52 protein-coding genes and 4 pseudogenes (2 of these 56 running past the window's edge) are annotated in these 56,984 nt (G+C 61.9%); 26 read left to right on the top strand and 30 right to left on the bottom strand.

Annotated features, from left to right (window positions below):
• From ACMGFH_RS22320 to ACMGFH_RS22300, 5 genes and pseudogenes are all read right to left on the bottom strand, one after another.
• Positions 1-16: pseudogene (locus ACMGFH_RS22320) on the bottom strand (Fic family protein); its annotated part reaches 818 nt to the left of the window's first position; the annotation flags it as partial.
• Positions 17-50: 34 nt separating this feature from the next.
• Entirely contained in the window at positions 51-821 is a 771-nt protein-coding gene (locus ACMGFH_RS22315) for a hypothetical protein (protein WP_415383333.1), read from the bottom strand.
• Positions 822-2,643: 1,822 nt separating this feature from the next.
• Complete coding sequence (locus ACMGFH_RS22310; RefSeq protein ID WP_415383332.1) at positions 2,644-4,695, bottom strand: DUF2264 domain-containing protein; 2,052 nt, start codon at positions 4,693-4,695, stop codon at positions 2,644-2,646.
• 169 nt (positions 4,696-4,864) lie between these two features.
• Positions 4,865-6,076 (bottom strand): glycoside hydrolase family 88 protein, encoded by a 1,212-nt coding sequence (locus ACMGFH_RS22305; protein WP_415383331.1) that lies wholly within the window; start codon positions 6,074-6,076, stop codon positions 4,865-4,867.
• A 161-nt stretch (positions 6,077-6,237) separates the two neighbouring features.
• Positions 6,238-7,596 (bottom strand): BNR-4 repeat-containing protein, encoded by a 1,359-nt coding sequence (locus tag ACMGFH_RS22300; protein ID WP_415383329.1) that lies wholly within the window; start codon positions 7,594-7,596, stop codon positions 6,238-6,240.
• Between the two features lie 330 nt (positions 7,597-7,926).
• On the opposite strand from ACMGFH_RS22300, the gene ACMGFH_RS22295 reads away from it, so the two are divergent.
• Positions 7,927-9,813 (top strand): ABC transporter substrate-binding protein, encoded by a 1,887-nt coding sequence (locus tag ACMGFH_RS22295; protein WP_415383328.1) that lies wholly within the window; start codon positions 7,927-7,929, stop codon positions 9,811-9,813.
• Positions 9,814-9,996: 183 nt separating this feature from the next.
• Here ACMGFH_RS22295 and ACMGFH_RS22290 read toward each other — a convergent pair whose 3' ends face one another.
• From ACMGFH_RS22290 to ACMGFH_RS22265, 6 genes are all read right to left on the bottom strand, one after another.
• Positions 9,997-10,224 carry a hypothetical protein gene (locus ACMGFH_RS22290; protein ID WP_415383327.1) on the bottom strand — a complete coding sequence of 76 codons (228 nt, stop codon included), beginning with the start codon at positions 10,222-10,224 and terminating at the stop codon, positions 9,997-9,999.
• 90 nt (positions 10,225-10,314) lie between these two features.
• Positions 10,315-11,364, bottom strand: a complete 1,050-nt coding sequence (locus tag ACMGFH_RS22285) for an ABC transporter permease (protein ID WP_415383326.1) — start codon at positions 11,362-11,364, stop codon at positions 10,315-10,317.
• Positions 11,351-12,325: an ABC transporter permease gene (locus ACMGFH_RS22280; protein WP_415383325.1), complete on the bottom strand. Its 975-nt coding sequence runs from the start codon at positions 12,323-12,325 to the stop codon at positions 11,351-11,353. The genes ACMGFH_RS22285 and ACMGFH_RS22280 overlap by 14 nt, the downstream gene beginning before the upstream one ends.
• 68 nt (positions 12,326-12,393) lie before the next feature.
• Positions 12,394-13,398: a HEAT repeat domain-containing protein gene (locus ACMGFH_RS22275; RefSeq protein ID WP_415383324.1), complete on the bottom strand. Its 1,005-nt coding sequence runs from the start codon at positions 13,396-13,398 to the stop codon at positions 12,394-12,396.
• Entirely contained in the window at positions 13,395-15,530 is a 2,136-nt protein-coding gene (locus ACMGFH_RS22270; RefSeq protein WP_415383323.1) for an ABC transporter ATP-binding protein, read from the bottom strand. The genes ACMGFH_RS22275 and ACMGFH_RS22270 overlap by 4 nt, the downstream gene beginning before the upstream one ends.
• A gap of 783 nt (positions 15,531-16,313) precedes the next feature.
• Positions 16,314-17,081: an IclR family transcriptional regulator gene (locus tag ACMGFH_RS22265; RefSeq protein WP_415383322.1), complete on the bottom strand. Its 768-nt coding sequence runs from the start codon at positions 17,079-17,081 to the stop codon at positions 16,314-16,316.
• Positions 17,082-17,294: 213 nt separating this feature from the next.
• Here ACMGFH_RS22265 and ACMGFH_RS22260 point away from each other — a divergent pair, with 213 nt between their 5' ends.
• Positions 17,295-18,113: an aldo/keto reductase gene (locus ACMGFH_RS22260; protein ID WP_415383321.1), complete on the top strand. Its 819-nt coding sequence runs from the start codon at positions 17,295-17,297 to the stop codon at positions 18,111-18,113.
• 153 nt (positions 18,114-18,266) lie between these two features.
• On the opposite strand, the gene ACMGFH_RS22255 is transcribed toward ACMGFH_RS22260, so the two are convergent.
• From ACMGFH_RS22255 to ACMGFH_RS22245, 3 genes are all read right to left on the bottom strand, one after another.
• Entirely contained in the window at positions 18,267-19,364 is a 1,098-nt protein-coding gene (locus tag ACMGFH_RS22255; RefSeq protein ID WP_415383320.1) for a Gfo/Idh/MocA family protein, read from the bottom strand.
• Between the two features lie 256 nt (positions 19,365-19,620).
• On the bottom strand, positions 19,621-20,958 hold the full coding sequence (locus ACMGFH_RS22250; RefSeq protein ID WP_415383319.1) for a DUF362 domain-containing protein: 1,338 nt from the start codon (positions 20,956-20,958) through the stop codon (positions 19,621-19,623).
• A 94-nt stretch (positions 20,959-21,052) separates the two neighbouring features.
• Positions 21,053-22,201 (bottom strand): oligogalacturonate lyase family protein, encoded by a 1,149-nt coding sequence (locus tag ACMGFH_RS22245; protein ID WP_415383318.1) that lies wholly within the window; start codon positions 22,199-22,201, stop codon positions 21,053-21,055.
• A 316-nt stretch (positions 22,202-22,517) separates the two neighbouring features.
• Here ACMGFH_RS22245 and ACMGFH_RS22240 point away from each other — a divergent pair.
• Positions 22,518-22,646 (top strand): annotated as a pseudogene (locus ACMGFH_RS22240) (helix-turn-helix domain-containing protein); the annotation flags it as partial.
• Between the two features lie 184 nt (positions 22,647-22,830).
• Complete coding sequence (locus tag ACMGFH_RS22235; protein WP_415383317.1) at positions 22,831-23,283, top strand: IclR family transcriptional regulator; 453 nt, start codon at positions 22,831-22,833, stop codon at positions 23,281-23,283.
• A gap of 881 nt (positions 23,284-24,164) precedes the next feature.
• Here the strand turns inward: ACMGFH_RS22235 and ACMGFH_RS22230 are convergent.
• Positions 24,165-24,473 carry a transposase gene (locus ACMGFH_RS22230; protein WP_415383316.1) on the bottom strand — a complete coding sequence of 103 codons (309 nt, stop codon included), beginning with the start codon at positions 24,471-24,473 and terminating at the stop codon, positions 24,165-24,167.
• Between the two features lie 75 nt (positions 24,474-24,548).
• On the bottom strand, positions 24,549-25,052 hold the full coding sequence (locus tag ACMGFH_RS22225) for an IS630 family transposase (RefSeq protein WP_415383315.1): 504 nt from the start codon (positions 25,050-25,052) through the stop codon (positions 24,549-24,551).
• 432 nt (positions 25,053-25,484) lie between these two features.
• Between ACMGFH_RS22225 and ACMGFH_RS22220 the strand changes: the two genes are divergently transcribed.
• The gene (locus tag ACMGFH_RS22220; protein ID WP_415383314.1) at positions 25,485-26,519 is read left to right on the top strand and encodes a potassium channel family protein; all 1,035 of its coding nucleotides are present in this window, start codon (positions 25,485-25,487) and stop codon (positions 26,517-26,519) included.
• 127 nt (positions 26,520-26,646) lie between these two features.
• Here the strand turns inward: ACMGFH_RS22220 and ACMGFH_RS22215 are convergent, their stop codons facing one another.
• Positions 26,647-27,558, bottom strand: a complete 912-nt coding sequence (locus ACMGFH_RS22215) for a helix-turn-helix transcriptional regulator (RefSeq protein ID WP_415383312.1) — start codon at positions 27,556-27,558, stop codon at positions 26,647-26,649.
• A gap of 150 nt (positions 27,559-27,708) precedes the next feature.
• On the opposite strand from ACMGFH_RS22215, the gene ACMGFH_RS22210 reads away from it, so the two are divergent.
• The 3 genes from ACMGFH_RS22210 to ACMGFH_RS22200 all read left to right on the top strand — a co-directional run bounded on the left by ACMGFH_RS22210 (position 27,709) and on the right by ACMGFH_RS22200 (position 31,383).
• Positions 27,709-27,888, top strand: a complete 180-nt coding sequence (locus tag ACMGFH_RS22210) for a hypothetical protein (protein WP_415383311.1) — start codon at positions 27,709-27,711, stop codon at positions 27,886-27,888.
• A 234-nt stretch (positions 27,889-28,122) separates the two neighbouring features.
• Positions 28,123-29,112 (top strand): sulfite exporter TauE/SafE family protein, encoded by a 990-nt coding sequence (locus tag ACMGFH_RS22205; protein ID WP_415383310.1) that lies wholly within the window; start codon positions 28,123-28,125, stop codon positions 29,110-29,112.
• A 774-nt stretch (positions 29,113-29,886) separates the two neighbouring features.
• Positions 29,887-31,383, top strand: coding sequence for an MATE family efflux transporter (locus ACMGFH_RS22200; protein WP_415383467.1), 1,497 nt, complete (start codon positions 29,887-29,889; stop codon positions 31,381-31,383).
• Between the two features lie 44 nt (positions 31,384-31,427).
• Here the strand turns inward: ACMGFH_RS22200 and ACMGFH_RS22195 are convergent, their stop codons facing one another.
• Positions 31,428-31,754, bottom strand: coding sequence for a HalOD1 output domain-containing protein (locus tag ACMGFH_RS22195; protein WP_415383466.1), 327 nt, complete (start codon positions 31,752-31,754; stop codon positions 31,428-31,430).
• Positions 31,747-32,226, bottom strand: a complete 480-nt coding sequence (locus ACMGFH_RS22190) for an Lrp/AsnC family transcriptional regulator (RefSeq protein WP_415383465.1) — start codon at positions 32,224-32,226, stop codon at positions 31,747-31,749. The genes ACMGFH_RS22195 and ACMGFH_RS22190 overlap by 8 nt, the downstream gene beginning before the upstream one ends.
• 710 nt (positions 32,227-32,936) lie before the next feature.
• Here ACMGFH_RS22190 and ACMGFH_RS22185 point away from each other — a divergent pair.
• Positions 32,937-33,491, top strand: a complete 555-nt coding sequence (locus ACMGFH_RS22185) for a DoxX family protein (RefSeq protein ID WP_415383463.1) — start codon at positions 32,937-32,939, stop codon at positions 33,489-33,491.
• A gap of 29 nt (positions 33,492-33,520) precedes the next feature.
• Here the strand turns inward: ACMGFH_RS22185 and ACMGFH_RS22180 are convergent, their stop codons facing one another.
• On the bottom strand, positions 33,521-34,396 hold the full coding sequence (locus ACMGFH_RS22180; RefSeq protein ID WP_415383462.1) for a polymer-forming cytoskeletal protein: 876 nt from the start codon (positions 34,394-34,396) through the stop codon (positions 33,521-33,523).
• Positions 34,393-35,694, bottom strand: a complete 1,302-nt coding sequence (locus tag ACMGFH_RS22175; RefSeq protein WP_415383461.1) for an MFS transporter — start codon at positions 35,692-35,694, stop codon at positions 34,393-34,395. Before ACMGFH_RS22175 ends, ACMGFH_RS22180 begins: the two co-directional genes overlap by 4 nt.
• A gap of 334 nt (positions 35,695-36,028) precedes the next feature.
• Here ACMGFH_RS22175 and ACMGFH_RS22170 point away from each other — a divergent pair, with 334 nt between their 5' ends.
• On the top strand, positions 36,029-36,763 hold the full coding sequence (locus ACMGFH_RS22170) for a DUF6920 family protein (RefSeq protein ID WP_415383460.1): 735 nt from the start codon (positions 36,029-36,031) through the stop codon (positions 36,761-36,763).
• An 84-nt stretch (positions 36,764-36,847) separates the two neighbouring features.
• Here the strand turns inward: ACMGFH_RS22170 and ACMGFH_RS22165 are convergent, their stop codons facing one another.
• Together ACMGFH_RS22165 and ACMGFH_RS22160 are read right to left on the bottom strand one after the other, a co-directional pair.
• Positions 36,848-37,738, bottom strand: a complete 891-nt coding sequence (locus ACMGFH_RS22165) for a CPBP family intramembrane glutamic endopeptidase (protein WP_415383458.1) — start codon at positions 37,736-37,738, stop codon at positions 36,848-36,850.
• A gap of 175 nt (positions 37,739-37,913) precedes the next feature.
• Positions 37,914-38,795, bottom strand: a complete 882-nt coding sequence (locus tag ACMGFH_RS22160; RefSeq protein WP_415383457.1) for a winged helix-turn-helix domain-containing protein — start codon at positions 38,793-38,795, stop codon at positions 37,914-37,916.
• A 223-nt stretch (positions 38,796-39,018) separates the two neighbouring features.
• Between ACMGFH_RS22160 and ACMGFH_RS22155 the strand changes: the two genes are divergently transcribed.
• Positions 39,019-41,196, top strand: coding sequence for a heavy metal translocating P-type ATPase (locus tag ACMGFH_RS22155; RefSeq protein WP_415383456.1), 2,178 nt, complete (start codon positions 39,019-39,021; stop codon positions 41,194-41,196).
• Positions 41,197-41,213: 17 nt separating this feature from the next.
• Here ACMGFH_RS22155 and ACMGFH_RS22150 read toward each other — a convergent pair whose 3' ends face one another.
• The 3 genes from ACMGFH_RS22150 to ACMGFH_RS22140 are packed head-to-tail and all read right to left on the bottom strand — an operon-like array spanning position 41,214 to position 44,064.
• Positions 41,214-41,867: a hypothetical protein gene (locus tag ACMGFH_RS22150; protein WP_415383454.1), complete on the bottom strand. Its 654-nt coding sequence runs from the start codon at positions 41,865-41,867 to the stop codon at positions 41,214-41,216.
• A 12-nt stretch (positions 41,868-41,879) separates the two neighbouring features.
• Positions 41,880-43,844 carry a heavy metal translocating P-type ATPase gene (locus tag ACMGFH_RS22145; RefSeq protein ID WP_415383453.1) on the bottom strand — a complete coding sequence of 655 codons (1,965 nt, stop codon included), beginning with the start codon at positions 43,842-43,844 and terminating at the stop codon, positions 41,880-41,882.
• A gap of 4 nt (positions 43,845-43,848) precedes the next feature.
• Positions 43,849-44,064, bottom strand: a complete 216-nt coding sequence (locus ACMGFH_RS22140; protein WP_415383452.1) for a heavy-metal-associated domain-containing protein — start codon at positions 44,062-44,064, stop codon at positions 43,849-43,851.
• 198 nt (positions 44,065-44,262) lie between these two features.
• On the opposite strand from ACMGFH_RS22140, the gene ACMGFH_RS22135 reads away from it, so the two are divergent.
• Both ACMGFH_RS22135 and ACMGFH_RS22130 read left to right on the top strand, forming a co-directional pair.
• Complete coding sequence (locus tag ACMGFH_RS22135) at positions 44,263-44,787, top strand: ArsR/SmtB family transcription factor (protein ID WP_415383451.1); 525 nt, start codon at positions 44,263-44,265, stop codon at positions 44,785-44,787.
• A gap of 266 nt (positions 44,788-45,053) precedes the next feature.
• Positions 45,054-46,502: a dihydrolipoyl dehydrogenase gene (locus ACMGFH_RS22130; RefSeq protein ID WP_415383450.1), complete on the top strand. Its 1,449-nt coding sequence runs from the start codon at positions 45,054-45,056 to the stop codon at positions 46,500-46,502.
• Positions 46,503-46,576: 74 nt separating this feature from the next.
• Here the strand turns inward: ACMGFH_RS22130 and ACMGFH_RS22125 are convergent, their stop codons facing one another.
• Positions 46,577-46,921, bottom strand: a complete 345-nt coding sequence (locus tag ACMGFH_RS22125; protein WP_415383449.1) for a thiol-disulfide oxidoreductase DCC family protein — start codon at positions 46,919-46,921, stop codon at positions 46,577-46,579.
• A 236-nt stretch (positions 46,922-47,157) separates the two neighbouring features.
• On the opposite strand from ACMGFH_RS22125, the gene ACMGFH_RS22120 reads away from it, so the two are divergent.
• Positions 47,158-47,799: a class I SAM-dependent methyltransferase gene (locus ACMGFH_RS22120; protein WP_415383448.1), complete on the top strand. Its 642-nt coding sequence runs from the start codon at positions 47,158-47,160 to the stop codon at positions 47,797-47,799.
• Between the two features lie 57 nt (positions 47,800-47,856).
• Here ACMGFH_RS22120 and ACMGFH_RS22115 read toward each other — a convergent pair whose 3' ends face one another.
• Entirely contained in the window at positions 47,857-48,417 is a 561-nt protein-coding gene (locus ACMGFH_RS22115) for a class I SAM-dependent methyltransferase (RefSeq protein WP_415383447.1), read from the bottom strand.
• Between the two features lie 108 nt (positions 48,418-48,525).
• Here ACMGFH_RS22115 and ACMGFH_RS22110 point away from each other — a divergent pair, with 108 nt between their 5' ends.
• The 3 genes from ACMGFH_RS22110 (at position 48,526) to ACMGFH_RS22100 (ending at position 50,310) form a co-directional block, all read left to right on the top strand.
• Positions 48,526-49,263, top strand: a complete 738-nt coding sequence (locus ACMGFH_RS22110; RefSeq protein WP_415383446.1) for a DsbA family protein — start codon at positions 48,526-48,528, stop codon at positions 49,261-49,263.
• A gap of 110 nt (positions 49,264-49,373) precedes the next feature.
• The gene (locus ACMGFH_RS22105; RefSeq protein WP_415383445.1) at positions 49,374-49,805 is read left to right on the top strand and encodes a hypothetical protein; all 432 of its coding nucleotides are present in this window, start codon (positions 49,374-49,376) and stop codon (positions 49,803-49,805) included.
• Between the two features lie 91 nt (positions 49,806-49,896).
• Positions 49,897-50,310, top strand: a complete 414-nt coding sequence (locus tag ACMGFH_RS22100) for a hypothetical protein (protein WP_415383444.1) — start codon at positions 49,897-49,899, stop codon at positions 50,308-50,310.
• 8 nt (positions 50,311-50,318) lie between these two features.
• Here the strand turns inward: ACMGFH_RS22100 and ACMGFH_RS22095 are convergent, their stop codons facing one another.
• Positions 50,319-50,570 carry a hypothetical protein gene (locus ACMGFH_RS22095; protein WP_415383443.1) on the bottom strand — a complete coding sequence of 84 codons (252 nt, stop codon included), beginning with the start codon at positions 50,568-50,570 and terminating at the stop codon, positions 50,319-50,321.
• A 176-nt stretch (positions 50,571-50,746) separates the two neighbouring features.
• On the opposite strand from ACMGFH_RS22095, the pseudogene ACMGFH_RS22090 reads away from it, so the two are divergent.
• A pseudogene (locus tag ACMGFH_RS22090) lies at positions 50,747-50,800 on the top strand (hypothetical protein); the annotation flags it as partial.
• 125 nt (positions 50,801-50,925) lie between these two features.
• Here ACMGFH_RS22090 and ACMGFH_RS22085 read toward each other — a convergent pair.
• Positions 50,926-51,405 carry a TSUP family transporter gene (locus tag ACMGFH_RS22085; protein ID WP_415383442.1) on the bottom strand — a complete coding sequence of 160 codons (480 nt, stop codon included), beginning with the start codon at positions 51,403-51,405 and terminating at the stop codon, positions 50,926-50,928.
• Between ACMGFH_RS22085 and ACMGFH_RS22080 the strand changes: the two are divergent.
• From ACMGFH_RS22080 to ACMGFH_RS22045, 8 genes and pseudogenes are all read left to right on the top strand, one after another.
• Positions 51,343-51,603, top strand: a pseudogene (locus ACMGFH_RS22080) (bifunctional metallophosphatase/5'-nucleotidase); the annotation flags it as partial. The gene ACMGFH_RS22085 and the pseudogene ACMGFH_RS22080 sit on opposite strands and share 63 nt — an antisense overlap.
• A 64-nt stretch (positions 51,604-51,667) precedes the next feature.
• Complete coding sequence (locus ACMGFH_RS22075; protein WP_415383441.1) at positions 51,668-52,816, top strand: MBL fold metallo-hydrolase; 1,149 nt, start codon at positions 51,668-51,670, stop codon at positions 52,814-52,816.
• A 118-nt stretch (positions 52,817-52,934) separates the two neighbouring features.
• Entirely contained in the window at positions 52,935-54,257 is a 1,323-nt protein-coding gene (locus ACMGFH_RS22070; RefSeq protein WP_415383440.1) for a multicopper oxidase family protein, read from the top strand.
• Positions 54,258-54,586: 329 nt separating this feature from the next.
• On the top strand, positions 54,587-55,003 hold the full coding sequence (locus ACMGFH_RS22065) for a DUF302 domain-containing protein (RefSeq protein WP_415383438.1): 417 nt from the start codon (positions 54,587-54,589) through the stop codon (positions 55,001-55,003).
• Positions 55,004-55,008: 5 nt separating this feature from the next.
• Entirely contained in the window at positions 55,009-55,344 is a 336-nt protein-coding gene (locus ACMGFH_RS22060) for an SHOCT domain-containing protein (RefSeq protein ID WP_415383437.1), read from the top strand.
• An 85-nt stretch (positions 55,345-55,429) separates the two neighbouring features.
• A complete protein-coding gene (locus tag ACMGFH_RS22055) occupies positions 55,430-55,828 on the top strand; it encodes a thioredoxin family protein (protein WP_415383436.1) in 399 nt (132 codons plus the stop codon).
• Positions 55,829-55,847: 19 nt separating this feature from the next.
• Positions 55,848-56,624, top strand: a complete 777-nt coding sequence (locus ACMGFH_RS22050; RefSeq protein WP_415383435.1) for an SHOCT domain-containing protein — start codon at positions 55,848-55,850, stop codon at positions 56,622-56,624.
• A 238-nt stretch (positions 56,625-56,862) separates the two neighbouring features.
• Positions 56,863-56,984, top strand: the 5' end (the start) of a protein-coding gene (locus tag ACMGFH_RS22045; protein ID WP_415383434.1) for an FAD-dependent oxidoreductase. 1,228 nt of this gene lie beyond the right edge of the window; the window shows 122 of its 1,350 coding nt (coding positions 1-122); it begins with the start codon at positions 56,863-56,865; its stop codon lies off the right edge, out of view.

Here is a 56,984-nt window from a genome sequence, read left to right as displayed (position 1 = left end):
GCGTGTCCTTCGTTTGGTCCGTCATATCACCCCCGCGTGGTCACGTTTCGTCACTCCGGCGTCGACGTTCCGTTCCACTGTGCCACGACCCAGTCCGGTCGTTCGACGGTCGTCTCACTGACGTCGGTATAAGCGAACGACCGCGTGACAGTCGCTGGACCGGTCTCCCCGGTTCTGAGGTAGGACGCGTTCATCGACCGGACTAGTCCGGTGGGTTCGACTACTGCACGAATATTCACGTTCCGGATTCGCTCCATCTCGGGATGGGTGGAGTAGTTCCCCCGAATGACGAAGGCGGGTCGGCCGTCGACTGTCGTCTTCGAAACGACAGCGTCGCCGACTTGGAGGAACTGACGACTCAGGCGGACAGTCCGTGACTCCGGCGGTCGGGTGTTGTCCAGCCGATCATACCGCGTGATACCGGCGTACGCTGTCCGCACGTAGATCGAAGGGCCGCTCGCGTACTGGGTGACGTTCCCATCGTTTCCGCCGAGCACGTCGTGGCTGTAGTACCGCGTCGGCGTTTCGACGCGGATGAGTCGCGTGTGGAGGGTCTCGTCTACACGGAGTCGCACCCGGAGCGTGTACGATTGCGTCCCGAGAAGCGACTGGTGGGCGTCCAGCAATGCGTCGGCGTCCCTGATGCCGCTGTCGGTCACGCCGGGCGGCAGCGGGACCGGTGTCTCGGTCACTTCGGGCACCGGCACGGGCGTCAGCGTCTCGGTCGGCGCGTCTTCATTTAAACCCGTATCGCCGTCAAGAACCGACCCACACCCCGCGAGAACGACGATGGAGACGATACTCGCAAGACGCCAGTTCATATTCTCTCTTAGGATTACCCGATAATAGCGTTGTGGCCTGTGTGCACACTTGACACGATCTGGGACTCAGTGGACCGCGCAGCGGAGGCAACCGCCCGTCGACGAACTTGGTGGATGGGGGAGCTCCAATAGCATAGGGCCGTACTTAGCGGGTCCAGCGCCGTCGTCGACGATCTCGCGGGCGATGGGTCAAGCCTCTTTTTAATGTATTCTCATCATAATACTGTCATAGAACGCTTCGCACGCTCCGTCTATCCAAGTCTCGTCAGGACTCGTGTGCAAGACATAGAGGCTAAGTTCAGCATGACTCCCGTTCATTTCGCGTTTCTATGACGGGATCAGCGATATACTGAGCCTGCATGCATCTCATCTTTTGGTGCGGCCGAACCTGTTGATACGCTCATTGAAGTGTAGAGTTTCGGCTCTGTTGAAATCCTAGTCTTCAGACACTGAACCCTCTGCATCAGCCGGTGGATGGAGACTGCAGATTGGTCAACAACTCCGTCCGTTTCTTGCTATCATCGCTTATACCGGAACATACGGATTCCGGGCTCCGACAATTTTTGAGCGCTATCGTCATACTGCTCAGCCTAATAATTGGTTTCCCGAGGATTTCAACAGAGTCCGTATAAATGATGTGCCCCTCATTCTCCGCATCATCTTGTTTCCTGGCTTCCTTCTGCGTTTGAGCGCTCGTAATCATTTGACAACATCGTGTACCAGTTGGAACGGGATTGCTCGAAAGATATGAAAATTGTCTAGTTCCCCATTCCAAACAGAATCTAATATATTCGAATATTTATATTTACCGATATTTCAATCTGCGCTCGGAGTTCGTATCGACGGAATTCTTATTGAAGCGAAGGCATTGAATCGTTGATGAGCATAGATCCGACAACAGTCTATTTTCCCGGAACTCGCCGGAAGTATCTCGACCAGAGCGAATGAGATCGGTAAAAAGCCAATTATTGAGGGAATTCGTGTGCGCCGGGAGCAGTGTGCTAATTGGAATGCCGATCGTTCAATAGCACTATCGCCTCTCCGATCGTAACAGGATATAGCCCCATCTCATCTGTTGTAGGCTGAATCCTATACTCGCACCTGAGATGTCGCTTGATAGCAATGGAGGCTCAAATAGTAAAGAAGAAATATAATATAGAGCATTGATAAGATGAGCAAATAGAGAGAGAAGTTATTTCCTTTCCGTTCGGTCCAGTCTGTGGCCATGTTTGGTTCCTTTCAACCACGTACAAAATTTGGCCGTGTGGTGAACAATTCCATATATACTGATTTTTCTCTGCCGAGAGTGGAATTGCTTCCGGAGGAAAGGCACGGTCTCAGTTATTCTGAAAATACGGGTGCCGCCTCTCATGTCGCTGTGTTTCGATTTTGGCAGGTGATATCTTAACACGCCTTGTCACGGGATAGATTACAGTTTTATGCTTGTAATTACATACGATCAAATATTCCTGGATGGGTGTCCAGCATAAGTGGAGGTGTCTGTAGAACTCCATCAGATGACTCGTCCATTCATTCTGCGATATTCTGCCGTTGAGCCGATACGAACGGGATTTGCCACGAAAGTGACGACAGAATCTTCCGGATAACTGGACTGGCCGGCACTCCCTCTCCAAAGCCATATTCTGTGAGGAACAACTTGGACCGATTGAAGAATCAAATATTGACCCGCTTATTCTGAAGAGCATCGACGATCTGGCCGCTGCAAACTCGTTCCGGGGTGGCAACTGCATCCGCTCTGGGACCCGTACAGTTCTACGCTAGTCCGGCGAATACCCTTCCGAAACGTTCCATTAACTCCAGCTCAACGCTGCCGGCTCTCGATTCCATCAACGGGGATAGTCGCGTCAATTCGCAACAGTGTCCGCCCGTCTCTCGTAGTGATGGCGTGATCAGTCTCGATCTGTTCGTACTCGGGGCCGGCGATACCGGTATCGATCGCAACGTCAGGATCATCGGGAACGGATGCGGGAGGGGCGGCCCACTCGCGCGTGATCGCAGCTGTATCGTCGCTAGCAACCCTGTGGCGATCCGCTTCGGTGTCCGAGGGAACAGTTGAGTCGACCACAGATCCGGAGCGCTCGGCGACGAGTCCTGTGGGGCCGCCGAGAACGCCCGTGGCGAGCCACGTCGTACCCGGCTCGTGCTCACCGCACAGGGTCGGTACGACGGTCCGAGGGAAGAGGAGATTCGTGTTCGGCGGCAGAGACTCGATCGTGCCTTCGCGGGTCTCATCGAGCGCGCGGAGAAGACTATCACCAGAAGGGGTCGCGGCGGCCCCAGTCACGTCGGTAGCTGCGCTCAGGTAACCGTCCGCTGGGACTGGAAATCCGCCCTCGACGCTGGTCAGCGCACGATCCGCCTCGATGCGGTGGAGGCGGACGTGCCACGGTGACGCCGGTGCGAGCCAGCTGTCGACCGTGACGTCATCCCACGGTTTCCACCGCGAGTAGACGACGCCGTCGCGGGCATCCCGATCGACGATCCGGCGACGCCGTCGGAACCGTTCACCATCGTGACTCAGGAGGAGTGTACTGTCAGGCGCGGCGCCGGTCCGGCTATTCCCATCGGAGACGTTGGTCCCGAACCGGGTGGAATAGGCGAACTTGTTGTACTTCTCCGGGTCGCCCGAGGCTGTGCCGGCACACAGCGCGCACACCTGTTCGCCGTCGGGCTGGAGTACCATCCCCGGTGGTCGTTGGGTGACGGTATCTGTCGGCCGGTCAGGTGTCTGCTCTTCGGCTTGCCAGAACGGATGGTCGTCGGGGAGCGCCAACGGGAGGAAGAACTTCATCGCCCAGTACGGCGAAGACGGCGAGTTGTACGACTCGGTCATTTTCAGCGTCGGATACGCGTAGCCAAGGGAGAGTACCCCATCAGCAGTGAAGATAGGCCGCTGGGCCCACCAGCGCAGGTGCTCGAGCCACCGCCCTTTCAATTCGCCCCACGGGAACGCCTCGACGCCCGCAAAGGCGAGCGCCCCCCAGAACGCGCCCTGTGCGAACCGATAGGTGAGGCTCCGACCGTAGGGAAGCGCGCCGCCGTCGGCGGCGAACCACCGATCGAACTCGTCGGCGAAGGCACGGGCGCGATCACGGATCCGATCAGCCCGTTCCGGGTCGCGGTCCTCGGCCAGCGTCGCATACAACAGCCCGTCGGTGTGCAGCTCCCACGCGGTGTAGTAGTCACAGCGCCCCTCGGGACCGTCGCCGTACCAGCCGTCCGCGAGGGCGAACGATTCTAACCGGTCGAGGTCTTCGCGTACCTGCGCGTCGTCCTGATCTGCACCGACCGCCCGGAGTCCCTCGTTCGCGAGCACGCGGAAGAACAGCCAGTTGCTGTCCGGCACGTCCACGTCGTTGATCCCACGGAGCCAATCGGCGACAGCCGCCTGTGTGTCGTCATCGAGCGGTCGCCAGAGGTCGTCAGTCGCCAGGGCGAGTGCGACGCCGATCGGTGCCATCTCCACAGCTGTCTGCGAGTAGTCGGTCACTGCACCCCAGTACTCCTCGTGTTCGGGGTCGGTCCCGTTTGCCAGACCTGCACGGTAGCGTTCCCAGGGGTCGAAGTCGCCCCCACCTGCCGCGAGCGGTGCCGCGCCCCACAGCGGCCGCGCGAACCCCTCCAGTTCCGCCTCCACGGTCGGGAAATGCGCCCCCGAGACGCCCGGCCGGACTCTGGCACCGCCCGGACTCACGTGGGCTTCCAACGGTGCGAGCAACGATCTGACCGCGTCCTGCAGGTCGCGACGGGTCGCCAGCGAATTGTCGTCAAGTGGATCCATCGCCTCGCGATTTGTCCGAGGGAGTGATAAAGCCGTGGGAGAGTTCCCGGACCGGCGCGTACGTTTCCGCAAGCGACGAATTCGGCGCGATACAACGAACGAACTGGTTCGATAGTATAGAACGACTGGACTGGGCCGGGTTTTCACGGGTCAGGCGCATCGGAAGAACAACTAGCCCGGAACGAACTCGTCCAGGCAAAGAGTCGAAGCGAGGGGGCGGCGTGGTCGTCGGACCGCACGGCTACCAGTATCTTCGCCACTGCTCGGTCGCGCGCACCAGTCCCTCGACGTAGAAGTAATCACCCCAGATACAGCATTCATCGTAGTCACCGTCGCCGCGTTGGTACGCGGCGTCAGTGAGCAGGCCGTTCGACTGCTCGTGGTCGGCCGCGTAGTGCGCGCCCAGCGAGTCCAGCGTCGCCAGGGCCGCGTTGCGATACCAGTCCGCTCGGTTATCAGCGACTGGGAGCACAGTTGCGAGCTGGACGAGGCCACAGGCCGCGATAGCGGCAGCCGACGTATCACGCACTTCGTCGTCGTCAGGGACATCGAAGTCCCACCGAGGGACGTGGTCCGATTCCACCCGGTGGAGGTAGTAGTTGGCGAGCTTCGCGGCGATGTCGGCGTACGCCGGTTCGTTCGCGTACTCGGCCGCGAGCGCGTATCCGTAGATCGCCCAGGCCTGACCGCGCGCCCAACAGGAGTCGTCGGCGTACCCCTGGTGCGTCTCCTCGCCCAACGGTTCGCCCGACTCCACGTCACACTTGAACGTGTGGAACGTCGAACCGTCGGGCCGGACGACGTGTTCGGCATTCGTCCGGGCGTGGGTCTCGGCGATGGCAGCGTACGCGTCGTCTCCCGTCGTCTCGCTGGCCCAGAACAGCAGCGGGAGGTTCATCATCGTGTCGACGATCATTCTGCCGCGAAACCAGTCGTTCTCCCCCGGACCGTCGGGGTCGCCCCACGCCTGGATCAGTCCTGGGGCGTCCCAGAACCGGTCGGTCAGGTAGTCCGCGGAGGTGACTGCCATCTTCCGGTACCGCTCGTTCCCCGTAATCTCGTATCCGGCGACGGCTGAGAGGGTATAGAGGAATCCGAGGTCGTGGGTCTTCACGTTGCCCTCCTCGAGGCGTCGGCCGAACGTTCGCAGCTGCGTCTCGGCCGCGTCGCGGAACCGCTCTCGCCCGGTCACCTCGTGGGCGAGCCAGCACTGGCCGGTCCAAAATGAGGCTGTCCACCCATCGGTGTTGTCCGTCGGTTGGTAGACGAGGTCATCACTAGAGGGCCCTGGGAATCGGTCGTAAAACTGGTCGACATTCTCGTCGATCCGGTCGGTGGCGTCGGATAGCCTCGTCTGCAGGTCGGACCGATCGACCGCCGCGCGCTCCATGTACCGTTCGGGGACACCCTCGTCGGTCACAACCCCCGCAAGCGCCGATGGTGCTCGTGGCATTACTTGCCCGATGTACTCCACCCGTCATAAACCCGTCGGGGGGCTGAACCGGCAATTGCCGTGCTTCCCGGTGGGCACCAACATCGATCGAAACACCGATCGTGAACTCCGCGCTTACCCATCCGGACCCCGGCGTCCCAGGAGAAATGGGGACCAGAGGTTCACCCGATCGGCCCGATAAGGGGCGCGGCGTCACCGTCGATTGACTCGGGTAGCTGCCAGTATCGCCCTGCGAAGTCGCTGACGTAGAGGCGTGATGGGCTAGACGAGTCAGGGTCGCCGTCCGCCCAGAAAGCGCGGAACGGTTCCGAGCCATCCTGCGGACAGCGCACGTACGTATGATTTTGCTCGCTGTCCGACGTGATCTGACGGTCGAGCGTCCAGTCGATACCGCACTCGCTCTGCCAGAGCGCTATGTCGCCGCCGGTCCGATAGACACTGGGCCCGGGCTCGGTCGGTCCAACGACAGACCAGGTGTCGTCCTCGACTGAGAGGCTGCCGGAATCGTAGTTATGGTTCGATGTCGTGACAGTGGTCGTCCGCCACTCGCTCCCCGTCCAGCGAGTGAGTCGCCATCTCCGGGGGTCGTTTCGCGGCCCCGGCTCCGGGCCACCGCTGGTAACGTACAGCACTGCCGGCCGTCCGGCTTCGTCAACGGCGAGGTCATTGAGATACACTAGTCGGTCAGAGTCGTGATATTTGACGGCGAGCGCATCGTTATCCGGCTCCTCGAGGGGTGTGTCGATCAGGGTGCCATCGACTGTCTGCCATGTTTCCCCGTCGCGCGTCATGACGACGTAGAGGTTCGTCCGGCGGTCCACGTCGCCGTCGGGATGCCAGTTGAACGCGGTACATACGGCGCCGTCCCACTCGTCGCTCACTTGATAGTGACCGCCGATTCCAGCGAGTTTTGACGGGTCAGTTTCTCGTCCGTTCCGCGTCGTCTCCCAGAACAGCTCCCGATTTCCGTCCTCGTCGTATCTGGTGAACAGGAGGACGTACCGATCGTCGACCCAGCGCGGTTGTGGATATGCGAAGTGCTCTCGCTGTGTGATCAGCTCGAACGAGTCGGCGCGATACGGCTCGACACTCCGGTAGACCCGACCCGGTCGGATCCGTGAACGCCCGGCGACAAAGACCGTGATATGTCCGTCATCGTCCAGCGAGATCGACGCGTTATCGTGGGGATCGACGACGCTGTCGCTGTCGTACTGTGGATCGGGTTCTGGTTTCGTATCGACCACGGTGGGACGAGAGACCTCATGACTTTCGTGATCGTAGGCGCCGACCATAACGAGGAGGTCGCGTTCATCGGGTCTCGTCCCCCCGTACGTGAAGAATGTCCGACTGACTGCAGGCGCATAGATCGCCATCGGATCGTGTTTCATAGTGTACGTTCCGAGACCGCCGCTGTATTTGTCCCCGTATGGGCCGTCATACTGGCCCAGCTTGAACCAGATACCCCAGTATCCGTCCAGTCGCTGGTTTCGAATTCGACTGTCTCTCTCCGACGTATCCATCAGCTGTAGAGATGGAGGAAAACCCAATAAATCTCGGGGTCGTGCGTATTTGAGCGTTACAGTGAAGCGGACGGAGTTTTCGGCACCGATGCCAGAGATCAGCCGACTCAGCGCGCAGAGTGACTGGATCGAAGTCGGAATGCGATCGAACGGGGCTTCCGAGAACCGAAGCGACGGACCTCCCCGTTCTCGAGTTGCTTCAGCCACGCCGAACCAGGAACAGCCGAACCACAGCTGCAAACTTTCGCTCGATGGCACATCGCCACGAACGAACCATGATCTACCATACCACCCCAATGTTTATGTATAATTGTCTTCGATGGATGTACTATGTCGAGGCAGACTGACAGCCAGACTCGCGTAACCAGGCGTAGCCTCCTCGCAGCGACGGCTGCGGGCGCGGCACTCACTGCCGGATGTTCCAACAACGACGGCGACGGTGGGGACGGTGGTGGCGGCGACGGCGGCGGTGGTGGCGGCGGTGACGGTGGCGGCGGTGACGGCGGTGGTGGAGGCGTCAACGTCGTCGACAAGACCTGGAAGGACGTGACAAATATCGAACCAGAGCAGTGGAACATGAACTACTGGAATCCCACCAACAACGCGGCGACTGACTGGGGTGGGAATCCGATGTACGACCGGTTCATGCGGAAGGTGATCCACGAGACCGACGAGCCGTACTTCGAGTGGCGGATCGTCTCCGACATGGAGTGGCAGGACGACAACGGGACGCTCGTGCTGAAGATCGACAACGGGCACGTGTGGCACGACGGCGACCCGGTGACCGCACGGGACGTCGCGACGCAGTTGCGCATCGGGAAGTACGACAACAGCGTGCTCTGGGACTTCATCAACGAGCTCACGGTCGAAGACGACGCCACGCTCGAAATCGACGTCGGCGAGGTCTCGCCGCCGATCCTGGAGGACATCATCGCCGAGCAGCGCCTGTACGCCAAACACTCCGTGTTCAAGTCGTGGCTCGAAGACCTCCGGAACGCCGGAAGCTCCGAGGAGGAAGACGAGATCGTCGCGGAGCTACTCGACTACAGCATCTCACCCACCAGCGACGAGGCCGTCGGGAACGGCCCGTTCATGATCGGTGACGTAACCGCAGAGCGGGTTCGGTACGACCGCTGGGACCAGTACCCGTGGGCCGAGAACGTCAACTTCGCCCACCAGACGTACCGGACGATCCTCGAAAAGAGTGGGGTCGTCCAGTCGCTCAACTCGGGCGACCTGTCCGGTCATCACTTCACGTACTTCACGGACGAGACCCGGGGGACGCTCCCCGATGAGATCAAGTACGTGAAGGTGCCGGACAACGGCGGCTACGCGATGGACTACAACTCCGACTCGGAGCACCTCGGTGATCCGCGGGTGCACCGAGCGATCGCCCACCTGATCGACCGGCAAGCCATCGTCGAGAACATCACGGCCAACTTCGTGACGCCGTATCCCTCCGGCCTCGCCAGCGACCTGGGAATGGTCGAGCAGGTCGCCGGCGACTACATGGACTCGTTCGACCAGTACAGTCCGGAGTCCACAGACGAGGAGGCCGCCGCGGAGGAGCTCCGGGCCGCGGGCTACGAGAAGGACGGCGACCAGTGGGTCGACGAGGACGGCAACCAGCTCACCGCCGACGTCCTCTCCGCATCCTGGGGGACCATATCGACGATAGCGGAGACGATCAACACACAGCTCACGCGGGCGGGTATCGCCTCCGAGCTGCAGATCATCGAGCCGGGGACGTTCTTCCAGCGGTTCGAGGACGGCGACTACGACCTGCGTGTCGCCTGGTGGGGTGGCGGCGCCGAGCAGACCTCCCCCTGGTTCTCCCTGCGCGTGCCGTTCACCCAGACGCACCAGCGCGAAGAACTCGCGTTCCCGGAGACGACCGAGATCGCGTGGCCGCCGGACTCCCAGGACGAGACCCAGGAGATCAACGTCCAGGATGCGGTCGCTGAACTCGGGTCGACTACCGACGCCGATCTGTCGGACGAACTGGCGCTGCAACTGGCGTGGACCTGGAACCAGCAGCTTCCGAAGCTTCCGCTGACCGAGCGCTGGACGACGCCGTACGTGAACACGGGCGAGTGGGAGACGCCCGAAGACCAGGACCAAAGCACCCGCGCCCTCGAAACCGACGAGCCCCTGGCCTACCTCTTGACCGTCGGCGAGTGGTGGCCCCGCGCCGGCCTGCTCCAGGCCCCCGAGTAACGAATCAGTCCGGCCCCTACTCGGATCGTCCGCAGACTGTTATTCCGCCGTTTTCTCAGGCTATCACAGCGTCCGGTAGCGGTTCGACGACCGCGAACTCGCTCGTGAGACGAGGGGTGCGAGCCCGTAGACGACGGTGAGGGAGAGACCGGTCTTCCGGAGCAATTCGACGACGGACCACGCTCAGTTCCGGCACCGGTAGAGCACGTATCCCGTCGAGAGCAGCAAGCCCGTCGCCAGTACGAGGTTGACCTGTGTGATGATGCTGGCCGCGGGCGAGAGCCGGTCGAGGTTCGCCAGCGTGAACAGCGTCAGCAGGAGAATCAGGAGCGCGATACCGAACAGCGCGACCACCGCGTTCTCGAACGCACACAGGAGGTCCCAGAAGCGCTGGCGGCCAGTGCGTGACATACGCTCTCCAACGGCCCCGGGTCAAGAAAAGGATTGGGTCGGGTACCGGTGCGGGGTGACCGCTCTACCGGCGAGCGGGAACCCTCAGCCCTACTGGCCGACCGTTACGTTGCTGCTGGTAGACTCCTCGCCTTCGTCGACGGCGGCGGCCTCGCTACCGCTCTCGGCGTGTTTCGCCCTGATCTTGGGGTTGAAGATCCGGTCGAAGCCCTGCGAGAGGAGGATCAGGCCGAACGAGATGAGTACGATCGCGACGAGCGGGACGATGATGTAGTACATCAGGTCCAGCCGATACAGGGCCGAGGAGTTGTACGCGTTGTTGAGGATGACGCCCCAGTTGAGGTTCGTGTACGGGAGCACGCCCAGGAAGTACAGCCCCACGGAGCTGAATATCACGTTCCGCGCGGAGTTGACGAAGTTGATCAGGATGTACGGCATCAGGTTCGGGATGACCTCCTTCACGAGGATGGCGGGCGTCGAGATGCCCATGATCCGCGACGCCTCCACGTAGGAGTCGTCTCGGAGCGTCAGAACCTGTGAGCGCAGCGACCGCGCCAGGCCGGCCCAGACGTGGCTCGAGAGGATGATCCCGACGAGAGCCGGATTACGCGGCTCGATGACCGCCGCGATCACGATGATCAGTGCGAGCCCCGGAATTGCGATCATGGTGTCGGCCGCCATCATCAGGATCCTGTCGAAGGTCCCTCCCTTGTAGCCGGCGACGGTCCCGACGACCGTGGCGATGACCGTCGAGAAGACGGACCCGGCGGCGATCATGATGATCATCGCGGGCGTGGAGTGGACGATGAGCCCCAACAGGTCTTGCCCGGTGTCGGTCGTCCCCAGCGGATACTGCATGTTCTGGAACGGCAGGATCCACCGCTCCGCCTGATTCGTGTACGGGACCTCGGTCAGCAGTACCCCGACGGTGCCCATCAGGAGATACAGAAGCAGGATGAGCATCCCGACCCGGGAACGCCAGTCGTTCCACAGGACCAGAAACGGCGCTCGGGCGTACTCGTCGTAGTACCGGCGATACCGGTCCCAGCGCGTCTCCTTGGTCCCCGCGACCTCGGCCAGGTCGAGGTCCTCGAGACGTGCGTTCCCTCCGTCGGTTCGAAGTTCCTCAGTAGGTCTCACGTGAATCACCCGTTTCGGCACGCGGATCGATGTAGCTGTACGTCACGTCGGCGATGAATATGGTCGTTACGACCGCGATGGTGATGAGAATGAACCCGCCCATCATCAGCGGGTAGTCTCGCGCGTTGATCGACTCGTAGATGTAATAGCCCAGACCGGGGTAGTTGAAAATCTGTTCGAGGATGATCGACCCGCCGAAGATGCCCCCGATGGCGATCATCAGGTTCGTGTACAGCGGGAGGATGGCGTTCGGCGTCACGTACTTGACGACGATGTCGCGCTCCGGGATCCCCGCCAACCGCGCGACCCGCAAGTAGTCTTCGCCGAGGACGCTGATGCTGTTGCCGCGCATCCCGAGCGCCCAACCGCCGAACGCGGTCAGCGTGATCGATGCGATCGGTAACAGGCCGTGGCGGAGCGCGCTCAGGAGGAACTCGAGGCTCCACTCCACGTTGAGGTTGGAGTCGAACCGCCCGCCGGTGGGGAACCACCCGAGCCGGTACGCGAAGATCATCAACAGCACGATGGCCACGAGGTAGTACGGGACCGAGGTCAGGAACGTCGAGACCAGGGTCGATCCGCTGTCGAGCCGAGTCCCCTCGCGGTACGCCATGACCGCGCCCGTCAGAATCCCGATGGTAAACGACAGGACCAGCGAGACGCTCATGACGAACAGCGTCCAGGGAAGCGCGTTGATGAGTATGTCGGCGACCGGATCGTCGTACCACGTCGAGGTCCCCAAGTTACCGGTGAGGATCTTGCCCATGTATTCGACGTACGCGATGTGGACCGGTTGATCGGGGTTGACCTGCGTGTACGTCGCCGCGAGCTCCCTGGCACGGGCCGTCGAGAGCCCCTGTTGCTGCAGGTTGGCTATCATGTAATCCATCGGCCCACCCGGCATGTACCGGATGAGGAAAAACGAGAACGTGATCACGGCGAACACCGTGAACACTGACATACCGAGTCGCTTTACGTAGTAGTTCTGGATCATGCGCTGAAGTTGCGTGTGGTGTGTTTTGACATCGTCTACGCTGATTTCGATTCGCTGTCCGGACCGACGCTCGCGGCCAGCTCCCTGAGTTCGTCCGACGGGTCGTTCTCACGGGCGGCACGGAGTTCCTCGCGGGCCCGGGGATGATCGAGGGCCGCGAGGGTCCAGATCACGTTTCCGCGGACGACCGATTTCTCGTCGTCGAGCAGTTCGGTCAGTTGCGGGATCGCCGGCTCGATCGCCGCGGGATCCCGCTCGGCGACGTGCGAGGCGACGCCGGTGGCGGCCGCCCGGACGCGCGAGTGCTGGTCCCCGAAGAGCGCGATGAGTACTTCGCTGGTATCCGAATCGAGGACCGTGTCGGCGACGGCCTCGGGGCGGGACTCGGTGATCGCTGCAATCGTCCGTGCGACGATCAGCCGGCTGCTCTCGTGTTCTACCCGGCTGTGGTGTTCGAGGTCCGTCAGATTCCTGCCCTGGACCGCCCGGGGCCTGTCGGCGGTCGACTTGAACTCGTCGGTCAGCGCCGCGAGCAGTTCCGGAACGGCGTCGACGAGCCGTTCGGGAGCGTCCGTCGCGACCGCGAGGAGTGTCCCCGCGGCCTGCCGTGCGACCCCGTCTCTGGGGTGGTCGAGTCGTTCCATCGCGACCGCGTGGTGTTCGGCGACGGCGTCGGGCGCGGCCGTCGAGAGGTACTCGATGGCCTCCATCGCCCGCCGTTCCGTGACCGTCTCCTCGAGCATCGGCAGGAGCCGAGCCAGAGCCTCGTCAGCGACCTCGGGGTCGGTGTCTGCGAGGACGACCCCCGAGATAGCGGCGATCCTGTGGACCGACGACCGGTCGTTGCGCAATAGTTCCGGGATCGCGGTGACGGTCGCCTCGACAGTTTCTGAGTCGAGGGCCCCTTCCTCGGCCTGCGTTGCGAGGGCCCGGACCGTCGGGAGTTGCGAGAGCGAGTCGGCGACCGCGGGGTCGAGGTCGTCTATCGCCTCCCGGAGCGTCGATACGTCGATCGGGCCCTTGTCGGCGATGGTGATCATTGGTCTGGCGGTTCCTCGGTGATCGATTCGCTCTCCCAGTATGGGTGGTCCTCGTCACAGACGCGGAAACACGCCGTGCTGTGTCCCTCCTCGAAATCGAACTGTTCCGGTTCCCGTTCCGTGCAGATCTCTCGGGCCTCGGGACACCGCGTGTGGAACCGGCACCCGGAGGGCGGGTTCTTGGCGTCGGGGATGTCGATACCTCGGATCGGCGGCTCCTCGGTCTCGTCGCCGGCGTCTAGGTCCGCGGTTGCCCACATGAGCACCTTCGTGTACGGGTGCTGGGGATTCCGGAGGATCTCCTCGACGGTTCCGATCTCGATGATCTGGCCGAGGTACATGACGCCGATCCGGCCGCCGGCGTTCCCGGCGAGGTACCGGGCGTTCGCGAGGTCGTGGCTGATGAACAGGTAGGAGGTGTCGAACAGGTCCTGCAGTTCGAGCATCAGGTCCATCATCTCCACCCGCAGCGAGACGTCCAGCGCCGAGACGGCCTCGTCGGCGAGGATCAGGTCCGGATTCATCAACAGCGCCCGGATGAGCGCGACCCGCTGTTTCTCGCCGCCGGATAGCTGGTGGGGGTACCGCTGGGCGTAGTCCTCGGCCGGCGTCATCCCGACGATATCGAGCAGTGCGTGAATTCGTTGATGGCGGTCTTCCAGCCCCATCTCCTTGTTCCACCGCTTGAGCGGGGATTCGAGGGTCGTGATGACTTTCCGGTTGGGGTTGAGTGAACTGCCGGGGTCCTGGTGGATGATCTGGAGCGACCGCCGGATGTCCTCGAACGGGATGTCGATATCTCCGGTGCCGTCCCGAGCCTCCCAGACGTCTTGATCGCGGTACTCGAGCGTCCCGTCCGTGGGGCGCTGGACGCCGATGGCGGTCTTGCCGAGCGTCGTCTTGCCACACCCGGACTCGCCGACCAGCGCCACGACGTCGTTGTCGTAGATGTCGAGATCGATCCCGTCGACGGCGTAGACGGTCTCGGGTTCGTCGAAGATGTCGAGAATCCCGCCGCCGTCCTCGAAGTGAACCTTGGCGTCGTCCAGGGAGACGACCGGCTCCTCGGACTGGGATCCCTCGATCGACTGCTGGTCGCCGTACTCGTTCGTATCCCCGAATGGAATCGCGTCCTCCGCCGCCTCCCAGTGGTGACAGGCGGTCTCGTGCTCGTCGCCGACGTCGTAGAAGCCCGGGTCCTCCTGGACGCACGTTTCGTCGGCCAGCGGACATCGAGGATGGTACGTGCAGCCGTCAGGGATGTTCACCGGGTCCGGCGCGCTCCCCTCGATCGGCGACATCTCCCCCAGCGGCGTGTCGAGGTTCGGGACTGACCGCAACAGCGCCCGAGTGTACGGATGGGTCGGGTTGTCGAGGATCTCATCGGCGGGGCCGAACTCGACGAATTCGAAGGCGTACATCACTGCCAGCCGGTCAGCCAGCCCCGCGACCAGGGGCAGGTCGTGGGTGATGAAGATGACTGTCAGATCGTAGGTCTCCTGAAGCTCCTCGAGAAGACTGAGAATCGACTGCTGCATCAACAGGTCTAGTGCAGCCGTCGGCTCGTCCATCACCAACACGTTCGGCTTTAGAACGAGGCTGTATGCGATCAGCGCTCGCTGTTGCATCCCACCCGAGAGTTCGTGGGGGTACGAATCGAGCACTCGATCGGGGTCCATATACAGATCAGAGATGAGGTCTCGAGCGTGGCTGAGCCCCTCGTCGACGGGCTTGTCGTGCGCCTCCAGTACGAGTTCGAAGTGCTCGCGAATCCGCATCGTCGGGTTGAACGAACTCTGGGCGCCCTGGAACACCATCGAAATCTCCTCCCATCGAAGCCGGCGAAGTTCTTCCTTGCTCAGATCGAGCAAGTTGACCTGGTCGCCGGCGTCGGTCCGGTAGCGGACCTCGCCGTTGACAGTCCCGGGTTCCACGACGGCGTCGAGCAGCGAGGAGGCGAACATCGACTTACCGGAACCGCTCTCCCCGACGACACCCAAAATCTCCTCCCGCTGGACCTCGAACGAGACGTCGTTGAGCACCCGCGACGTCCCCCGATCCATCGAGAACGTTACACTCGTGTTGTGTAATTCGAGGATCGGTTCGTCGACGGAGGGTGAGCGCTCAGACATCGCCGATCACTCTCCTGGGGCGCATGCATGCACACCGTGTGTGACATTCTGTGACACACTCGGCAGTCGTGCAGCGGCCAAATAAACTACTCTGAACGGGCATCATAGCGGAATTGCAGACACTCCTACTTATAGATTGCTGGGGATATCCCCGATCCGGCGGCCGTACTCGGTCCACGGCAGGGACGGACGGTGTTCGGACCGAGACATTTGGGATTGATGAACAAGCCACCCAACTGGCGTTCCCATGTTCTCCATGAATTCGATACTCCGTGAGCCCGGAAATCCTGACAGGAGAGCTTGCCTCGGACCGAGACTCACAGTAATATAATTTCATTTCAATAAATTATTTATGTTCGTGATGTGCACAACTGGACGCTGCGAGAAAGCAGCACACGGATTGGGAGACGAGAGCGCCATAGCTGTTCCAGCTGCTCTACAAATGGCTTGCCCAGCATGGAACAGCTATCCACCTGAGCACACGGCGGTCTACTCTCAATCCCTTCCACCGTTCCAGATAGAGAGTTCTACATAGCAGTTGCTGCCAAGAGAATCGACCGGCCTATTCACGAGAGGTGCCTCGAGATGCCGGTGGGTACTTCGGAGATGGACGCCAGCGCTGTCCTTCGCGAACGACCCCCCCCTGGGATCAAGCGGAAACAACCCGGACCGAGAGAAGCCCGAGGTATGTGACGAATTTTCGACTCTCCTGGAGTGTTTCGACCAATCGGCGAACACGGTAGAAAAAGACCAGACGGGGTCCCGGACGAGGCCATTCGCTAGTTACATGTACGTGATATTTAGCTCGATGACGTTGGCAGCGCTCTCAAGTTCTTCGGGGAGTTCCTGGGTGAAATATTCATCCTGGAGCCGGCTCGTTGGCCCAGAGACGCTGATCGCGCCTTCGACGTGGTCATTGTTATTGACGATTGGCACAGCGACGCAGCGAAGGCCCTTCACACGTGCTTCATCGTCGAAGGCGACCCCCTCTTCACGGATCGTTTCGAGCTCTTCGAACAGCGCATCGCGCGTCGTTATCGTGTTCGGCGTCGTACAGGGGAGACCGTGTTGCTCGATGATCTCGTCGACGCGTTCTTCGGGGAAATACGCGAGGATTGCTTTCCCCAGTGCCGTGTTGTGGAGATGGACTCGCTGGCCGATATACGAGTCAGTCTTCACCGCATTGTCGCCGTGTGCCCGGTGGAGGTACACCCCCATCCCTTTCTCTTCGACGAGGAGATTCGCCATCTCACCGGTAGATTCCGCGAGCGATGTGACTTCCGACTTTGCAATGTCGTAGAGCCGGCGGTCCCGACGGGCGAAGCCACCGAGATCGAGGAGTCGAAGTCCGATTTTGTACTCCTGTCCGTTCTTGACTACGTACCCGTCCTCCTCGAGCGTTTTCAGGTAATTGTGAATACTGCTGTTCGAGAGATCGAACTCCGCAGTGAGTTCCGTTAGTGTCGCCCCGTTTTTCCGCTTCAGCGTTTCTAGGATCTGGAAGGTCGTCTGGGCCGTTTTCACGGTGCCGTTGTTTCGGGGTGTGCTCATACTTCCCATACATACTTCCACCCATTATATAATCTTCTCCAACAATGGTGGCATTATTCCAGTATAGCCACAATCGTGGTAGCAATGACGGCCGTCTACTCGGTTGTCTTCCCAGACCACTCCAGACAATCCACAGCGAAACGACGCTCTTGGGGGCAGAACGAACTGTCGATTTCCAAAAATCTAATACCCCTGTCGCCATCTTGCCGGATGATGCGGCTATCAGAGAACGATTTCCCAGCAATCGGATTAGGTACGTGGCAGAATACGGTCCCGGACGAGTGTGCGAACAGCGTTCAGACAGCACTTGAACTTGGGTATCGCCACATCGACACCGCCCATTATTACGGGAACGAAGAAAGCGTCGGCCGTGGGCTCCAGCAATCGGACATCGAACGCGACGACGTCGTCGTCGCATCGAAGGTCCACGCGGAGAAGTTCGGGCTGGATTACGAGGGGGTGATCGAGGGCGCAAAAAAGAGCTGCGAACGGATGAATCTAGAGCGTCTCGACTTGCTCTACGTACACTGGCCAGTTCTCCAGTACGACGCAGAAGAGACGCTTTCGGCCTTCGAACAGCTCGAGCGCGACGGGGTTATCGACCACGTCGGGCTCAGCAACTACTCGATTGATCTACTCGACGAAGCCCTGTCAGTGCTCGACGAAACGCCCCTGGCGCTCCAGATGGAGATGCACCCGTTCCTCCACCAAGACGAGATTCTCGAGTACGCACAGGAGCACGACATCTGGCTGATCGCGTATTCGCCCCTGGCGCGCGGGAACGTGTTCGAGAGCGACGTGCTCCAATCGATCGCGGAGAAACACGACGTAAGCGAAGCGCAAGTCTCGATTGCCTGGCTTCTCTCGAAAGACAACGTCCGTGTGATTCCAAAAGCGAGCAGCGAAGCACACCTGCGGGACAATCTGAACGCAGTCGACCTCACTCTCGATGAGGAGGACATCAAGCGTATCGACAACGTCGATCGGCAGGAGCGCTACGTGGAACGCGACGATTCGCCTTGGCTCGAATAGCATCGAATCACGCCACTAATACCTCCATCTCTTTCGCGCAAGTGCCGAATCGATTCCTCCCTCAGACTCTTCACTCCAGACAGTTCGAACTGAGCGGCAGCGATCGAGAATTCGAAGATCCGACCAGAATGCCCTCCTCAGTCGGTCTACCGGTCACCAAGAAGTGATTGTGATTTCACGCAGGGGCGGGTCAAGCGGGATGTCCACTCGCGAACCGGTGTAGTGAGAGAGGTAGAATCCGACAATGATCTCCAGTGAACGGGTAGCCTCGACGCCGGGGGAGTAGTTCTCACACTCCCCGTTCAAGAGGTCCTGTATATGGTTCGCCGCGTTCATGAACGAGCCCTTGTAGTCGTTCTCCCACGTCCACGCTCCGTTGATCCCCGGAAGTTCCTTCTCGATGTGCTCGCCGTCTTCGAGGGACCAGTAGCGCCACTCTCCGTCGTCGTTGTTGAGGTAGAGCTTCCCTTCGGTACCGATGAAGTGCAGCGTCATCGACGACATTTCTCTCGGAATGGTACAGTCGACGGATACAAACGTCGCGTCGTTCATCACGATGTGGCCGCCGCCCCCCGCGTCGTCGACTGACCCGTTGGCGTCTAACGAGTCCACTGCTTCGTTTTCACCCGTGATGTATCCGCTCACCGTCTCCGCACGCGCGTCGAGCAGATAGACGAGCGTGTCAAGCACATGCGTCGAATTCCGCATCAACTCCATCCGGTACTGCGTGCTGACGGATTTTATTTCACCCAACAGGTTCTCGTTCTGGACGAGATATCGCAACCGCTGCAGTTTATTCGTGAACCGGAACGAGTGGTTGACCACGAGTTCCGTGTCGGTCTCCTCGCAGACATCGACCATCTCTTTGGCCGCCGACACCTGTGAGGCGATCGGCTTTTCGCACCAGATCACGTCTGGGTCGGCCGCTGAACGGGCCGCATCGATCGTATGCTGGTCGTGAAGAAACGAGGGGGTACAGATGGAGATGACGTCGAGGTCCTCGTTGGCAAGCAACCCCTCGTGGCCGACGTACTGTCTACTGGGCGCGATTTCCCAGGCCTCGCCAAACGTGGCGAGGCTGTCTTCGTCGACATCCGCTACGGCGACCAATTCAATCTCGGATGCGTTGTCGTATCCCCCCGCGTGACTCGCGTCGATTTTCTCTTTCCCAATGGCTTCCTCGTCGTGCATCCCGAGGATTCCCATTCCGGCGATTCCGCCTGTACCGATTATACCTGCTTTGTATGACATGGTTATCAGTGTCTCGTACCGCTCGAATTTGGACTGCCTGACGGGTTACTTATATCATATCCCAAGATGGTCTCCTGACACGTTGTCCGAAATTGAGTCCATCAACTGAAGTAACCATATCCTCCAATATAAAACCAAGAGTAGCAGAAATAGGTGCTGATTGATCAGCCGAGTCTCGATACGAGTCGCTGTGCAACGATACTGACTACGAAAGCGCGGTTCCGGACTGTTCAGACTCACCTCGGGACGTATCTAACTACTTGGGTGCAGATGCGACGAAGGCGCCGCCATCGAACTCGATAGGTGTCGGCTCTTCCACGACGCGGAGATCGTCGCGCTCACGGGCCTCCTCGACGAGCGCAGTCGAGGCGTGGATCCTGTGGAGGTGCATCGTATCCGCTGCGTGGAGGATGCGAACGGTATCAGGGTCGACGACGCCGATTGTCGACAGCGCGGCGACGAGCCCTGCCTGGTCAGTCTCGACGACCGGGGGGAGTTTCACTCCACGGACGGTGCTCGCAGTGAGTGCGTTAATGAGCGTCGTCGACGCGTCGAGTTCCGCGACGATATCCTCGTGGATGATGTCCGCCGACCCCACTCCCATCGCGTTCCCGTGGGTCGTCTCCGTCAGCCCGCGAGTGTAGATCCGCTTGATATCCGGTGTTTCCGGAGCGGGCTCGTTTATCGCGAACGGGCGACGCCCGATCACGTTCGTATCGAGTCCCTGGCCGCTGACGTCTTTCCCTTGTTCGTCGAAGACGACGACGTCGAGCTCCTCGAAGGGGAGCTTCGGCATGATGTCGTACGCGAGTTCGAGCAGTTCCCGTTCCCTGTCGAGGAACCCGCTCGGAGGGATACCTTCTAGAATCGTCGTGTCGTCGTGTTGGTCTTCCACGATAGCGACGCCGCCGACGACCGGCAGGGCTGCGAGCAATTGCTCGGTAATCTCGGGAATCATGTTCCGGAATGACCAGTCGACCGCCCACTCATGGGCGATCTTCGCGCCGCGCTGCTTGCCCATCCCGATGACGAGCATCTTCGAGAGCCCGCTCTCGACGGAGCCGTCGAAGTCGGTGTGTGGCTTGATCCGGTTTATCGGAACGATCGCGTCGGCTCCGGCAGCGTTTGCGTCAGCGACGACGGGCACATTCCGTTCGGTCGTTCGGCCCACCTCGACGACGTCCATATCTGAACGGATCTCACACCCGATCGCTGTCTCAGTCACACCGAGCTCGTTAAGCATCTCACGCTGTCCCTCGGCCGTCGCGCCGCCGTGGCTCCCCATCGCAGGGAAGACGAACGGTTCGTAGCCGGCCTCGGACACAGCCGCGACGACGCCGGAGACGATCTCCGAGAGATTTGCGATACCACGACTCCCGACACCGAGTGCGACCTCGCCGCCGTCGGGAACATCGGTGAACGATAGGGACTCGACGGCACGCGCCGCGTGGGAACTGACATCCGCTGGCTGGATGGGGTCTGTCTCCCAGACCTGTTCGATAACACCCATCTGGGGGAGTTCGATCTCGCCGCAGGCGTCGAGAATGGTCTCCTCCGGTACCGAGAGCGCACTCACCGCTGCTTCCGAATTCATAGTCTCATGATCGAGTGGTACGGGGATAAACGTGACTCATCGACCGGTTACACGCCCGGTCACTCGACCTCCGTTCCGTCCCGTTCGCTGTCGACTACTGCAGGCGTGGGAACCCCCGCGTGTGCGATAGATCACTGACGTCGAGCAGATAAATCTGATTGCACCCGGTCGAATCGTCGCCCGCGACGAACACGATCCAATTCCGATCTGGAGTCATCCGGGGATGAAAGTGCGATTTTTGGCCGCTCCCGTAGGTGGACCAGTCTCCGATGAGCCGTCCCCACTCGTGTTCGCCGTGTTCGCGGTACCGTTCGAGATACCACAGTTCGTGACCGGTCTCGCCCGCTGTCTCGTAGAAGAACAGTTTCCCGTCGGGATCGTATCCGGTGTGGGTGTATCCGAACGCGTCGGGGAGGTCGAACTCGACGCGGTCGTGAGTGAAGGGGTCGTAGAGCCCCCCTCGGATGCCGTCTGACCCACCGAGCACCTCGTATGCTAAACCCCGCGCTGTTGCGAGGTAATGGCAAACTTCGCCGCCCCGTCGATCACGTGTCCGGAGGTGGGAATACCACCCGCCCTCTCTATCGGTCAGTAACATCCCGTTCTCGGTCGCAGGGTGACAGAAGACGAAATGCTGGTCGTCGTATGGGAGCACGTGATGAATTGGACTGTTGATCCGGACCAATGTCCGGTGTTCGCTGGAATCGATGTGATACGCGGCCAGAACGGTGTCCTCGGAGTGGTGGCGCCCATCGTCGAGAACCCGCTCGAACAGTTCTCGGTCGTGGTGGATGTAGACGAACCATTCGCCGTGGGGGGTGACACAGTTCTGTCCGATGGCGACGCGATCTTCGGGAAGTTCGAATAGCGACGTGTCGGTGCCCGTCTGAACGTCGACCTGTCGGACGTCGTTGCCGTCGAAGTAGATCACCTCGCCGCGCTCGACGTTAAGTGCGCTCCGGTGGTCGAGTACGCCCGTTCCGGGATCAGTACACCAGGGTCGCCAGTGAGTGTCCGTCGCGGAGGCGTCCGTCAACTGCGTGCTTTCCCCTGTGGGGAGGTCGACTCCGTAGAGCTGTACCTCGCCGTCGAAAGCGCGGTGGTAAACGAGCGTTCCGTCGGGGGTGAGAGACGGCACGTAATAGTATAACGGGTAACAGAACCCCGGCCCGTCTGTCACCTGGACCACGCGGCGCCCCGTTTCGGGGGCGGTCGTTTCCGAAAATCTTCCCGCGAGTTGCATGGATTGTATCGTTCACGCACCATCAAATAAGGTGGTGCCCGTAGCCGGTGTTGTGTTCGTGGCTCCGAGAGATCACGGCGATGGGTTTGCACGTACGATATCGAGGCCGGTGAGGAACCGAACAATCTCATCGCGGGAGTCCGGAGACACAGACCAGATAAACCAGTGTCTAGTGGCGTTCTCGTATAACAGCCGCCTCAGCGTTCGCCCTGCGCTCTGGTGTGCCGACTGTTCTCTGGTGTTCGCAGCCCAGTTCGGGGAAGAGACGCATCGCAATTGACACAAACACTTTTGTAATGGATACCCAGTGTGAGATATGGAAGAGCACGAGAAGTCCTCCATCCAGTCAGTCGAGACGGACTTTACCATCCTTGAAACGGTTAGAAACCTCAACGGTGCGGGTGTCGCAGAGATATCCGACGCCCTCGGAATGCCGAAAAGCACGGTCTATAATCATCTAAACACGCTCGAGCAGGGGGGGGTACGTCGTCAAGGACGGGACGGAGTACGATATCGGTATCAGATTCCTCGACTACGGGGGATACGCCCGGTCGAAGCGCAACCTGTACGAGCTAGCGAGGCCTGCGGTCGACGACCTTGCGAACACGACGGGCGCGGCTGCGAACCTGATGCTCGAAGAAAACGGCGTCGGGGTATACCTCTACCACCGCCGTGGGGACAGTTCGATACGTATGGACCCACATATCGGACAACGAGTCCCGCTTCATGCGACAGCGCTGGGGAGGACAATCCTGGCACATCTCCCCGATGAATCGACAGAATCCATTCTCGAAGAGCACGAGTTGCCGAAGTACACCTCACAGACGATCGCTGATCGAACGAAACTCCGCGAAGAGTTACGAGCAGTGCGAGAGGAAGGCATCGCTTTTGACGACGAAATGCGTCACGAAGGTCTCCGGTGCGTCGCGGCCCCAATACTCGACAACGGAGATCGCGTGCTCGGCGCGATTAGTGTCTCGGGTCCCATCAGCGACTTCCACGGCGAGCGGTTCCGCAGTGAACTACCAGCAATTGTCGAAGACGCTGCGAATACGGTCTGTCTCAAGCTCGCGCGGGCATAGTCCAACGGACGACTGAGTGACTTCGAGCAACGGGAGACAGCGGAGAATCCGCCATCTTCCGACGGAAGTAAGCAGAGTGATTGATACCGTATACGGTACCGAAATACCTGCGAAAATCGCGGTACTGGCGCTCGAACTCGTAATATGGCCCTACAAGGCAGTCGCCGGACTCGCGAACGATTCCTCAATACGAGGTTGATTTCCAGCTATACTGGCGTTCATCCCGTGAGGGTGGAAGACGTTACTGGAATAGATGCTAACGTACAGTTATTCTGGAGGTCTAGAAAATTGCCTTCACGATACTATCTGGCCGGTCTCGACAGATTGCACCTCAACACGTCTAATCAACTGAGGATTACAGTACTACTATTGTTATCTGAATTTTTCAAATATCGTTGGATGATGCTCCACTATTAGTAGATGCTGGCGGAGACTACCGAATCAAACTTGACGGAGTTATTGCTGCTATCCATTGGTTCGGCTAACGGGATACGTGTCATTTCAGGCTATTTTCCCACCCCTCACGACAGCAGGATCAGTAAGTACCAGCAGCCGGTGATACACTCAGACGGAGAGAGGCAAAGGTGGCATTCGGTGCGGTTGGACCACCGATTGATGGGCCTGCTCGACTACACTCGTGAGACAGTATCACTGGACGGCGTCTGGGGGACGATTCCGGATCAGTTTTCGCTGTTCCAAGGCCGCCCCCGCAGGGATTCGCTTGTCTTCTTGAACACGCTGGAGGGCGAACGGCTATCCTGAAGACATATAAAATCGGATATTATTTGTCGTATAGTGTAATTCAGGGCGGTTGTCAAAACCGGGCTTTATTCGTCGGTCGAGCCGAAGATCCCGTCTCCGAGAGATCGTGATAGCTGACGCTAACACGCTTCGACAGGATTGAGATCCGGCGATCTCCGCAGAGAACGCGTCACTGCGATCTGTGTTTCTTCGACGAAGTCGCGCACTTGTTGTGACTTGAAATACGATGCATTATCTAGCAACACGTGGATTTTCTCGGCAAATTCGTCCTGAAGTGCTCGAAAGAACCTTATCGTCACGTCGCTAGTAAGACGGTCTACAACTTCGTTTGCGATGAATTTCTGTTCGCTGGAGACTGCTCCTAGTATCTTCACACCCTTTGAACGTCGCCAAAACTGGATGTTTACTCGTTGAACACGCGGAACCACGAACGGTAAAGGTAACAGCCGATAGTTTTTCGCGTTTGATCGACCCCGACGGTGGTATACTCATCAGAGAGCGATTTACTCAGTTTTGTTGGAAATTTCCCAGAATTCGGTGCGTTCATCCTCGTCAGCTGTCGGCAGTTGCGGTCGCGGTGTCTTCCAGGTGAGGCCGGCGTCTTTCAGCAATCTCTGGACGTGGCGCCGGGAATATTCGGCTCCAAATTCGTTTTCGAGAAATCGCTGTGCGAGTTTCGTTGTCCACGCCGGTTCGTCGTAGCCGGCCTCAGACGGTGGATTAGAGACGGTTTCCTGAAACTTCTCTCGGTCGGCGTCGTCGAGTTTCGATGGTCGACCAGAGCGCTGTCGATCCTGAACTGCTTGGTTGATCGGTTCCTCTTCAAGGCGGTCGAACCACCGATAGATCGTTTGTTCGCGCGTATCGAGCCACTCTGCGATCATCGGTGCAGACGGCCCTCGCTTGTAGATAATCGCAACAAGCAACCGCTTTGTTTCCCGTTTTCCCGTCGCGTCGTCAAGCGCGGCCTCTAATTCTTCGACGGAGACGTTTTCTAATCTTGCCATTACAAGACTCATATCACGAAGTGAGTTAGTATTGTCGGTTAGTTTCGTCTCTTAGTATGGCGGCAGAACCTTCGTGCCACTATCACCGAACGTGGTCATCGAGTGGTATCTGACAACGACAACTCGATGACTTCCGAAGAAGTCCATGGTAGTACGAGCGGTATCAGGCGTCAGAGAGCGATGTCGAGCGTCGCGGAATCTCCCTCGAGATAGGGATCGAGACGAACGCCCCGCCATCGTCGCGAGCGTCGATAGTGGGCCGAAGGACGTCGAAGTGGTACCCGCAGTCTAGGTCGTGGCGTTCCTGTCGAGAAATTAACCATAGACGGCTTTCCGTCTCGAAGACCAACCCGAAAGCATGTCTCGTCAGATCCCGTGCTGGCCCGACCTGAGTGGTTTCTCCGGAGACTCCTTCATCGAGAGTGGTTGCTCGTGCTCCGACTGCAGCGTCCAGAGACTGCAATCATGAATCTGGGCTATCTCGCTCTCGGCGCGTTCCTCCTCGTACTCACGGTCGTCGACATCCTCTGGACGACGTTGTGGGTCGAGGGCGGTGCCGGACCCCTTACCTCGCGATTGATGTCCAGTACGTGGAACACGCTCAAGATGGTGTCCGGAAAGCGGCCCCGCGTGCTCTCGCTTTCCGGACCACTGATTCTGATCCTCGGCCTCGTCATGTGGATCTCGCTCCTCTGGAGCGGGTGGACGTTCCTGTTCGCGGGCGGCGAGGAGAGCCTGATCGACACACGGAACACTGGCCCGATCTCCTGGACAGAGCGATTCTACTTCGTCGGTTACACTGTCTTCACGATGGGCAACGGGGATTTCACGCCGAACGGCGGGGTCTGGCAGGTCGCGACCGCCCTCACGACGGCCAGCGGGATGCTATTTGTCACACTCAGTGTCACGTACGTCCTCAACGTTCTCAGCGCCGTCACCCAGAAGCGGTCACTCGCGAGTAACATCCACGGGCTCGGGGGACAGAGCGCGGCAATTCTCGAAACGAGCTGGGACGGCGACTCGTTCCGGGGACTGGAACTACCGCTGAATATGATCTCGAATCAGCTCAACACGCTCACGTCGAACCACAAAGCGTACCCGATACTCCACTACTTCTTCACGCCACAGACGTCGCAGGCGCCGACCACGAACATCGCCGCGTTCGACGAGGCGCTCACGCTCCTCCGGTTCGGCGTCGCCCCACAGCACCGTCCGAGTGAGCCGGCCATCAGCCAAGCCCGGTTGAGTGTCCAGAACTATCTCGATACGCTCGGGAGCGCCTTCGTCGATCCTGCATCGGAGTCTCCACCCGCCCCGACGCTCAACCGTCTACGTGACATCGGGGCCCCGACGGTCTCAGACGAGGAGTTCACCAGTTCGCTCTCGGAGGTAGATGGCCGGCGTCGACATCTGCTTGGTCTTGTCGAATCAGACGCCCGAAACTGGCCGAACACAGACAGCGACTAGAACTCCCTCTCGTTGAAGGGATTGTACGACTACTTGGGATCGTCGACCATCGGCCCGACAGAGGACCTACGAGGCGTATAGCAGAGAACGAGGGCCCCGGCCAGCCGGCAGCCCCGATCGGGGCATGTCAGCGGGGGAGATCGGTCTCGGCCTCGAGAGGGTCTGAATCCGCCCTGACGGATGTGTACACGCGCTCGGCCCACTCGCATCCGATCGGGTCCTCCGTGTCGACGAACACCTCCATGAGGCCGGTGGTCTCGTCGTACCCTCCGATTCCAACGCGCTCGTCGAAGATCGCGAGCCCGTACGGCAGTTCAGTACGCGTCCGGAGGGTCAGGTGCCCCCGATCGATCGCTGCCCGGGCCCGCTCGGGGTGTGTCTCGAAGAGTTTCTCGACGGTGTGGGGCAGGTAGATGATCTCGGTGTCGGTTTCTTCGAACAGCTGCTGGTGGAACTCGCCGAAGAGGAGCGGTGCCATCTGCGTCGTGTTGAATCCGCGGAACGTCTCCGACTCGTCGACGAGTGCGACGAACCGCTCGACTGGCCCGTAGGGGTCGTCGAGTTCGGCGACGGTGACCGTCGCGTCCACGAACGGCTCGACGACGAACTCCCGGTGGTCCTCACAGATCGCGTTGAGAAGCGGGGTGAGTCGATGCGCGGTTCGCACGTTCGCCTCGAAGCGGAGTACCTCCCCAGCGACGACCTCGCCTCGCCAGGTCAGCTGAAATCGGCCATCGACCTTCTCGACGAAGTCCTGCTCGTCGAGCCACTGCGTGTAGCGGTGACTCGTCGCCCGGGAGACGTCGAGCCGCTCTTCGATCTCTCGCCGATCGTGCGGTTCCTCCAGGAGCGCTTCGAGGACGGGTCCGTGCCGGACGACGTCTCTGAGGAAGTCCGTGTCGACGCGATCGCCCGCGGCTTCCAGACGCTGCCCGAGATAGCGGCGCTTCCGTTCGTTTTCGAGGATGGCCTCGAAGACCGGCGAGCCAGGTGGCGGGCGACCACCGGCGGCCGAACGGTCGTGTTCGTCGGGTACCATGAGAGTCACTCTCTAGAGAGAGAGGTTATCACAGATAGTAACTCTATCCCGTCACCGTCCGAAACTCGTCTCACTGCCTGAAACGGTGTTCCCGCCATCGAACACTGCGCGATAGGTGAGGCCAACGCCCGTGCGGCCGTCCAGTTCTGTATGGAACGACAGGTCGATCCAGACGAACTGATCGGACGGTTCGAAGCGGAGTTGCGTGGCGAATTGATGCGGCCGGCCGACGCATTGCCCGAGTACGACCCGACGGATCTGTTCAGTCGCGACCGGACCACCACTCTGCCCGAAACCGCACCATCCGATAGTGGGGAACGCCATGAGTGATCGGGGCGCTGGATTCGCGGCAGCCTGGCAGCTATCGATCGCCTGCTGCGTCTTGGGGATACTGGCGGTATCGCTGAGCGTCCTGCTGGGAAGTCTGACCTTCAGTGAGTCCGAGCGGGCAGCTGCCACGGTTGGTCTCGTTCTGTCGGGAGCACTCGCGCTGGACGTCGGATACGGTGCACTAGCACAAGTCGTTAATCGGGCCGGTCGCGAACTGATCGTGAGTTCCGGACCGTGACCGCCGTTGGTCTCGGGATCTCGACGATCGGGTTCTGCATCGGCTTCGGCCTGCTCATCGGCATCCTCTTCGGCTTCTTCGGGATGGGCGGGTCGTTTCTCGTGACGCCAGCGCTGTTGGTGATCGGCTATCCGGCACCGGTGGCTGTCGGGAGCGGACTCGCATTCGTCTTCGGTACCAGTGTCATCGGTGCGCGCAGACACCGTGATCACGGCCAGATCAGCTACACGCTGGCGGCAGTGATGACGCTCGGAATGACGGTCGGTATCGTAGTCGGCACCCGGGCCACGTTCCTGCTTGCGGAGCTCGGCAGCGCTGACGTCGTCATCAGCGCGATGTACACTGGACTTCTCGGGACGGTCGGCCTCTCCGTCCTCCGAGACGCCGGTACTTGCGAGAGCGATAGCAGGTCGAGCCGAGTCGCTGCCAGGGTTCAGGCTATCACGCTCTCACCGATGGTGTCGCTTCCTGGCGGCGCGACCGCCTCGGTATGGGTTATCCTCTTGGTCGGGTCGGCCGTCGGCATTCTCTCTGGATGTCTCGGCGTGGGTGGCGGATTCCTGCTACTCCCCGTCATGGTCTACGGGTTCGGTGTCCCCGCCGCGATCGCTGCCGGGACCAGCATCCTCCAGATCTCGGTCTCGGGTGCGTTCGGGACGTTCGTCTACGCTCAGTCGGGCGCTGTCGATATTCCCGTCGTCGTCGCGTTACTCGGCGGGAGCGCGCTCGGCGCTCGCATCGGGACAGGTGCGACACAGCTGGTAGACGAGAACGAGATCAAGGAATACTTCGCAACGACGTTGCTCGCGGGGAGTGCCGCCACCGCGAGTAAACAGATAAGTGTCGCATACGGCGTCGAGCTGTTCGAAACCGTGAGTGGAGTTCTGATCTTCGGAACGGCAGTCCTGGTCAGTGGCACGATCGTCCGCGCAGCTATCGCTGCGCTTCGGAAGGACCGAGACCGGCTGTCACCACTGACACACTGAGTAACGGTTCAGGTAGTATCACTCGCCCTGTCGCGCTGATGTCATGGGATTCCCGCGTAGCAGATTCGGTAATGACGATCGAATAGGCCCCGTCTACGCAGAGATCCATCCGCGACTGCGCACCGACCACCTTGCGTTTGCATGCGAAGTGAGTTTCGAGCGTGTCCTCTACAGCAGTACTGCACCATCGACGGTTCGAACAGCAATGCCGAGAGCGCTACGTCGGTGTCCGTCCCGTCTCGTCCCGTCACGTCCGGTCCCGTACGAGACCATCGAATCCGCGAAAGACATAAATTATAGACAGCCATCTGTTCTCGTACTTCTAATGCGCGCCGCCCTGTAACCGGGCCTGACACACACAGGCCCACGGTCGGTCGCCTCGTTCGGAAGCTGTTGCTCTCCGAGACCGGCTCGCGCGGTCGACGCCGCCAGTGGCGCTCAGTCGCGCGGCCTGTACTTTTTCACGGACAGAGCGGAGCCACGCAGTGAGTCGTAGCCCAGCGAGCAGTCGAATCCAATGATCCAATCGCGACAGAACCCAACCACGAGACCCCAACCCTCGAAGCACAGCAGTCCATCGAACAGACAAACCTCCGACACCCAATCCGACTCGAGATCCACGAGACAGCTACTGTCTCCCGTTACCGATCCGAGCGAACTCCGAGTCCATTCGATCGCTGGGGGCGGCACTGTCGCTGAGACCAGTCAGATCAGCTCTCTGCCAGTACTGGTCACGGGGTATCTCGTCCGACGTAGCACCCTCAGGAGACGACGATGACGAATCGAGACAGCGCAGAATCCGGTCGATTCACGGAGGGGAATATCGTCTGGCCGCTCCTCGTCCTCGCCGGTCCGCTCACTGCGACGCAGTTGCTGCAGGTGGCCTACAACCTCACAGACACGTACTGGGTCGGCCGAATCGGCGCACAAGCGGTGAGCGCGCTGTCGTTCTCCTGGCCGATCGTCTTCCTGCTAATAAGCCTCGGTGGAGGCATGACGAACGCCGGGACGATCCTCGTCTCACAACACGTCGGCGCGGGCAACGACGACCGACTCGGCCACGTCGCTGGCCAGACGCTCGCGTTCGTCGGCCTCCTCTCGGTCGGTGTCTCGGTCCTCGGGTTCGTCTTCGCGCCGCAATTGCTCGCAGTCATCGGCGCGACGCCCGGAACGACGATCCACGGGTTGGCGGTCACGTACCTCCGAATTATCGTCCTGGGAATGCCGTTCACGTTCGGATTCTACGTGTTCATGGCGTTGCTCCGCGGGTGGGGTGATACGAAGACACCGATGTATCTGATGGCGCTCACTGTCGGGCTCAACATCGTTCTCGACCCGTTCTTCGTCCTGGGATTCGCCGACAATCCGCTGTTCGGGTGGATCGGCCTGGGAGACGTCCAGCGATCACTGTACGCAGCGACGGGATTCACGGGGTTCGGCGTCGCGGGTGCTGCAGTAGCGACGGTTCTCTCGCGGGCAGTCGCCGCGCTCGTGGGCCTGTGGTTGTTGTTCGGCGGCCGCGTCGGGTTGCACCTCGCGGTCGACGATCTGCTGTTGCAGTTCGAGACGGTTCGGAAAATCGTCGGGATCGGCGGTCCGGGAGCGATCGATCAGAGCACGCAGTCGATCGCGGCCATCCTGCTGACGGCGCTCGTGGCCACCGTCGGCACGGACGCCGTCGCCGCGTACGGTATCGGCAACCGATTCATCTCCATCGTCTGGCTTCCGACGGTCGCGATGGGGATGTCCGTCGAGACGGTCGTCGGCCAGAACCTCGGTGGCGGCCACCGTGACCGCGCTCTGCGGACGGTGTACGTCGCGGTTGCGATCCTCGGGACGGCGTTTCTCGTCGCCAGCGGGCTCACTGTCTGGTTCGCTCGCCCCATCGTCGGCCTCTTCATCACCGGTCCAGGGGCCGATCGAATCGTCGACCACGGTGCGACATTCCTGCGAATCGTCGCGCCGACGTGGGTCGTCATGGCTTCCTACCACATGATGAACGGGGCGTTCTACGGGGCCGGGTCGACTCGTATGGCGATGGCGATCGGCGTGACGGCGCTGTGGGGCGTTCGAGCCGTCGCAGCAGTCTTCCTCGTGGTGGCCTTCAGCTCCGGTGCGACCGGGGTGTGGTCCGCAATTGCACTCTCGAACGTCACCGCGGCTGTCGTCGGCGCGTTCTGGTTCTTCCGCGCGGACTGGACGGACAACGTCGTTGACGATGGTGCGATCGAGGACACGGGCACGAACTCGACTTCGGCCGAAATCGACTGACACGGTCGGTATCTCTGTCGTGATAAGACCTGGACAGAGAGGGTTTATTCGGTCGCACCAGAGACCGGCTGTACCTCGATATAGCCGTAACTCTTGACCCTGACTCGATAGTCGAGGTACGCGAACTCCACGACACAGTCGCCTTCCTGTGAATCGAGCGGGTGTCTCGTACAGAGCCTGTCTAGCGCCTGTGGATCGATGGCGGAGTACAGCGGTTCGAAATCAGTCGGCTGCGTCTCACCGATCTCACTCACGATTTTGACGACGGCGTGGCTCGGTGGAATCTCCCCGCTATCGAAGCCGGCCTGGTATACATCTGTCTCGTCGTCGTACTCTATCGGCTCTAATCCATCTACTGGGCAGTCATTCACCTCGATCCCCTTCCACGACGTGTTCGCCGAAGTGGTTGAACGGCTGGATGACGGTATTCTTGATGATCTTCGTATTGACGACGCGGAGCCCGAGTTCACTCAGTTCGTCCGTGATCCGGGCTACGTCGTCGGAGTCGGTGCCCACGGCGTCGATCTGGACGTTATCCTCTCCGTTGAGGACTTCACGTATCGAGATGATTCCGTCGATATCGCGAGCCTCGTCCGCAAGCAGTTCCCGTCGCGGATTGGGCGCGGAACAGATGATCTCGACGTAGAGCTGGAGCCCCGCCTTGTCGTAATCGATGTCTGGATAGTATCCGCGGATGATGTCGTCCGCTTCCATCTGTTCGATGCGGTTGCGGACGGTACTCGCCGACACCCCCACCTGTTCGGCCATTTCCTGTGTCGTAATTTCTCGGGCGTCTCGCTGCAAGAGGTACAAAATACCCTTGTCCACCTCGTCCAAGTCCATCTGGTAGCCAGTAGGGGCCGCCCCACATTGATTTTTCGCAATTGCCCTGGCCGAATACTGTGGTTTTCATAATATAATCGACTGAATTGCTGAATTCGCAAAAGATGGGGTGCTCGTGGCGGAGAAACTCGCTTGGATCTGCGGAATTCATACTACTGTCCTCGAACCACTGTGTAGAACCGTTATGAATAATTGCATGGGGCTCGTACACGAGTGGAGGGATTAGTATCTCTACTGATTGGACGGACGACTCCGTCACTGCGACGCTGGACGCATTAGCTGACGGTACGCGACGGGACATCCTTCGCTATCTAGTCGAGGACACAGACGGGATAGCGTCGTACGAGGAGCTTGCTCGCCAAATGCAGTCACGAGACCCCGACGAAGAACTGGAACGGTTGGTCGCACTCCTCCACCACCAACACCTGCCCAAACTCGCTGCGGCCGATATCGTCGAATACGACACCCGTAGCAGCACTGTCCGATACCTTGGCTGTTCCCTCACCGAAACAGTTCTCGCAACAGTCGACAGCAAGTGACGTCGCCCAGGAGTGACGTCACGGGCGACGACCCTGGCGCTCGGCTTCTCCGTCGGCTCTTTCGCTGTCAGCTACTACCGATTTAACGTCGCCGACCTGTGACTGGAGCGGCTCTCTCGGGTAACGTGCGAACGTACCTTTAAGTTAATGAACGAAAGTGTATATTCCGTTATGTCCTCTCAAGAGGTCTGGCTGGAAAGCACGATCGGCGGGTTCACAGCGACCGGTCGACTGCACACGCTGAGCGTCTGGTTCATCCTCGCGCTGCGGCTGATGATGGGGCTGGCGTTCCTGCAGAGCGGGGTGGACAAAGTGCTCTCGGGGAGTTTCGGCGCCGCGGGGTACCTCCAGAACGCCCCACCGGCGAACGGGAGCCCGGTCGCGGACCTGTTCGTGGCGATGGGGGAGACGCCGTGGTTCGTCGACTTCGTGGACGTCGCCGTCCCGTGGGGCGAGGTCCTCATCGGCCTGGGGCTGTTGTTCGGCGTACTCACGAGGCTGGCGGCGTTCTGGGGCGCGTTCATGATGCTGCTGTTCTACCTGGGCAACTGGGAGATCGGCCACGGCTACATCAACGGCGACTTCGCGTACATGCTCGTGTTCCTCGCCGTCGCGGCGTTCGGCGCCGGCCGCATCCTCGGCCTCGACGCGTATATCGAGGCGTACGAGATCGACGGCCGGCCGCTCGTCGAACGCTACCCGTGGACCCGATACTTCCTCGGATAGCTCGTGGATCCCCAGTTCGTCGGCGGTCGTCAGTTCTCGCTGCCCGGGATCCGCGCGGGTTCGAACCGCTGGAGCCCGAAATACGTGTTCAGAACGGCACCGAACCCGACGGCGATCAGTCCGAACTGAGCGACCGCGCCGAGATAGGGGATCGCACCGAGCAGTTCGACTGCGAGCAGGAAGGCCCCGATCCCCGCGACCGTCGCGATATCCGTCCGTCCGATCGGTAGTCTCCGCCCGATCAGATGACCGAACACGATCTGCCCGTAGAGGACGATCAGTACCTCGCCCACGAGCCCGGCGATGCTGACGGGAATCAGGACGATCGTGAACGCCATGTAGACGAACAGCACCAGTAACGTGGCGGCCGCGAGCGCCCCGACGACGCCGCTGACGAGCGCGTGATCGGTGACGGCGTGGCCGACGGTGTCGAGCAGCGCCGGGTGGCGACGGGCGAGCCACCAGCCGACGAATCCCAGTACGAGGAACTGCGCGAGGAACCCCCCGACCCGTCTCACCGGCGAAGAAGTCGGCGTCGGCGGCTCGAACGTCGACACCGCGCCGACCGCCGCACCGTCGGCGACTGACGCGTCGCCGGAGAGTAGCTGGACCGTGCCGGTAACGGTCGCCCCGTCAGCGACGGTGACGTTCCCCGCGAGGACCGTCACGTCGCCGTCGAGTTCGCCCTCGATCTGCGCTGTCCCCCCGATGACGTAGAGGTCGCCGGCAGCGGTCGCGGTGGCGGGCACGCTCGTCGTTCCACCGGCGACGACGTGGACGTCCTCGATCGTCTCGACGCTGTGGTCGCCCTGAAACGTCACCGACAGCTGCTCGACGTCGCCGCCTCCGAGAGAGACCAGCAGCAAGACGACGATCAGCAACGGGATCGATTGTGTCGGGCTCACGTCGCGGACCCCCCTCTCGAAAGCACGACCGCTCGACGGAGATAGAGACCGACCCCGAGTCCGAACACGAGGAGCAAGGACAGCGCCTGGACGACGTTCAGGTGCGAAAGCAGCGTCAGTTCGGCCGCCTGAAAGTACAGCGCGAGCGCCGTGCTCGTGAACGTCGCGAGCCAGCCGGCGACGCCCACGCCGATAGCCGAATGGGTCCCGATCGTCTCGGGCGTCGAGAGGTCCGGCCAGAGCGCGAAGTTCAGCGTTGTGTAGAAGCTCACCGCCACTGCGTAGAACGCCGGATTGAGCGGCGACGCGGGTCCCGCTGCGAGGGTCGGGAACGCGGCCGCGACTCGCAGGTCCGAGGTGTAGAGAACGTGCGTCAGCGCGAACAGCGCGAACGTCCACAGAAACACCCGATTCAGCGGGTAGTGAACGTAGATGACGCCGGCCATCAGCGCACCGACGACGTGGGCGACGGCGATGATCCACCGCGTCGCGAGATCGGGCGACTGCCAGGAACTCAGCAGCAGCGAGGGCGTGTCGATGATCCGGAGGAACCCCAGACTGTCGACGAAGAACACGCCGAACATCAAGACGACCGGGACGGCGAACGCGAGCGTCCGCGCCCGCACAGGATCGGGATAGCAGAATCGGCCGGTCCCGAACTCGCGATGCTGGTCGCCGAGCTCCGAGAGAATCGCCTCGATACGTGTTACGCGACCGGACGCCAGCACGGCCAGAACGACCAGCCCCGGTGCCATCGCGGCGACCATCACCCGACTGAAGACGTCGATCGACCACGTCAGCGGGATGGCGTTCGCGCCGAAGTACGCGATCGCCGTGATAGCGGCGGCGACGTACCCCCGGTCGGGGACCGGGACGAGGTCGATCGCGAGCGAGAACGAGACGGGAAAACCGACGCCCAGCCCCACGGAGGCAGCGACGATCCAGGCACCGAACGCGGGGACGCTGCGGACGTGCGGTGCGACCAGCGTGAGCGCGAACTGGACGCAGACGACGCCGAACAGAAGCCGGAGTTTCGTCGGGAGGTCCGTGCTCCACCCGCGACGGTCCATCGTCACCCCAGTGACGGCCGCGACGACCAGCGTACACAGCGCGAGTGCGGCCATCCACGCGGAGACGGCCGTCTCCGACAGGCCGACCAGCCGCGTCCCGAGATCGATGAGTCCCAGCTGGACGAACGTCAGGTTGTAGTAGTAGCCGGCGACCATCAGGGCGACGAACAGGACGTATCCGAAGAGCGTCGTCCACCGGCGTTCGCGCGCGTAGGTGGGAAGTCGCATGCAGTCGTTCTCGTTCCCACGTCGACAGGGAGGACAATAAAACAGGGCACAGACGCGGGCGCCTCGCTGAAATCACCACCTGTCCGTCCGTCGGTTCGGTTCCCGAGGCGCGCGCCCGACCGGATCGGTGCAGCGCCGACCCGTGAATCGATCCGAACCGCGCCAGTGCAGGTGCATCTCTTTGGGCGTCGGCCGCCAATCACTCACCATGGGAGATTCCTCGCGTAGACGTCCGTGGGTGGGCCTGGTGGCGTCCGTCGGTCTGGGCGCCGTGACGGCCGCCGTGGCTCGCCGACGGCAGGTATCGGAACGAATTCGGGAGTATACGTCCCAGGTGCGGAGGAGCGCCGGCCCGGTCACGGCAGAGCTGTACGACCCCGACGACGTGACCGACCTCCCGGCACCGGTTCGACGATACTTCGAGACGGTTTTGCAGACGGGTCACCCCCTGGCTCGGGAAGTCCGACTCAGCCAGGAAGGCGACTTTCGCCTGGGCGACGCCGATGGGTCCTGGCGTCCGTTCACCGCGAGTCAGGTTTACAGCGTCTCGCCGCCCGGATACGTCTGGGACGCCCGGATCGAACTGTTCCCGTTCGCTTCGGCCCGGGTCTTGGACGCGTACGTCGACGGTGAGGGCCTGCTCCGCGCGAATCTGCTCGGCGCGATTCCGGTCGCGAGTGCGGGCCCCGACGCTCGGATGAACGAGGCGGAACTCCAGCGGTACCTCTCGGAGACCCCGTGGTTTCCGACCGCCTTACTCCCGGCGGCCGGCGTCACTTGGAAGGGGATCGACGACAGAACCGCCCGCGCGTCCGTCGATGACGGCGACGTGACCGCAACGGCGACGTTCCATTTCGACGACGACGGACTGATAACGCGGCTGACGGCCGACCGATACCGTCAGGAGGACGATACGGTCGCCCCCTGGGTCGGCCGGTACGGCGCGTACGAGGAGCGCCGGGGAACGTTGATCCCCACCGAGGCGGAGGTCGGGTGGATCACGGACGACGGCGAGGCGCCGTACTGGCGTGGATCGATAACCGACATCGAGTATCGAACAGGCGGATAGCAGTGTTCGAGACGTGTCAGTCGGCCGGTATCGGTGCTCGGCTGATCGTGTCGATGTTTCACGAAACGATCGGCGCCATTGCGGTCAGCGCGGGTCGAGGCCGACGACTTCGGGGCCGGGGATCTCGCCGTCTGCGAGCCGGTCGCTCCCGTAGATGGCCACGAGCAGGACAGCACACGCGACGAGCGGGACGGCACCGGTCACTTCCGCGAGGAGGTTCAGCCACGTGTTCGGAACGCCACCGGGGGCCATGGCCTCCGTGTCGGCGGGGTGGAAGACGCCCATCCCGTTGACGCCGGCGTGGAACACGGCGACGGCGAGGACGCTCCCGGTGCTGTTGTACATCCAGGTCCAGAGGATCGACCCGGCCAGAATCGACACCACCCAGATGAGTTGCTGCGAGAGCGGCCACCCTCCGTGGGTCGTGGTCGCGTTGAGGAACAGCGGGAGGTGCCACCCCGCCCAGGAGACGCCGACGATCACGCTCGACACCAGTGCGCTGTAGCGATCCTGAAGCAGCGGCAGCATGAACCCGCGCCAGCCGAGATCCTCCTGTCCGCCGCCCCAGACAGTGCCCCAGGCCAGCACGAAGAGATAGATCCCCGGGAAGGGGAACGAACTGCGATCGATGGGCCCACCGAAAGCAACGAACAGGGCGACCCCAGAGACTAACAAGAGGAAGGGTAGTCCGAGCGCAATCGCCCACCACCTGCCGCCGATACGCCAGTGGAAGAACTGTCCGATCCACTTGCGGAGGTCGCCGCCGCTGGCCCAGATGACGACGGCGGCCCCGACCGGCGGTCCGAATCCGCCGAACCCGATGAGGATCGACTGGGTCCACGACGCTTCCAACCCCACGGCCGCAACGATCCCCTGAATCACCCACGTGAACGAGTACGTGATCAGCAGAAACGACGCGAGACGGTGGCGGTCGATCCACGACCGGAGTCCGGACCGCCCCGATTCATCACCCATCAGACATCACCTGGCTGAGGTAACGCAGCGATCCGATAGTGGTGGTAGCGGTGGTAGTGGCGGTGTTCGTCGTCATGGGCACAACCGAGTTGCAACGCCCTGCGAGAAAAGTTTTATTGTACTTACATATTGTCAGTCCCGATACTCAAAGATATTTGAGCGCAAACGCGAGACGTCAGTCGCTCGCGTGAGGGGAGTTCTGGTGGCCCCGAACCGAGACGCGCAGGTCGCCGTCGACGGATACCTGAACGGAGTCTCCGTGGTAGACGATCGTGGCCCGGCACTCGAACGGGTCCGTCTCGACGACGTCGAGCTCCCAGTCGTCGACGTACGACGGGAGATCCCAGAGCGGGAGTTCGAGGACGTCGACACCGTGGCGCCAGTAGAACGCAGCGACTTCGGGATGGTGGAGGAGGCGGACTTCGAGTGGCGCGTACAGCCGAAGGCGGCACTGTCGACACGTGGCGACGCAGGTCTGGGTGGACGGTTCGGATCTCGCCTCGATCTCGAGGTCGGTCACGCCGCCGCACTGGGAGCACGTTCCGCGGAGGGCCGTCGCGTACTCGTGATTGACGCGACGATTGCACGACTCCAGTATCTCGATGTTCGTCCGGTCCTGTGATTCCGCCGGTGGAAGATTGTACGTGACGATCCGAGTGGTACAGGCCTGGCAGTCGACGACGAGGAACGGTTCCTGATACTCCGCAACGAGTGTCGTGGCATCACACGACAGACATTGACCGTCGAGCGTCGTCGGTTCGAACGACGGTCGGTCCGAGTACGTCCCCGAGCGGATGGTCCGGACGATCCGATCGCCCGCCTGTGTCAGACCGTACCCGCTCTCTCCGTTGTGAACGAATATCCCGTCGAGTGCGTCCAGATGGTACGCGAGCTGTGACGTGCTATCGATATCTACCTGGTCGTAGATGTCGGAGAACGACGCCGTCTCCGAACCGGTTTCGGCCGCATCCGCTAACACGTGCAGTATCCGGAGCCGGATCTCGTTTCCGAGCGCGGTAAACGCCGCTTCCGGAGTGACACCGTCGTCGCCGTTCATCAGTTGCTGTACTCTCTTCGGCTACCGACCTAAGGGTTCCCGTCTGCGGCGCGACGGGCCACCGAAGCGGCCCATTCCCAGTCGAACGGTCCGTCGACGACCGTCCAGCCCTGCCGATCGTCCGCGTCGGTCACCGGACTCGTGGTCGCCTCGAACGTGTTCGACCGAATCGCCGCTGCGGACCTAAAGCGTATTATCCAGTCAGATCGTAGGTACAGAGAACGTGGCGGTCACTGACTCACCCTCGCTATCGACGTGTACGGTCCGGATCGAGCGACGAGGCGGTCGCGGAGAGGCGGGAGCTCGGGCACTCGAACGCCACCTCGAAGCGATATCCGGCGTCCACGACGTCGATGTCTCCTTTCGGACGGGGAACGTCCGTATCACCTACGATGGGGGGACCACATCCGAAGACGCGATTCGCGACGCTGTCCGCGACCGAGAAGTCTCGATTCAGGACGACTCCGATACGGGAACAGACGACGTGCGTTCGCGCTCGGCACTCAGACGAGAGGCGGTGTTCGTCGGGCTGACGCTGCTCGGGATGGCGACTGGACTGGTGACAGGGTGGCTCGACGGCCCGCAGCCTCTCATGTGGGCCGGCTACGGCGTCGCGTACGCCTTCGGCGGCTGGTACGGACTCAAAGGCGCCGTCGAGACGCTGCGTCACGGCGCAGTCGACATCGACCTGTTGATGATCGTCGCGGCGCTCGGTGCCCTCTCGATCGGGGCACCGTTCGAGGGCGCGATGCTTCTCTTCCTGTTTTCGCTGTCGAATACCCTCCAGCACTACGCGATCGGACGCTCGCGCCGGGCGATCAAGTCTCTCGTCGAGATGCGGCCGGACGAGGCGCAGGTCCTGCGCGACGGTGAGGAGGTCACCGTGCCAATCGACGAAGTCGCCGTCGGTGACGTGTTCGTCGTCCGCCCTGGTGACAAGATCCCGCTGGACGGCGTCGTCACGTCCGGCGAGGGGACGGTCGATCAGGCCTCGCTCACCGGCGAGTCAGTGCCAGTCCCCAGGGAACCCGGCGACGAGGTGTTCGGCGGAACGATCAACGAGAGCGGGAGTCTCGAAATCGAAGTCTCACGGCAGGCCCACGAGTCGGCGATCAGCCGTCTCATCCACATGGTCGAACGCGCGCAAAGCGAGAAGGCGCCGACACAGCGGCTCATCGACCGCTTCGAGCAGCCGTACGTCCTCGGCGTGTTCGCCCTCACGATCGCAGCGATCGCGATTCCGCTCACACTCGGGGGTGAGTTCACCAGTACGTTCTACCGTGCGATGACGCTCATGGTTGCGGCTTCACCGTGCGCGGTCATCATCTCCACGCCCGCTGCGGTTCTGTCGGCGATCGCCTCCGGCGGCAGACAGGGCGTCCTGTTCAAGGGCGGCGAACACGTCGAGGCGGCAGCGAACATCGATGCGGTCGCGTTCGACAAGACAGGGACACTCACTCAGGGCGATACACAGTTGACGGACGTCTCCATCCGCGAGACGGCAGACGGAGTACTGACTGAGGACGGGCTGCTCTCGCTCGCGGCCGCAGTACAGGCCCGCTCGGAGCACCACCTCGCTCGTGCGACGGTGACGGCAGCGGAAGACCGGTCACTCGGCGTCCCCGACGCACAGCGGTTTCAGTCGGCCGCCGGGAAGGGCGTCCGGGCAGACGTCGAAGACAGTACCATCCACATCGGGAATCGAAGTTACTTCGGAACCGTCCTCGAGGAGGCATCGATCGAGGGGCTCGAACCCGGCCTCGACCGTCTCCAGTCGCTAGAATCGGAGGGGAAAACGAGCGTCATCGTCGCCCGAGAGGACGTCGATGGAGTCACCGTGTTGGGGTGGCTCGCGTTCACCGACACGGTCCGTCCCGGCGCTGCCGAGATGATCGAGGACCTCCGCTCGCTCGGAGTGGAACACATCGTCATGCTGACGGGCGACAACGAGCGCGTCGCCGAGCGGATCGCCGACGAGGTTGGCATCGACGAGGTGCAAGCGGAACTGCTGCCGGAGGAGAAAGTAGCGACCATCGAGGACCTGGTCGACCGACACGAGAACGTGGCGATGGTCGGTGACGGTGTCAACGACGCACCGGCGCTCGCGACCGCGACCCTCGGAGTGGCGATGGGCGGCGCCGGAACCGACGTCGCGCTCGACACTGCCGACGTGGTACTGATGGGTGACGACCTCAGCAAGATCCCCTACGTCCTCGGGCTCGGACGCAAGACCCGCCGGACGCTCACCGTCAATCTCGCCATCGCGTTCGGCGCGATCGCGCTCATGGTCGGGACGATTCTGCTCCGGGGGATTCCGCTTCCCCTCGCCGTGGTCGGCCACGAGGGCTCGACGGTGCTCGTCTCGCTGAACGGCCTCCGACTGCTCGGCTTCCGTGGCTAGACGACGCAGGGTCGAGGCTACAGTTGGTCGACAGCGAACAGGGAATCGTCACCGAGGACGACCTGCACGCGGCGGTGCCAGGCGTCGGCGAAGGCCGCCCGCTGTTCGTCGCTCGCCGACCCCTCGAGGATCTGCTGGAGATTCCCGATCCCGGGCCCGCCGTCCGGGACGTCGCCGACGTGGTAGGTCACCTGCACCGTCTCGTCCGTGTCGGTTCGCCGGAAGCGGAACGTCGGGTCCGGCGTGTTCGGGTCGAACGCGTCGAAGCGCAGGAGGTCGCGGCGGCCACCGTATCCGCCGGTCAGTCCGCCGAAGCCGTCGTCCTCGGTCGCACCTGTCACGTACGAGACGATGCGGCCCATCACGCCGTACGCGGCCTCGCCTCGCGGGCCGGCTGCCTGCACCTCGATCTCGCTCCGGACCGGATACTCGTCGGGATACAGGGCGTCGAGGCCCCGCTGGACGATCCGGTAGGCGCCCGAGGCCGTCGGACAGGAGTGTCCCGCCTCCTTCACAGCGTCCGCGTAGGTGACGACGAACGGGTCGCCCGGTTCGAGGACGCCGAGAGCCTCCGCGACGGGATCGCGGATCTCGATCGGGGCGACGTCGTAGTCGACCTGCCAGTCAGTTCCGGTGTGAGTCGCGTCAGTCGCAGTTGAATCAGTTGTCATTGGTTGTGTGAATCAGTATCGGAGTAGTCGCATCCCGTTGAGGATGACGAGGAGGACGCTGGCCTCGTGGACGAGCATTCCGGTGGCGAGCGTGACGTAGCTCGTGAGCACGCCCGCGAGAAGGACGGTCACGGTTAGCACCGCGATCCCGACGTTCTCGAGGACGTTCCATCGCGTCGCCTTGCTCAATGTGACCGCGTACGGGATGCGTTCGAGGTCGTCGGCCATCAGCGCCATGTCCGCCGTCTCGATGGCGGTGTCCGTGCCGGCAGCGCCCATCGCGATGCCGACGTCGGCGGTCGCCAGCGACGGCGCGTCGTTGATGCCGTCGCCGACCATCGCGACGACCTGGCCGTCGGCCTGGTATTCTTCGATGACGGTCTGTTTGTCCTCGGGGAGCAGTTCGGCGCGGTACTCGTCGATGCCGACCTCCCCGGCGACCGCAGCGGCCGTCCGCTCGTTGTCGCCGGTGAGCATCACCGTCTCGATGCCGGCGTCCTGGAGCGCAGCGACGACGCCAGGAGCGGCCTCTCGAAGTTCGTCGCGCATGGCGATCACGCCGATGACGCTGCTGTCCCGCACGACGTGGACGGCCGTCTCACCACGTTCCTCGCGGCTGCGGACGTACTCGGCGACGTGATTCGGGATGTCGATGCCGCGGTCGTCGAGCAGCGCCCGGTTACCAACGATGAGCTCGTGACCGTCTGCGTGAGCGACGACACCTTTCCCGGCGACCACGTCGAAGTTGTCCGGATCGGGGATTGACTGGTGCCCAGCGCCCGTATCGTCCGCTTGGACAACCGTCGTTCCGCCGTCCGTCGCGGCGGTCGGGCCCTCGCGGGCCGCATCGACGATGGCGTCCGCGAGGTGGTGTTCGCTCTTCTTCTCGGCGGTCGCCGCGAGCGAGAGGACCTCGTCATCAGCAACGCCGAACCCCTCGATATCGGCGACGGTGGTTTCGCCCTTCGTGAGGGTCCCGGTCTTGTCGAAGGCGACGAGGTCGATCTCGCCGGCGCGTTCGAGGTGCTCACCGCCCTTCATCAGGACGCCCGACCGGGCGGCGTTCCCGATCGCGGAGACGGTGCTGACCGGCGGCCCGATCACCAGTGCCCCGGGACAGCCGATGACCAGCAGCGTCAGCGACAGGATCGCGTTCTGCGTGACCGCGTATGCGCCGATAGCCAGCACGATGACCCCGGGCGTGTAGTACTTCGCGAACCGGTCGATGAGGCTTTCCGTGGGCGATTGGGCTTCCTGGGCCTCCTCGACGCGGCGGATGATGCGTTCGAGCGTCGTGTCCGAGCCCGCGCCCGTCGTCCGGATCTCCAGTGCGCCTTCCTGGTTGACCGTCCCGGCGTAGACCTCGTCGCCGTCGGCCTTGTGGACGGGCGCGCTCTCGCCGGTGACGGGCGCCTGGTTGACGGCGCTCACGGGTTCCCCGTTCGCTCGAGGGATCTCCGATCCCTCGCCGCTCTCGCCGTCGACGACGGTACCGTCGACCGGGATCTTCCCGCCCGGCTTGACGATGACGACTTCGCCCTCCTCCACGTCGCGGGCGGGCACTTCCTGCTGTCGTCCGTCACGGCGAACGGTCGCCGTGTCGGGCGTCATCTCCAGGAGTTCCTGGAGGGCCGTCCGGGTCTTGCGCATCGTTCGACCTTCGAGGTAGCTGCCGAGGCTGAACAGGAAGACGACCGCGGCGGCTTCCCAGTATTCCCCGATGACGATTGCGCCGATGGCGGCCAAGGTCACGAGCGTCTTGATGCCGAGCGTCCGGTTGGTCACCTCGTAGTAGGCGGCCTTGGCGATGTCGTAGCCGCCGATAATCGCCGCGAGGACGAGAATTACGGCGCTTGCGGTATCGAAGCCGGTGAAGTGGCCGAGGCTCCACCCGCCGCCGTAGAGCAGGCCACTCGTCGCCGTCACGATGGCCTTCCGGTGTTTCCGGTAGTACTGTGTGATCGTTTGTCCGTTCATCGGTCTAGACGGGTTGGGGCGTGTAGCCCTGGCTTTCGATGACCTGTGTGAAGGCGTCGGGGTCCGCGACGCTATCGTCGTACTCGATCTCGACGCGTCCTGTCGCGTAGTGGACCTCGACGTCCCGGACGCCGTCAACGTTCGAGAGGGCGCGCTCGACGGTGCTCGCACAGGTCGGGCAGTCGAAGTCTAGGACACGCAATTGGGTTGTCTCGTTCATCACAGTTCTACGTAGCGCCCGCACTGCCAAATATATTTTTCAAATGATATGTTTGAATGGAGATATGGCGCGTTGGAACGGTCAAATGGGTCGTCTAGGACTTCTCTACGCCCCGACTGCAGGACCAGTTGCTCGGCAGCCACGTTCACCAGCAGTCCCCTCCGCTACCTTTTCCCGCACGTATCCCGCAGTTCTCGTATGAGCAGTTCCGGTGCCGACCATCATCTCGACGACATCGCAATTCGGGATACCCGCGTCTCGGACGCCATCGACGAACCGATGCGGGCGATGATTCTCGACATTCTGGCCGACGAGGCACAGACGGCAGGTGAGGTTCACGACCGACTCACCGACCGTGGCATCGAGCGTACCGAAAACACCGTTCGGCACCACATCAACGAACTACGTGATTCAGGGCTAGTGGATATCGTCCGCTTCGAGGAAGGGCGCGGCGGCACGAGGAAGTATTACCACGCGAATACGATCGTTCTCTCGTACTCGCTACCGGATTCGGCCGATACCGTCGTCGAGGAGATGACCGATGCGATCCAGCCACAGATTACGGAGGCGTTGAACCACCTCATGGGGGAGTACGAGGAGTCGATCGAAGAGATCACGAGGGAGATGCAGCCGTGCGACCACTGTCGGAACCAGAAGTACGAGACATACGTCCTGCTGACAGTCCTGCGGAGGGCGTTCGTCCGCGCTCATCGGGAATCGTAAGCGAAGACTCCGGCTCAACGGTGGCAATAGCCACTACCTCGGGCTACGGAGATGAGATTTCGAATGGGAGGTCGGCGTACTGAAATTGCCGCTACTGGGAGCCGTCAGTCGTCGTCCTACGCCATCACTCGGTTCGGAATCGTCCCTCGAAGAGCGCCATTGTCAATGCGGGGAACGTCATTATCCGAACCTCATTTTCGGGGGAGAGGATGGTTGTGCCCTTGAGTGCTGCTAACATACAACTGTGAGGCACCCGTTGGCTATCCATGGAGGAGTTCGACCTTTTGGTCATCGGGTCCGGGTCCGGTCTGGACGTAGCGAACGTCGGTGTGAATCAGGGACTATCAGTAGCTATCGTCGAGAAGGGGCGGCTCGGAGGGACGTGTCTCAATCGCGGCTGCATCCCGTCGAAACTGCTGCTGTATCACGCGGACGTGCTGGAAACGGTCGAGAGTGCCCACGAATTTAACATCGAGACAGAGGTAACCGACATCGCGTTTCGCGAGATCGTCCGCGAAGTCAACGAGGACGTGAAAGAGGACTCGGAATCGATCCGTCGCGGTCTCCGACAGTCTCCGGATCACACGCTCGTCGAAGGGGAGGCACAGTTTGTCGACGATCGGACCGTCGAGATCGTGGCCGGCGACGACGAAGGGAGAACCATCCAGGGTGACACGGTTTTGATCGCGGCTGGTACCCGTCCCTGGGTAGCAAACATCGAGGGCCTGGAGGACGTCGACTATCTGACGAGCAGGGAGGCACTCCAGTTAGAGGAACCGCCCGACCACCTCGTCATCGTCGGCGGTGGGTACATCGCCGCAGAGCTCGGACATTTCTTCGGTACCTTCGGGAGCGACGTGACTGTCATCGGGCGTCGCCCTTCCCTCCTTCCCCAGGCCGACGAAGAAACTGCAGAGGCCTTCACCGAACGATTCTCAGAGCGATTTACGGTTCACACCGGCCACCAAGCTACTACTGCTGCGCAGGACGGTGAGGACGTGACTGTCGAAGCACGACCGTACGCGTACGGCGACGACGCCGGTGTGACCGGCGGGGAAGAGGCGACCGTGAGTGTGACGGGCGACGCTCTCCTGGTCGCAACCGGTCGCACCCCGAACACCGACATATTACACGTCGAAGAGACTGGAGTCGAGACCGACCAGCAGGGCTTTATCGAGACCGACGAGTATCTGCGGACGACCGCCGACGACGTGTGGGCGCTCGGTGATATCGTCGGCGAGTACCTCTTGAAACACAACGCCAATCACGAGGCACAGGCGGTCACGTGGAACATCTTCGGCGACGAGTTAGACGCGGTCGATTACACGGCGATGCCGTTCGCCGTCTTCACTTCGCCCGAAGTCGCCGGCGTCGGGAAGCGCGAACAGGATCTCCACGCAGCCGACCGCGAGTACGCCACGAACACCTACCGGTACGAAGACACGGCCCGCGGCGATGCGATGAAGGCCGAGGGATTCGTGAAGGTACTCGTCGATCTCGACGGAGAGATACTCGGGTGTCACATCGTCGGCCCCGATGCGTCGACGCTCGTCCAGGAGGTCGTCGTCGCCATGAAGGCTGGGTCCGGGACGGTACACGACATCCGCGAGTCGATCCATATCCATCCGGCTCTGCCCGAGGTCGTCCAGCGGGCGTTCTCCGGGCAGTTCACGCAGCAGGGCCACGGCCACCATCACCACCATCATGACCAGTAGACGGCCGGCGATTTCGGTTCATATCCGCCTGGTCGCGGTCCGGGCCCCGCCATTCCGGAGCCCTCCATCGGAGACTACGGTAACAGTCGACCGATCAGTGGCCGGTTCTCGGCGACGAGTCGATACGCTCGCTCGCGGGCGGCGCCGTAGCCGGGGATCCGTCGTAGCGCCGGCAGTGCCGCCGACGGCGGGAGCCCGGTCCGCTCGTAGGCGCGTTCCATCGCTTCGCCACAGGAGTAGACACTCTTGTCAGTGATCAGGTGTGCACACCGCTCGTACTCGGCCGGGAGTCGCCTGCGTAAATCGTCGTCCAGGTCCGAAAAGCCCACAATCCCGATGTCCGAGCGGCGCTCGACGTAGCGGGCCGCACGCGTGCAGATCCCGCAGTCGTCGTCGTAGACGAGCGTCGGGGACGACATCCTCAGGGAACCTCCGTGTGTGCGTTCGCCCTGCGGACGCAAAACGCTGGTTCCACAGTAGAAACGTATGCAGTGGATCACTCGAAGGCTCTCCTCTCATTCGAGAACCCCGGTGGAGAGATTCGGTAGTGCTGTTGGTACGGCGAAAATGATGGACTGACGGAGAATCTGTGAGGTCACGCGAAAGCCGTCGAAAGCGCCTTTGGATACTTCAGGCGGACGGCCATAGCCACCCTATGGACGACCGACAGGGACCATCACATCCGCTGTTCGCTGCGATATACGACCCGGCGTTGGCAGTCGTCGAGCGAACGCTACTTCGTCCGCATCGGAGCTACTTGGTCGGCGATCTTCACGGTACAGTCCTCGATATCGGTGCCGGGACCGGGGCTATGTTCCCGTACTTTGAAGCCGTCGCCACCGACGGCGTCGCGTTCCACGCGATCGAGCCCGATCCCTATATGCGACGGCAGGCCATCGAGAAGGCGGACGAGTTGGGACTCGAGATCGATCTCCGGTCAGCGGGCGCCGAATCGCTCCCGTACGAGGACGACTCGTTCGACGTCGTGATCGCCTCGATGGTCTTCTGTACGATCCCGGATATCGAGGCGGCGCTGTCGGAGGTGGCCCGCGTGTTGCGGCCCGGCGGCGAGTTCCGCTTCTTCGAACACGTAGTAGACGACGGGTGGCGCGCTCGCGTCCAGTCGCTTCTCGCACCGCTCTGGAAGCGGGTCGCAGGCGGCTGTCACCTGACGAGACAGACCGCGTCGGTGTTCGCCGCCGACCGATCGTTCGACGTCGTCGAGGTCGATCGGATGAACCTCGGCGTGACGCCGATACGACCGTTCGTTCGAGGCCGACTGCGGAAGCGAGCGTGAACGAGAGGTTGTCGGTACCACTCGTCGCTCTGTCGGGTCGTGCCCTCCCCCGGACTTCTATTTCGCCGTCGCCACCAGCAGGAACGTCTCCGGCCGGACGGCCTCGTACTCGATGCGGAACCCGGCGTCCGACAGTGCGTCCGCGGCTTCCGTGGCGGTGAACCGCTCGTCGAGAGGTGGACCGGCGTCCCCGGTCCCTGTCGCACTCCAGTCGACGACGACGAGTCGTCCCTCGGGCGCAAGGACACGACCGGTCTCGGCGAGCGCGTCGTCGCTCGCGAACTCGTGGTAGGTCATCGTCGAGAACGCGGCGTCGATCGAATCCGCGTCGACCGGCAGGTCGCTCACCTCGGTGGTGAGGAGGTCGACGTTCTCGGGGACGCCCTTTTCGCGATAGTAGTCGTGCATCGCCTCCTGCACGTCGACGCCGTACACGGTCCGCGCGTAGGGGGCGACGTCGTCGGTGTAAAATCCCGTGCCGCTTCCGAGATCGACGACGGTCTCCTCGGACGAGAGGTCGAGCGCCCAGAGCAGCTCCTCTGCCGAGAGGAACCGATATCGCCGCTCGGCCCGTTCGAGTTTGTCGGCCCGGGACGCGTCGAAGATGTGTTGCCCCATACGCACAATACTATGGTCGCCGGGAAAGACTCTTCCGTATTTTACCGCACCTACGTCGGAAGTTAGTCGTAAAACCCTTCGGTCGCACGCCTGTACGACTGTGTATTGATGGAGTCAGAGGACAATATTACGAGGCGGCGCGCACTCCTCGCCGGCGGTGGAACCATCGCGTTCGGTGGTGCTGTCGCGTATTTTGCGTCGCGCTCCGAGTCACAGGAACAGGAATACGTCCCCGACGCCTTTCACACGAGCGAGGAGACGACGGGACTCGGGGTGGAACTCGCGGGCCGACCGATCGCCGGCGAGGCCGACGCCCCGGTCGACATCTACTACTGGACTGACTACCTGTGCCCGTTCTGTAAAAAGTTCGAAACGGAGACGCTCCCGGAGGTGGGGCGCGACTACGTCGACGCCGGTGAGGCGCGGTTGATCACCCTCTCGTACCCTAATATCGGCGAGTACTCCACGCCGTCGGCGGTCTGGAGCCGTTGCGTCTGGGAGCAAGTCGCCGATACCGATCCGGCTGCCTTCTGGCGGTGGCACGGAGCGGCGTTCGACGCCCAGTCGGAGTCGGGACACGATTGGGCTGACGACGAGACGTTCACGAGCATCACCGAACAGACGGAGGGCGTCTCTGTCGCCGACGTAGACGCCTGTCGACAGGAACGCGGCGATGCGATCCGGGAATCCATCGACACTGACGTCGCAACGGCACAGTCGGCCCGGATCCAGGGGACACCCGGATTCGTGCTCTACAACCGCGAGAGCGACGCCGCCGGAAAGATCGTCGGTGCACAACCCTACGACAACTTCGCCGACGCACTCGATCGAGTCAGAGAGGCATGACAGAGATGGACTCGCCGGCCCATCGTGCGTGGCTCCGTGACCTCCGCGGTGCGCTCGTCTATCCGCTTACGTCGAACGGGCGGTTGCTTACCACCGGAGTCGCAACGAGTGTGACCTACGTCATCCTGGTACTGAGTGCGTTTCCGCAGTTCTCCGTACAGGTGCTCACGCGGGACCCGACCGACCTCGCCTACGCCGTGACGGCGCTCACGCGGGAGGTGTTCCTCGGGACCGGCTGGCTGGGCATCGGACTCGTCGCCGCCTACGCCCTCTTGACAGGCGTCGCCGTGACGAACGCCGTCGCCCTCGTCCAGCGCGCCCGGCACACCGGCGCATCGACGTTCGTCGGGATCGTTCCGGGCCTGCTCGCCGCCGGCTGTGCGAGCTGTGGCGCAGGCGTCCTCGGGGCGCTGGGCTTCGTCGGTGCGATGGCGGCGCTCCCGTTCGAGGGGAACCTCCTCCGGGTCGGTGGCATCGTCCTCCTCGCCATCTTCCTCGGGCGAGCCGGCGATCCGCGAACCTGTTCGATCGATCTAGAGTGACCATGCGACGGAGCAATCGACGACAGCTGATCGAGACACGGGGCGCACTGCACAGACGAACGAATGTCGCTCGTCGACGGGAGGTGGGCCGGTGACCGAACGCCCACGCCTGCGGCTCGTGAGGAGCGCCGGCGTCGGAACGTTCCTGGTATTCGGAGTTGTGACTGGACTGCTCCCGAACCCCATCTACGTTCGCATGGTGGAGCGTACCCCGGCGGACTACCTGTTTCTGGTCGCCACGGCAGCGTTCGCCGCGGCGTTCGTCTCCCAGCGGTCGCTGACCGACGACCCGATCGGTGACCGCTACGCCGCCGGCGGCATCGTCGGCGGGTTCCTGGCGTTCGGTTGCCCGATCTGCAACGTCGTGCTACTGGCGTTGTTCAGTTCGTCGGCGCTGATGACCTACTTCGACCCGTTGCGGCCGGCGCTCGGCGCGGTGAGCGTCGCTGCCTTCGGCGGATTGCTCTACTATCAGCGACGGCGCTGCGACGCGTGCGGACGCTGACAGCCGGATCAGACGTCGCAGCTTTCGCCGCCGGTTCGAAGTCGGACGAAGCCGACCAGGAGCCCGACGGTCACGGCTGTCACGAGAACCTGGACCAGGTTCCCACCGAGGACAGCGGTAGTACTGCCGCCAGCGACGGCGCCGGCTGCGCTGGTAGACGCCGGGGCCGCGACGAGACAGCAGAGGCTCAGCGCGCCGCCTAGTCCGAGTAGTGCCCGGTACGACTGCATCGATTCGGCACTCCCGTCCGAGTCCGTCATCTATCGAGTGGTATTACCGCCCGGTCTCGCTTGTTCTTTTGGGGTCGCTCGTTCGGGAACGAGGTGCGTTCCGAGAACCTTCGATATACTGCCCTCAGTTCGCAGAGGCCAGCGCTGGTACCTGTGAAGAGTATGCTGAAGAGTAGGAACGCCACGACGACCACTGCCAGGTCTGCGCCGAGGTCCTCCGGGAATGCGCCGAGAGCTGGCGGCACACGATGAGCGACTGACGCCCATCTGAATAAGACTCGAATCGGTGATTGGCTCGATGCTGATCGTTCGCGATTGTACCCAGTGTAGCACAGTCGGGATGCTCCGGAATTCTCCGCTCCGAACTGGCGACAGTGCGACGCGGTTAGAGTTCCGGAACTGCTGTAAACAGGAGGACAAACGCGTTCACGGTCAGCAGCGCCAGCACGACCCACTGGAAGATACGCTCGGGGATGTGGTCGAAGATGTAGACGCCGACCCACGCACCGAGGAACACCATCGGAACGGCTATTGCGGCCTCGATCATCAGCGGCGTCGTCACGGCCCCCGTGTACGTGAGGCTCCCGAGACGATACAGCATGAGCGCGCCGAAGAAGGCGGTGAACGTCGCTTTCATCTCCTCGTCGCTCCAGAATCCGCTGGCCGACATGAACGCGCCGTAAACGATCATCGGCGGGCCGGGGACGGCGACGGCACCGCCGAAAATCCCCGCCAGGAGACCGGCCGTCGCGCCGACGAACTTCCCCGGTCTGTAATCCTTGTCCTCGATCCAGTCGGTGACGACGTCGAGGTCGACGACGCGACGATACCGGTCGATGTCATCGTCGAGTACCTCGAAGAACACTCACCCGTCGACTACGAAGTGATGGGACTAGTCGAGACCGCCGAGGATGGCGGTCGAGTCCAGAACACGCCCGCAGACGGACCGTATCCGTTCGTCCAGCCCGGCGTCGACTATCAGGACGGAGAGGCCTACTGCGAGACGTCCATGATTCCCCGTGGGAACGCTTTCCCCGAAGAAGGGCGTAATCGAACGCGCTAGGCGGCAAGGGCGCACGCGACCGCTCCGACGAACGGCGAACTCGGCACGACACAGGTGAGATACAATGGTCAAGAACACCACTGCGGAACAACTCGCGGACAAGATCGACGCCGACGAACAGTTCACGCTCATCGACACGCGTCCCGAAGACAGCTTCGAGGCCTGGCACGTGCGCAACGCAGAGAACGTTCCGTACGACCCCGATGAAGGGTTGAGCGAGGACCAACTGAGCGAGGTGAACGCGCTTGTCGACGGCCGGCCGGTCGTCGCTATCTGCGGGAAGGGGCTGACGTCGACGCCGTTCGCGTTCGACCTCGACGAGCGCGGGTACGACGACGTCTCGGTCGTCACTGGCGGGATGGAGGCGTGGAGCAAACTCTACGAGGTCGTCCCCATCGAGACGGTCAGCGACGACCTCGTCGTTCGGCAGGTCCAGCGCCGAGCGAAGGGCTGTCTCGGCTATATCGTCGGTTCGAAAGAGGCGGAAGCGGCCGTCGTGGTCGATGCGACCAGACAGACCGACCAGTTCAAAGTTGCCGCCCAGGACGCTGGGCTCTCCATCGCACGCGTGCTCGATACGCACGTCCACGCCGACCACATCTCGGGCAGCCCGGCGCTCGCCGACGAGGTCGGCGTGCCCTACCACCTCGGCGAAACGGCCAGCGAGCGCGGTTTCGAGTACGAGTACGATCCGCTAGCAGATGGAGACGTCGTCGAAGTCGGCGACGTCGAGATCGAGGCGCTCCACACGCCTGGCCACACCTCGGAGATGATGAGTTACCTCGTCGGCGGCGAACTCCTGTTGACGGGCGATACGCTGTTCGTCGACTCCGTCGGGCGTACGGAACTCCAGTTCGGCGAGGACGACGCCTCGCGTGGAGCGGAACTGCTGTACGACTCGCTCCACGAGACGATCCTCGACCTCCCGGACGACACCACGATTCTGCCGGGCCACCTCACCGTCACGAGCGACGGGCGCTACGAAAACGGGTCGCCGGGCGAACCCCTCGAGGCCCGGCTCGGGGATCTCCGCGAGGAACTCGACTTCCTCGACCTCGATCGCGAAGCGTTCGTCGAACGATTGACCGAGGACGTCCCGGAGAAGCCTCCGAACTACGAGACAGTTATCGCGATCAACACCGGCAAAGAGACCGTCGACGACGAGGGCGAGGCGACGGAACTCGAACTGGGGCCGAACAACTGTGCCGCATAGAACACGGCGTCCGCTCTCGCGTCGCAGACTCCTTCAGCTGACGGGGGCGTCCGCTCTCGGAACGATCGCGGGCTGTGCCGGTCAGCTACCGGGTGTCGACGATAGTGGAGGTCGTGAGGTGACGCCCCGCTCGACGGTCACGTCCGAGCCAGATACGTCAGTCGACCTCACCGCGGCGTCCGGGACCATTCGACCAGCCCCCGATACGTCGACGACCAACTGGATGTACGAAGGCCAATTCCCGGGACCGGAGCTACGCGTTCAGGAAGGAAACGTGCTCAGCGTCGAAGTGACCAACGACCTCCAGGCGGAGACGACGATTCACTGGCACGGGATTCCCGTCGCGAATCCAATGGACGGCGTGCCGAACGTGACCCAAGAGCCGATCGCTTCCGGCGACACGTTCACGTACACGTTCCGCGCCGAACCCGCCGGGACGTACTTCTATCACAGCCACGTCGGACTCCAGCTCGACCGGGGATTGCACGGCCCACTGATCGTCGAAGAGCGTGACCCACGCGTCGAGTACGATCGCGAGTACGTCGTCGTGGTCGACGATTACCTCCCCGAAGAGCCGGAACTTCCTTCGGACGGGGGAATGGGCGGTGGTGGCGGAAGGGACGGCGGTGGTGGGAGGGGTGGGGGAGGCGGTATGATGGGAGACGTTCGGCCGCCATACGAAGGGCTCCTGATCAACGGTCGATTGCCCGAGGAGCCCCAGACGTTCGACGTCACAGAGGGCGATCGGATTCGTTTCCGGTTCGTGAACGCCGCCAGCGCGACAGTCTTCGGTGTACGAATCGCAGGCCACGACATGACGGTGACCCACGCCGATGGCCGACCTGTCGAACCCGTCGACGTGGACTCGTTCGTCTTCGGGGCCGGTGAGCGCTACGACGTCGTGATTGAGGCGACGAACCCTGGCACGTGGGCCGTTCAAGCGGATGCGCTCGATGGAAACGAACCACCAGCTAGAGCTGTCGTCGAGTACGAGTCCGCGGGCGAGGGGAGCCCACAGCGTCCGTCGTCGGCCAGTAACCAACTCCAGTACGGAGACTTGCGGGCGATCTCCTCGCTCGACGGGGTAAGAGGAGATCCGGATCGAACGTTCGATCTGACGCTCTCCCGTGGCAGCGGCCAGCCCTACACGTGGACGATAGACGGGCAGGCATACTCAGACGCCGATCCGCTCCAGGTCCGACCCGACGAACACGTCCGAATTCGGATGACCAATCAGAGCCCGGTCGTTCATCCGATGCACCTTCACGGCCACTTCTTTCAAGTCGGCAACGCGATCAAAGACACGGTCATCGTGCCCGGGCATAGGGGGCAGGTGACGATCGACTTCCACGCCGACAATCCCGGCCGGTGGTTGTTCCACTGTCACAACCTGTACCATCTCGATGCTGGGATGGCACGTGTCGTGAAATACGTCGAGTGACCTGGTTGGAGACCCGGTATCGGAGCGTTCATACTATCGTTCGTGTGGTCTTGGCCCTGTCCGGGAGAGGTATGGTTGAGGGCCACATGGGCGAATTCGAGCCGGACGAACGGTTCTATTCCTGAAAAACGTTTAGAGCGCCTTATACGCGTTCTCGGACGGCCTCCCGTTCGTATACACACCTCGGACGACGAATTCGATCGGCGGCGAAAACAGGTCGAACGTACCGGATGACCGGAACCGCTGCTGTTCCAGCCGGTGCACCACACTCTCAACGCTCGCCGTTGCGGCACCCAACCGTTAACCCCGTGGACGGGGTATAATATTCCATGGAATACACAATACAGACTTCAGTCACCGGTGAGTTCGACGACGTCGTCGACACGACGATCGCTGCGCTCAAAGACGAAGGATTCGGCGTCCTCTGTGACATCGATATCCAGGCGACGCTCAAGGAGAAACTCGACGAAGAATTCCGCCAGTACCGCATTCTCGGTGCATGCAATCCACCTCTGGCATACGAAGGACTGACCGAAGAAATCGAACTCGGCGCACTCCTCCCGTGTAACGTCATCGTCTACGAAACCGATAACGGCGAGGTCATGGTGAGTGCAGTCGATCCGCAACAGCTGGTTGGCATCGCGGGCAACGATGCACTTGACTCCATCGCGACCGAGGTCAACGAGAGTTTCGAGCGTGTTCTCTCGGCCGTCACCGACGAACTAGGATCCAACTCGGAGGCCTGATCTCGATGTCTTCATCGAACCAGCTCGACACCACGACTATCGTCCTCCTGATCCTCGGAGCGATCATCTTGCTCCCGTTGCTCACGATGGGAATTGGATTCGGCGGGATGATGGGTCAGTATGGCGGTACTGGTGGATGGTGGCCGTTCATCGGGATGCTCGTCCCGCTCGTCTTCCTCCTCGTCCTCCTCGGCGGTGGCTACCTCGTCTTCCGGCGTATGAGCGAAACGCAGACGTCTCGAAATCCCGCGATGGAGGAGCTCCGCACGGCATACGCTCGTGGGGACCTCACTGACGAAGAGTTCGAATCCCGCCGCGAGAGACTCGAACGGTCGGAGTGAGCCAACGAGTACGCACCGAGGTGCGTATTCCCCGAGCCCGTGTTATCGAATTCGTTCGTTACGGTACTGCCGCTCACCGCTATGTGTGCCCGCCTTCGAATCGAAGAGATGGACTGCTCTCAGCTTGCGATTCCGAACATCAATGTGGCTAAGCCCCAATACCATAGTCTACTATGTAACCGAAGTCATCCTCTTCACCCAAGAGACGTGCGGGGCATGTGCAACACAGCGGGAGAAAAACAACGGCCTCGAAGACGCGTATCCCGACGTCGAGTTCCGGGAGGTCGACATCCAGACAGACCTAGAAACAACCGAGGAATACGGCGTCCGAAAGACGCCGACGACACTCGCCTACGCGAACGGGGAACGGATTGACGAGTGTATCGGGGTCGGCGAGCGAAACGAACTGGGGGCGGCTATCGAACGTGCAGACCAGCAATCGGCCGGACTCGCGCAACGGGTCGCCAGCATCGTTCGAGGATGACGGAGAAAAACACTAGCCGATGAACTACCGTAGACGCCAGTTTCTGGGGGCGCTCGGAGCCGGCACAGTCGCGACTGCGGGACTCGCACGACCAGTCGCTGCACAGGAGACGCCTATCGTCAGGATGGGGAACAACTACTTCGACCCGATTGGGCTCCACGTCGACCCCGGTACGCCCGTTCGCTTCGAGATAGCTGCCGGAGCACACTCGGCGACGGCCTACGAGAACCGGATTCCGTCAGCGGCCAGCGCATTCGATAGTGGCATCATCTCGTCGGGAGGATTCGAGCACACGTTCGAGGAACCGGGCACGTACGACTACTACTGCATCCCGCACAAGTCGGTCAGAATGGTCGGTCGTATCGTCGTCGGTAGTCCCGGTGGCCCGGCCGAAGTGAGCCCGATTCCGAATGGAGACGTACCCGACAGCGAGACGATCGTCGAACAAGGTACGATAGCGTATGGCTCCAGCACTAGAGGTGGCGAGAACCCTGATGGCGGAACAATGACCCCCGGGAGGGGGTTTGGCCCGGGGATAATGAACGGTCGAAACGGCGGTATGATGGACGACCGGAACGGCGGATGGTTCGGTGGGCCACCGTTCGTCGGCGGGGTACTCGGACTGCTCGGACTGGTCGGTGGACTGCTCTACTTGGCACTGGGTCGAGGTGACGAACCTCCCGAGAGCGACGGCGCCGCGATGGAACCCCTCCAGCGTCGATACGCCCGAGGCGAGATCGACGACGAGGAGTTCCAGCGACGCCGTGATCGACTACTGCAGGATCGAGGGGACTGAAGCCTCTCGAATGCTGTGCGTGGAGAGGGACCTACGCTCGTTGATTACAAGCCAGGAGCCCATCTCGACGCGAGAGGACCCGTGCCGAACCCACGTATCGTCAACGGAGAGTCACGGTCACAGCGAATTGGGAGGATCTCACGTTCCTGTCGTGCAGTACAGGTGAGAAGCGCACCCGAGCCCACAGTATTGTACGATCTGGGGAATACTTTAGTCCGTCGCGACCCAACCCTCGGGTATGAGCGACACGTTCGTCGTCGTCGGCGGTGACGCCGCGGGAATGAGCGCGGCGAGCAAGGCCAAACGCGAGGACCCCGACCTGGAGGTGGTCGTCTTCGAGAAGGGGCAGTGGGTCTCCTA

This window comes from Halosimplex rarum (assembly GCF_047715405.1).
Classification (GTDB): domain Archaea; phylum Halobacteriota; class Halobacteria; order Halobacteriales; family Haloarculaceae; genus Halosimplex; species Halosimplex rarum.
Note: the sequence above shows the minus strand (reverse complement) of the source record. Positions and strands in the feature narration are given on the sequence as shown.

What these genes read in the sequence shown, in the direction of transcription:
- ACMGFH_RS22315 (WP_415383333.1), bottom strand. Translation starts at nt 821, where the DNA reads ATGAACTGGCGTCTTGCGAGTATCGTCTCCATCGTCGTTCTCGCGGGG.
- ACMGFH_RS22305 (WP_415383331.1), bottom strand. Translation starts at nt 6,076, where the DNA reads ATGCCACGAGCACCATCGGCGCTTGCGGGGGTTGTGACCGACGAGGGT.
- ACMGFH_RS22300 (WP_415383329.1), bottom strand. Translation starts at nt 7,596, where the DNA reads ATGGATACGTCGGAGAGAGACAGTCGAATTCGAAACCAGCGACTGGAC.
- ACMGFH_RS22295 (WP_415383328.1), top strand. Translation starts at nt 7,927, where the DNA reads ATGTCGAGGCAGACTGACAGCCAGACTCGCGTAACCAGGCGTAGCCTC.
- ACMGFH_RS22290 (WP_415383327.1), bottom strand. Translation starts at nt 10,224, where the DNA reads ATGTCACGCACTGGCCGCCAGCGCTTCTGGGACCTCCTGTGTGCGTTC.
- ACMGFH_RS22280 (WP_415383325.1), bottom strand. Translation starts at nt 12,325, where the DNA reads ATGTCAGTGTTCACGGTGTTCGCCGTGATCACGTTCTCGTTTTTCCTC.
- ACMGFH_RS22275 (WP_415383324.1), bottom strand. Translation starts at nt 13,398, where the DNA reads ATGATCACCATCGCCGACAAGGGCCCGATCGACGTATCGACGCTCCGG.
- ACMGFH_RS22270 (WP_415383323.1), bottom strand. Translation starts at nt 15,530, where the DNA reads ATGTCTGAGCGCTCACCCTCCGTCGACGAACCGATCCTCGAATTACAC.
- ACMGFH_RS22265 (WP_415383322.1), bottom strand. Translation starts at nt 17,081, where the DNA reads ATGAGCACACCCCGAAACAACGGCACCGTGAAAACGGCCCAGACGACC.
- ACMGFH_RS22260 (WP_415383321.1), top strand. Translation starts at nt 17,295, where the DNA reads ATGCGGCTATCAGAGAACGATTTCCCAGCAATCGGATTAGGTACGTGG.
- ACMGFH_RS22255 (WP_415383320.1), bottom strand. Translation starts at nt 19,364, where the DNA reads ATGTCATACAAAGCAGGTATAATCGGTACAGGCGGAATCGCCGGAATG.
- ACMGFH_RS22250 (WP_415383319.1), bottom strand. Translation starts at nt 20,958, where the DNA reads ATGAATTCGGAAGCAGCGGTGAGTGCGCTCTCGGTACCGGAGGAGACC.
- ACMGFH_RS22245 (WP_415383318.1), bottom strand. Translation starts at nt 22,201, where the DNA reads ATGCAACTCGCGGGAAGATTTTCGGAAACGACCGCCCCCGAAACGGGG.
- ACMGFH_RS22235 (WP_415383317.1), top strand. Translation starts at nt 22,831, where the DNA reads ATGCTCGAAGAAAACGGCGTCGGGGTATACCTCTACCACCGCCGTGGG.
- ACMGFH_RS22225 (WP_415383315.1), bottom strand. Translation starts at nt 25,052, where the DNA reads ATGGCAAGATTAGAAAACGTCTCCGTCGAAGAATTAGAGGCCGCGCTT.
- ACMGFH_RS22215 (WP_415383312.1), bottom strand. Translation starts at nt 27,558, where the DNA reads ATGGTACCCGACGAACACGACCGTTCGGCCGCCGGTGGTCGCCCGCCA.
- ACMGFH_RS22210 (WP_415383311.1), top strand. Translation starts at nt 27,709, where the DNA reads ATGGAACGACAGGTCGATCCAGACGAACTGATCGGACGGTTCGAAGCG.
- ACMGFH_RS22200 (WP_415383467.1), top strand. Translation starts at nt 29,887, where the DNA reads ATGACGAATCGAGACAGCGCAGAATCCGGTCGATTCACGGAGGGGAAT.
- ACMGFH_RS22190 (WP_415383465.1), bottom strand. Translation starts at nt 32,226, where the DNA reads ATGGACTTGGACGAGGTGGACAAGGGTATTTTGTACCTCTTGCAGCGA.
- ACMGFH_RS22185 (WP_415383463.1), top strand. Translation starts at nt 32,937, where the DNA reads ATGTCCTCTCAAGAGGTCTGGCTGGAAAGCACGATCGGCGGGTTCACA.
- ACMGFH_RS22175 (WP_415383461.1), bottom strand. Translation starts at nt 35,694, where the DNA reads ATGCGACTTCCCACCTACGCGCGCGAACGCCGGTGGACGACGCTCTTC.
- ACMGFH_RS22165 (WP_415383458.1), bottom strand. Translation starts at nt 37,738, where the DNA reads ATGGGTGATGAATCGGGGCGGTCCGGACTCCGGTCGTGGATCGACCGC.
- ACMGFH_RS22160 (WP_415383457.1), bottom strand. Translation starts at nt 38,795, where the DNA reads ATGAACGGCGACGACGGTGTCACTCCGGAAGCGGCGTTTACCGCGCTC.
- ACMGFH_RS22150 (WP_415383454.1), bottom strand. Translation starts at nt 41,867, where the DNA reads ATGACAACTGATTCAACTGCGACTGACGCGACTCACACCGGAACTGAC.
- ACMGFH_RS22145 (WP_415383453.1), bottom strand. Translation starts at nt 43,844, where the DNA reads ATGAACGGACAAACGATCACACAGTACTACCGGAAACACCGGAAGGCC.
- ACMGFH_RS22140 (WP_415383452.1), bottom strand. Translation starts at nt 44,064, where the DNA reads ATGAACGAGACAACCCAATTGCGTGTCCTAGACTTCGACTGCCCGACC.
- ACMGFH_RS22135 (WP_415383451.1), top strand. Translation starts at nt 44,263, where the DNA reads ATGAGCAGTTCCGGTGCCGACCATCATCTCGACGACATCGCAATTCGG.
- ACMGFH_RS22130 (WP_415383450.1), top strand. Translation starts at nt 45,054, where the DNA reads ATGGAGGAGTTCGACCTTTTGGTCATCGGGTCCGGGTCCGGTCTGGAC.
- ACMGFH_RS22125 (WP_415383449.1), bottom strand. Translation starts at nt 46,921, where the DNA reads ATGTCGTCCCCGACGCTCGTCTACGACGACGACTGCGGGATCTGCACG.
- ACMGFH_RS22120 (WP_415383448.1), top strand. Translation starts at nt 47,158, where the DNA reads ATGGACGACCGACAGGGACCATCACATCCGCTGTTCGCTGCGATATAC.
- ACMGFH_RS22115 (WP_415383447.1), bottom strand. Translation starts at nt 48,417, where the DNA reads ATGGGGCAACACATCTTCGACGCGTCCCGGGCCGACAAACTCGAACGG.
- ACMGFH_RS22110 (WP_415383446.1), top strand. Translation starts at nt 48,526, where the DNA reads ATGGAGTCAGAGGACAATATTACGAGGCGGCGCGCACTCCTCGCCGGC.
- ACMGFH_RS22095 (WP_415383443.1), bottom strand. Translation starts at nt 50,570, where the DNA reads ATGACGGACTCGGACGGGAGTGCCGAATCGATGCAGTCGTACCGGGCA.
- ACMGFH_RS22075 (WP_415383441.1), top strand. Translation starts at nt 51,668, where the DNA reads ATGGTCAAGAACACCACTGCGGAACAACTCGCGGACAAGATCGACGCC.
- ACMGFH_RS22065 (WP_415383438.1), top strand. Translation starts at nt 54,587, where the DNA reads ATGGAATACACAATACAGACTTCAGTCACCGGTGAGTTCGACGACGTC.
- ACMGFH_RS22060 (WP_415383437.1), top strand. Translation starts at nt 55,009, where the DNA reads ATGTCTTCATCGAACCAGCTCGACACCACGACTATCGTCCTCCTGATC.
- ACMGFH_RS22050 (WP_415383435.1), top strand. Translation starts at nt 55,848, where the DNA reads ATGAACTACCGTAGACGCCAGTTTCTGGGGGCGCTCGGAGCCGGCACA.